The sequence below is a fragment of the Dyella telluris genome, assembly GCF_014297575.1.
Lineage (GTDB): Bacteria > Pseudomonadota > Gammaproteobacteria > Xanthomonadales > Rhodanobacteraceae > Dyella > Dyella telluris.
On the sequence record NZ_CP060412.1, the window covers coordinates 4863716 to 4921386 of the forward strand.

The window sequence follows — 57671 nt, forward strand, 5'->3', positions numbered from 1 at the left end:
GAGTCATCGGACTGGCACTTCACCCCTCCCCCAGCCAGAAAGGGCTAGGCAAGTGGGTTCTCCGCTATGTCAGCCCAGTCACCAAGAAACGCCGTAACGCAGGGCTTGGCAGCTATCCGGCAGTCGGCATCGCCGAGGCAGCGCGACAGGCGCGGTTGATGCGCGAGCAGATCGCCCGCGGAGAAGATCCGCTAGAAATTAAAGCCAACGAAGCGACCAAGCCGCACACGCCTCTCCTGCGCGAGGCGGCGGAAAAACTGCACAAGGAACTGACTCCGGGCTGGAAGAATCCCAAGCATGCTCAGCAATGGATCAATACCCTAGTCGAGTACGCCTTCCCCATCATCGGCTCAATGCCCTTGGACCAAATCCAGCCGGGCCACATTGCTGACGTACTGCGGCCAATCTGGCTGACGAAAGCAGAGACCGCCGGACGGGTGAAGCAGAGGCTACACGCCGTGATGGCCTGGGGGTGGGCACACGGCTTCTGTTTGTCCAACCCAGTGGACGTCGTGGCGCACCTCCTCCCCCTTCAACCAGGCAAGACCATCCGCACGCAGCATCAGCCAGCCATGCCCTGGCGCGCCATCCCCGCGTTTGTTGCCGGCCACCTGGAAATGCCAAGTAGCCTCGATGTCTCTCGTCAGGTGTTGGCATTCCTAATTCTGACCGCTGCCCGATCGGGCGAAGTTCGTCAGATGACGTGGAGCGAAATTGACCTAAAGGCCAGGGTGTGGACGCTACCTGCAGAAAGGATGAAGGCTAAGCAAATCCATCGCGTACCTCTGTCCTGGCAAGCGATTGCGATTCTCAAGCACCAGCAAAGCCAACACGAAAGCCTAGTGTTTCCTTCTGTGCGAGATCGAGCCCCGCTATCGGACATGGCCTTAACGACGTTTCTGCGACGCATAGATGCTGCAAGTGATGTTGCCGAACGTACCGCTACGGCACACGGATTCCGTTCCAGCTTCCGCGATTGGTGTAGTGAAAAAGGACATCCGCGCGACTTGGCAGAGCGCGCGTTGGCTCACGCAGTCCAGAACAAAGTAGAGGCGGCTTACCATCGGACGGACTTGTTGGAGCAACGACGCCCCTTGATGCAGGCTTGGGCTGACCACGTCACTAGTCTGCTCGGAAAGGAAAAGCTAGCCAACACAGATGCCGAACGCCACGCCGAGAAGAGACGGGCTTGGCGATGAGTCAACCCGACCGGACAACTTTAATCCGGGTATTTTCGAAGTACTCATCCTGCGAGCGATGATGCTTGTGAGTCACGTCTTCCGTAATCCCATCGCATGGAATGGGTGCGGGCTTCCAGGCTCTTAGGAACAAAGGAGGCTTGATCCGTGGAGTCAAGCCTCCTCGCCATCCGGCGCCGCGCCGTATCGCCCTCGACCACAGTGCGTCAGATGAACTCGTGGATCGGCCACCTGCCCCCACTCGCATCAAGCTTGCGCGGGCTCTTGCGGCGATACGAGAACGTGCTCTTGAACGCTCCATTGATGTCCGGGAGCGGTTTACGAGGCGCACCACGACGAGGAGCGGATTCGTCCCACTTCGGCATAATCCCTTTCCGCAGATTGCGATCCTTCCCACCGCCCGTCTTGAGCTGATGGTTGCCTTTGGTCATGTAGCGAATTGCGCGACGCAACCCTTCGCGCTTGTCTTGGTCATGGACGTGCACCAAGCCCATGCCATTGTATTCAAGCCTATCCTGCCGGGCATTGTTGTTGTTGTAGCTAGAGCCGTTGCAGTGCTCGATCCAATACTCCCCGAGCTTCTGTGCGTAGGCGATGTCTTTGCAATGCTTATGGCCATCCAGCGCGACTAGCACGTGGTAGTGCATACCCCGCCGAAAGCCGTTCTCCCGCTTGCAGATCCACCCGGCCATATCAGGCACAAGATGCCTCTCTCGGAGGTCTCGAAGGAACTTCTCCAGGCTCTTGTCAGCAGCCTCTACATATTCCAGGCGCTCACCCTCAGAGCCATAGTGCGAATAGGGGTGATAGTACAAATCTATCCTTAGTATCAGGATCTTGGAATGCCTCTTGAACAAAGCATCCATATACCGCATGCAACTCATAAACGCTGCGGCGGCATTGCGCTCACTGTTGTTCGAGAGGTACTTGAATCGCTTTGAACGGCATACACGACGGATAAAACGAACCATCCGATCGAGTGCGGAGCGCGCCTCGCCTAAGCGAAGATCAAGATCATCCCCCATGCGAGCACAGTTAAGAATTCGGACCCACTTGTCACACGCGCGAAGCGCAACCGTGATGTGCGGATTGAAGATCTGCGATCCGCAACGCTCCCTAATGAAAGGATGGTAGCTCTTGCACATGTTCCACACGTCCCTACCAAGTGGGGTCAAGCGATAGCGTTCCCCATAGCGAGTCCGTTCAAGCTTGATCGGTCCGTCGTCTACTTCCGCGATACGCTTTGCGATGCGCTCTAAAGACCCGATGAATCGATGCCAATCGAACTCATCCGTAATGTAGACGCTTCCATCTTCGAGATAGATGCAGCCACGCGAAAAGGCGCTCAGGTGCGCATCATTCGCAATGCGACGTTTCTCATACCCCTTATTCATCAGACCCATAATTGCCCCCAACACCAGCTCCCATCGGCTTAGTGCCGACCTGTAGGAATAGGTATTACCTGTAGGAATAGGTAATAGCATAGGAACCGGAAATCCCAGGACACCAATGCCCCGAGATTTCCGGCCCTTAGCTATTCGATGCCCCATCAATTGCCCAATAAGGCCGCCGGGGTAGGCGCGGTGAGTTACTGTTTTTTTTAGGCTATATCCGCGCTGGAGAGCAGGCTCTTGGCCGCTGTCGGCGGGCTTGCAGGTGTCTGAGATCATCAAGAAAGCAGTGCTTCCGTGACCTCCGATCCTCGGTGTGTTTCGGTCCCCTCTTCACACTGTCGACAAAATGACAGTCGCTGTACACAGTTGCTGTATCCAGCCGCCGGGGTGGGCGCGGTAAGTGCTTGTTGTGTCTTACTTGATCAAGCCTGCTCGCGGCAGGCATCGATGTACTTTTGTAGCTGTTGAAGCTCGAAACCTATAGCCCCTCGACGTTCGCCACCGCCGAGGCGGATTGGCCTTGGCATTCGAGGGTCGTACCAACGACTTTCTTTGTTGATGCGGTTTCTTATTGTGGACTCACTCAGACCAACGAACGCACATGCTTCAGGCATTCGCAGGACTCGGTTGGTTCCGACAGTCACGCTCTACACCTCACTCCTTGCTTGAGGTTCGTGGATTCTGCGGCCAAGGCATGGCAGTTGTCCAGTCCCGGCCTTGAACCGCCAATGACGATATGGACGTCCGTCGGCGTTGGGTCTTATTGGTCTTCTTTGGGCTTAGGAGCCCAACTCACTTGCCAATGAACTAAGTCGACGCGAGGAATACGTCGCTTCGCCGCCCTGTCGATTTGCTGCCGCCTCCTCAATCCTGCCTTTCGAATGAAAGAAATTTCAAACTCACATCACCGTGCAGAGTGACCATTCGGTTGCTCCATCCGTGCTGCCTATCGGCGGATGTCCTTGTTCATCAGGAGCATTGAAGATGTTGCAGCGATTCGTAGTGGGCTATCCCTATCCGTCAATGGCGGAACACCTGTTCGTATTCGTCCTGATCTTTCTGGCCGGCAGCGTGTGGGCGGCCTGTGTTCGTCGCTATGTACAGCACCGCCTGAGGGCCCAGACTCATGCGTGAGTTGTCGATAGAACAGGACTGGCAGGGTGACTCCGTCGATATGACATCGCGCTGCCCCAAGTGCAGGTCCATTTACGTCGAGGCCCGAAACCTAGCCCAGCGGCTTGGCGGTGCCATCGGAGCCATCGCAGGCACCACCAGCGGCGTCGCCGTGGCACTGTCGGGCGCGGAGCTGGGGCTTATCGCGGGTCCTTTCGGCGCCCTGCTGGGGGCGGTAGCAGGCGTGGTCATCGAGGGCATAGTTGGCGGGGCTGCCGGTTGCTTGGCCGGCGCCAAGCTGGGGAGCGCCATCGACCGGAACGTCCTGCATAACCACCTGTGCCGCGCCTGTGGCCACACCTTCACCGACAAGTCGTCCTAGACCATCGACGCTGTAATAGCCGTTTCATTCCACCCTTACGCACGCATAGAGCCCGGCAAAGCCGGGCTCTATGCGTTTTTGCACCTATACAAGGAGTCTGTCATGCATCTGGTTCAATCCATGGCCTACGTCGGGGAACAACCCTGGCATGGCCTCGGCCATCACCTTGCCCCTCACCAACCGCTGGACGTTTGGGCGCGGCAGGCCGGCATGGACTGGCGAATCGAAGCCGCTGACGTGCAGTACGACGTCACCGACTCAACTCCCGAGGCGCTTCACGCGTTTCCGGAACAGAGGGTCCTTTACCGATCGGACACCAAAACTCCCCTGTCGGTAGTCTCTCGCCGTTACAAGGTCGTCCAACCAGCTGAGATCCTGGAGTTCTATCGCGACCTCAGTGAGGTCGGCGGCTACGAACTGGAGACGGCTGGCGTACTCAAGGAGGGCAAAAAGTTCTGGGCGTTGGCCCGCACCGGCCAGAGCGTCACCCTGAAAGGTCGTGACACCGTGAACGGCTACCTGCTATTGGCAACCGCCTGCGATGGCACCCTGGCCACGACGGCACAATTCACGTCAGTACGCGTGGTGTGCAACAACACCTTGGCCATTGCGCTGAGCGACAACGCCGGGACCGTCAAAGTACCGCATCGAAGTGAATTCGATGCACAGGCCGTCAAGCGCCAACTTGGCATCGCGATCACCCCGTGGTTGGCGTTCGAGGACTACATCAAGGAGCTCGCCCGCTGTCGGGTCGCCGATCGAACCGTGGAGGCCTTTCTGCAAAAGGTGTTCGCCCATCCGGCGTCCGGGCAGGCGCCAGGGTCCTCCGCCGTCAACGAACAAGCTGTCCAGAAAGTGTTGTCGCTATATCTAGGCCAGGGCCGAGGGGCTGAGCAGCCTTCGGCGAGGGGAACAGCTTGGGGCTTGCTCAACGGCGTGACCGAATATGTAGACCATCACCGGCGCGCACGCTCCCATGACTATAGAAGGGATGGTGCCTGGTTCGGATCGGGGGCGGCGATTAAGCAACGGGCATGGCTAGAGGCGCTGAAATTGGTGGCGTAAAGGCTGCACCCCAACCAACTATGCATGTTCCGATGCTAGCGTAGGAGTCATCAAAACTTGGAGCACGCGCCTTTATCAGAGGTGCGTGCTCGATTCAAACTCAGTGGCCTTTGACCGCGTGCCGCGCCCGTGTCGCCTGCTCCGACCCGTTCACTTAGGCCCTTTTCGCCGGCCTTTTTCCTGCCCACCCAAAACCCGTTCAATCTCGGTGGCCCACTGCACGAGATCCGCCCCGCAAGCATTGCACCAATCGCGGATTTGAAGCCCATCCAAACGGATTACTCCTCGTTCGGCCGAGGTGACGTAGTTCTGAGAGCGCCCTAGTCGTTCGGCCAACGCGACCTGAGTAAATCCATGGCGTTGGCGCAGCTCTCGAAGCATGCTCAAAAAAACCTGATTTTCCGGCCGGTAGAGGGACTTTGGAGCCCGCTCGGCCAGTTCGTGAGCCCGTCCCATCGGCCCGCTCCAAAACCAGTCGGACCCCTACCCTATAACCCGACCTTCAATACACCGTCTTTGTGTTTTAGGGTACCTTGGAAGCAGCCAATTTTTAGTTGGCACCAATGGGCTGGAACAGGCTTGTCGTGACTGGCTCAGGCCTGGTCTGGCCTGCCCTCCCAATGCTCGACCCCGCGTCGCACACAGCGACATCACGAGAACAGGGCTTTGCCCAAGAGACAAGGAATAGGTACCAGCGATGGAACTACGTCATATCGCGACCCTGACAGTCGCATGCATAGGTCTTGCTGCCTGCGGAAGCAGTTCAATCAACAAGGTGAAAAGCAGCCCGATCAGCAATGGGCAGGCCTTTACCGTGGGCCAAGCACTGGACAACCGAAAGGTGTGTGCGGCCACCTCGTGGGACACACATAAGGACGAGCGAAACCGCGAGATTGTTGAGTATCGCTGCGAGTTGAAGGACGCAACGACTTACTTCAAGACTCAGACGACAGAGTGGTTAGCCAGTAACGAACAGCACGTTAAGGATGTCGCGGACGTCTACGACGGGAAGTTGCAACAGATGAAGGCCGAAGTCGATGAGGCAAAGGCACGGCTGGCTCAGGCCCAGGCGAATAAATCTTCAACAGCTGATGCGCAGACCGACTTCGATAGCCTGATTCGCGGCATTCAAAACCAGATTGACTCCGGGCAGACCCAGCTCGATGAGTACACCAAAACCTACGATCAGTTCAAAAGGGAGGCGGCTGTCGAGCGAGATCAGTCAAATTCGTTCATCAGTGGCTTCGCCGCAGTTGCGAAATCGGAGGAGGTGTACCAATGGACTATAGGCCCGAGCGGCGACCCGGTGCTGATCTACGGCAGTTACGTTCTGGAGGACAGGAGTGGCAATGTGATCAAGGAGGTGCGGTACTTCCGGCCGGACATTCGCATGGACAGCGTCGTTGCCAACAAAGCCAACAACTATGGTGAATACAACGGCGGCGACACCACGGCATTGTTCAAGGGGATGCTGTAACTATTCCTGTACGAGGCCGAGGGGTGGTCGCTAAGCCACCCCGCGTCTCGGTTCGCAGAGGGCGCACAGGACAACCTGTGCGCCCTCGCCTACCCTCGCGATCCGGCGCCACCTCCTGAACCAGAGCATCCAACCTGGTTCATGTGCCGTCGGGCGCATCCTCCAACACATAGTCGTGGATGGCCCGCACGACCTGCTTTTGACGCACCGGCGGCAAGCCGAGCTTGGCGCGCTCCTCAAGCAGTCCATTGACCACTTCGCGCGCTTGATCGCCCGCGGCGCAACCGAAGACGACTGCCGTGACCGCTTCCGCGGGGAAGTCGAGATGGCGATGCGACGACGAGGGAATGGCGACACGCCACTCTTCTTCGTATTCCCAGTGTTTCGATTTGCGAAAGATGGGTGCAATCACGTCGTGCGGATCAACGCTCGGATAGTCCAACTTGGGCAGTGGGCCGCCGTATTCCACCTTTTTGCACAGCCCAAACAGGTTAATGCCGTGAGCCACATCGAACTCGATACAAACGCCCTTGTGGCTCTGGCCGTAGTGTGACCACATCAAGGTATTTTTGTAGGATTCGGCGAAACAGCAGATCCCAACCGCTTGCAGCCGCTGATGGCTGTCGTCGTTCGCGACCTGCTGAATGCCTGCCGCACCCAACCGGGCCATGCCGTCCGCAAGACGTGCCAAATCGGCACGAGTCGCACCTTGGGCAACCGCAGTGCGAACGAGATAGGCATGTACTTCGTCCATAGCACCCAGCGTGCCGAACTGAAAGCGACACTCAAACGGATCGTTGAAGTCACTGGGGGCGCGAAGAAAAACTTGCGAATTGACCAGCATGTCCCGCAAATTGCGCTCGTCATTTGGGCCGTCAAAGCCCCGGTAATGGTAGAGGTGGCTTGGCAGGCGGGAATGCAGCTCAGCCAGCCGTTGCCTACGTTCCTCATGGGACAGCGCCTCGAACTCTCGCAAGTTCTCTCGCATCCTCTCGACATACGTTGCGGCACTACCTGTCATCAATTCACGCTCCATAGGGGCCTCTGGCCGAGCGCGAATTATCCGTTGCGATATCGCCTTGTCCATACCCGCGCGTGCACGTCCGCGGAGTCGGCCAGGTGAGGCCAAGTGCGCCACCAACTGGGTGCGTGGCTGGCCGTCTGGCCCTTTCAGGCCGCAGCGGATGCTCGAGTCGATGCAGCCACGCTTCCTGCTCGAAATACTGCGAGCTGGGCGTTCCCGCCCCCCCCCTGGGGGGCTGATTCAGCCCCTTTCGATGACCCATCCGCCCTTGTTCGGCGGGCAATCGGGCTGTGCTGTTAGCACAACGACCAAAGCCGACCGACCCGTCGCAGTCCCGCCAGGCACGACTCGCCACATGAGAGTGATAGTCGGCAAAATAGCCCCACAGGAACAGGGGGGCCAAGATGGCACTGACAGAGGAATTTCATCGTTTCCAGACTTGGCTTGACGGCAAACAGCCGTCAGACGACGTGCGTAGGGTTAGCTCCATCATTGAGCATAACCTGACCGCTGTTGCCGAGACACGCCATGCCGGCGGTCAACGCTCTCGTCTCTTGGCCCCCCTCTTACGCCAGGACTGGGCCGCTGATCACACTCCAGTACCAACGGCTACAGGCACAACGACGGCTATCAACTGGAACCGCATAACGGAATTGAAGGTGGGCCCATTTCGCGGCTTCCGACGCCCGGAAGTTTTCGATATTGACCATCCGGTCGTTCTCATCCTCGGTGCCAATGGCACGGGCAAAAGCAGTCTCTGCGAAGCTATTGAGCTTGCCCTACTTGGCCGGGTCGAGGAAGAGCGAGAACGTTCAGTCAAGCGCTATCTCGATAACATCCATGAAGGGCGGCATGTGCCGCCGCAATTGCAGGTGAATGCCAACGGCAAGAACGTAACAATCCGGCCGGATGAAGAGCTCTACCGCTTCATCATCATCGAACGCAACCGCATTGAGGGATTTGCCCGCATTGGTGCCCGGGGAACGGCGAAGGCGACACCGTTGGTCGCCGCTCTCTTCGGCCTCAGCGAGTTCGACGAATTTGTCACGCGCTTTGGAAACACGCTGGACTCGCATCTCACACTGACAAGACCCAAAGCCGATCAGCTCGCACTGCTGAAGGCTGGCATTACCGAAGACCAACGCAAGATCGACTCTGTCCAAGCGACGCACCAGGCCTTCAACCAAGAACGCATGGCCATTGCCGAGAGTTTTGAATCGGGCCTGACCTACGAAGCACTGCGAGCACGGATCGGAACGTCGGAGCAACCCGGCAGGCTCAGCGAGATCAAGACAGCGCTGGCGAAGCCACTGCCCTCGCCGACGGGAGTAGCGGTCCAAACCCTGATCAAGTTGAGGCGTGAAGGCAGGGATCTCAAACAACAAGTCGCAGTCGCGCACGAGGGACTGGCGGCACGCAGCCGAGAGATTTCATTTCGAGATCTCTATCAGGCGGTCGTCAACATGGAGGGTACGTCCCCCGACCTTTGCCCAGCCTGCGAGACGCCACTAGATTCAGTTACCACCAATCCGTTTCATCGCGCGACGCAGGGCCTTGCTGCCCTACAGGAGTTGGCAGCGCTGGAAGCGCGCGCTACTGCAGCTCGATCACGGGCAGAGGGTGTTTGGGGAAAATTGATCCAAGCCATTGAGACCACCATCAGCAAGGCTGCCTCTCTGGCGCCTGCCATTGAGTTGCCAGCCTTTGATCCGGCGAAGGACACATATGGTGCAGCGGACTGGCACAAGCTGTTGGCGGCCGCCAGAGCCCTCCAACGCCAGGATCAGGCGCTTGCGCTCGAACAGACACGTCGCCAGGAACTAGAGTCGGAGAGAGACCGTCTTCAAGCCGCCAGGACGGAACTGGCGCAGGTGCATGGCCGCCAGGTTCAGTTTGATGCAGACGTTACAGAGGCCCGCACTCGACTAGCAGTATTTGAGCAGGACAATGCCAAGCTTCAAGAAGAAGTGAACACTGAGGCTACCGAACACCAGATACAAGTGCGGATCGGCGAAGCCTACAAGGGATTTCTTGAGGCATTAAAGGCCTATCGTGAAGGACTGCCGGAACAGCTGATGGCAGATCTCAATGAGGTCACCATTGACATCTACAATCGCTTCAACCACCTGGATGCACCCTCGGATCTCATCCATGCATTACGCCTTCCACTTCGCGGCGGTGATGCCATTGAGGTTGCCTTCAATGGCGACCCGAGTCGTTGGCACAATGCACTTGCTATTCTGAGCGAAGGGCACCTGCGTTGCTTGGGAATGGCCATTCTTCTGGCGAAGAACGTCAAGCTCAAGCTACCCGTCGTCTTGCTCGATGATGCCGTTAATGCCATTGACCACGATCATCGGGAGGGGATCCGCAACACGCTTTTTGGGCATCCCGACCTAATCAAGAAGCAATGGATCATCACCTGCCATAGCAATGAATTCATTAAGGACATTCACAACAACCACGCCAAGGGCGCATCGCTGTATGTCCTTCGCCATCACGCTGGCGATCATCATCCGATTGTGACCGGAGGAAGTACGCGCAACTACCTGCAGCTGGCAACGCAGCAGGTGGATGACGGAAACGCGCGATTCGCGCTCGCGCATTGTCGGCGTGCACTCGAGAATCTCGTGACACGATCTTGGAAGAAGCTAGCAGAACAGATACCGGCTGCCTCGACTCTCGCACTAACACTAAGTCGTCCAGGAGCATCACCTGAACTTAGTAATGTCACCCAAGGTTTGGTCAAAGCCTTGAATCAAGGCATTGCAAGCGGCGGCCTGGTCGAGCCATGGGTGACCAGAAGGGACCGCCTGGAATCCATCCTTAAGGCCAAGCCAAATTCATTGGCCTGGATGTCGCTCAACAAGGGCACGCATGAGGAAGCGGACCGAGAGGACTTCGAGGAACCCACAGTCCGCCGCATCCTTGGCGCTCTAAACGACCTGGACGCCACATTTCCGTAATAGGGTAATTCTGGAATATCGGGTCAGACCAAGGGGTCTGACCCGTTGCACCTCAGACGTGCAACTTCGGAAGCCCGCGCACGATCTTGATCGTCTCTAGGCTCACGGTGATCACGCGAAGAAAGAGGTCCAATGGATAACGTGGGTTCTTCATCGTCTCAATGGCCCAATCATTGGCATCGTCAACGATCCCACTAGCCTTATCTAGTTCCTTGCACTGGCGCTCGGTCACCCAGACCAAAGCAGGCTTGCCGTTGACCACATAGTCGTAGGCTTCCGCCGGGATGCCCCTGACGGTGATGAAGTTGTTGTAAATCAAGGTACTCAAGTCCTTCTCTTTCCCCTTCTTCGGCACCTTCATCTTTACGACCCGATAGTCCTCATCGGACAGGACTCTGCCGCCCGTATCGATCTGAGCGGCATACGGGGACGCACGATCATAATTGATGTGCAAATCGGCGAGATCGCGTCCAGCCCTGGATAGCAGCCAAAAATCACTAGCTTGCTTGACACAAGGAATTCGAGCCAATTCCTTGGAGAGATTATCGGCATAGCGCTCCCGATAATCCGGCACATGGAATAGACCATAGACGTAGTAAAAAATGTCTTCCTTACTGATTTCCTCACCCGGATATGCGCTTTGGAAGTGCGCCAGCCCGTCATCCGTGATTGCATCTCGTCGACCCGCCGGCTTCTTATCCTCTCCTGAGAAGAGGCCTTCCGGGCTCTCTGCCTCGCCGTCCACGCCATCGTAAAGATAGAGCGGAAAGCACTGTCCGCCGTGCAGGTAGTGTAGGTTTGGGACCACATCAACCATCGATACCGTAAATGGCAATGTTTCACCCGGACCGTGAATCACAATCAATCGATTGCTGGCAGACGCATCCGGAAGCAACCGTGGCATCTGCAAGACCATCTCATTGAAGCGGCGATTGAAGTAGAACCACTGTTTGTTGAAGGGTCGATAGATACCCTGGATCACATCGTCAGCTTGGAACTGATAAGTCTTGCCCTTCAACAATTCTTGCTTCAGGCCACGAGACCAACTGATCTTGGTTGCATCAGCGCCGACAAATCCATCCACATTCGCTGCACGCGTTTTCCGATCCGCGTTGCCATAGGCCTCTGAAAAACGGCCAACTTCTTCGTTGTAGAAAGCGATCATGGATCGCATGTTGGCCTCAAGAGTGCCCCTTGAAGCGTTGTAGCACCAGCTATCGCGCGACGTAAACACGCCTAGAGAGTAGTTCTCGAAAAGACGAGGACCATCCCCCTTCTTATCGCCTATGGCGATGAATTGGGCGAAGCGATCGTCTCGCTGCCTGAGCCAATCTCCATGTTGATTTGGAGTGATGTGAACCCATCCCCCCGCCTTATCGATCCCGACGATACTTTTGAAGTCATCAATCTTTTGCAACTTCTCTTCGCGGGAGAGGTAGTCCCCAATATCGTGAAACCGGATCAAGCCATGCTCCTTGGCTGCCGGATTTTTCACCAAAAGCGTTATCGCGATGGGAGCTCGACTTCCACCCGCAAAGATCTTTCCGCCTTCTCTTCGCGAAAGCTCACCCAGCGTGCGTTGATTTCCACGCAAATGAAACACATGGATGCTGGAAAACTCCTCGGCCAAGGTCTTCCTTAATCCGTCGGTTCCATTGGCATCCAGGAAGCCACCGTTCGTGACAAAGCCGATCACTCCACTGTCGCCAAGCCGATCCGTGGCCCAGCGAATCGCGCGGATGTAACTATCGTAGAGATTGCGAGACAGCGTCGCATTTGAGCGCGCCGCATATGTCTCCGCAATTCGCTGATCAAGATGCTTGTATTCAAGATTCTTGTTGTTCTCGTTCGCATCATCCTGCCCCACCGCATAGGGTGGATTACCCAGAATGACTCGAATATCCAGACTTCTCTGACGTTTGCGACGGCTGCTATTGTCCACGAGGATTTGGTCAACCAGATCCTCCTTCTCATACATTTGAAACGTATCAGTTAGGCAGATACCCTCGAAAGGCTCGTATTCACCTCCGACCAAGTCGTGATACGCCTCTTCGATGTTGATCGCCGCGATGTAGTAAGCCAGCAGCACAATCTCGTTGGCGTGGATCTCGCTTTTGTACTTGTAAGGCAGTTGCTCCCGTGAAATCAGCCCGCTCTGCAAGAGACGAGTGATGAAGGTTCCCGTCCCTGTGAACGGATCGAGGATATGGACGTTCTTGTCACCAAGCGACTGACCAAATTCAGCCTGAAGCAGGTGTGCAACGCTGTGAATAATGAAGTCAACAACCTCTACCGGGGTGTAGACGATGCCCAGCTTGTCCCTCAATTTCGGAAAAGCGTTCGCAAAAAACTTGTCATACAGCTCCACGACGATCTTTTGCTTGCCCTCAGCAGTTTTCAGACCCGAAGCTCGTTCGCGAACACTCTCGTAGAACTCCTCAAGCGTGTCGGCCTCCTTGTCCAGCCGATGCTCGTTTAAAGCGTTCAACACACCCTGCATTGCTTGGCTCATTGGGTTGTGCTGGGCAAAGCTATATCCAGCAAACAGCGCATCGAAGACCGGCTTCGTAATGAGGTGTTGCGCCAGCATTTCGATGACTTCCTCATCGGTAATGCTGTCATTCAAGTCGTCGCGCAGCTCCGCAGCGAATGCATCGAACGCTGCACGCTCAGACGTGTTGTTGGGATTTGCGACAATTTCCCGGATGCGACTGATGTGGGTACGGGCAATCTTGTCGATATCCTTGACCCACTTCTCCCAGTAGTGGCGATCACCACACTTCTGAACAATCTTGGCGTAGATTGCCTTCTCAATGATGCCGATCTCGAAGGCCAGCTGGCCCTGGTCGGGCTTCTCGCCATACTTGGGCTCGGGCGACCCAATGCCGAACTGACCTCTTCCTGCCGCTCGGTTCGACTTTCCAACCGAGGCATTAGCCACTTTGCGCTGCACCTTGTCGGTGACAGCGATGACTTCCATCTTCTTCGTGTCATGCCCGACAAGATCGAGCTTATTAATCATCGTGTCGAAACGATCGTCGTGGGAACGAAGCGCCTGCAAGACCTGCCACACCACGGCATATGTCTTGTTGTCATTCAAGGCTTGATCCGGCTCTACGTCAGCTGGAATCACCACGGGGAGAATCACATAGCCCCTCTTCTTTCCGGGCGCATTGCGCATCACGCGCCCAACGGACTGCACCACATCGACCTGCGAGTTGCGTGGGGTCAGAAACAACACTGCATCCAACGCTGGTACGTCCACGCCCTCGGAGAGACAGCGCACGTTGGATAGAACGCGGCAGGTGCCGTCCTCTACCGGGGCCTTCAGCCACTGTAGCTTTTCTTCCTTGATGCTGGCATTCATCCCACCATCCACGTGCTGAGCGTCGCAAGTGAGCCAAGAATCGGAGTCGATGTCCTCTGCCTCCTGGTAAGCGTCCACGACAGCCTTGAACATTCCCGCGATGTTCTTGGAGCTGACCTTGTGCGTCTTTGCACCCTTGGCAATGTCAATCACCTGGCAGAACGCCACAGCCCGCTTCATGGGCTCATGGTCGTCCAACAGGTCATCGGTTAGCCCCTGCTTCGCCAGGGCTTTCCAACAGCCAATGATCTTCGCCGCGTCATCCACCTTGATTTGGTTGTCATCGCCTGCCAGGAGGGCTTGCAGCTTTCTATTGACGTAACTCTCCTCTACAGCCAACACAAGCACCTTGTAGTCCACAAGGAGGCCACGCTTCACCGCATCAGAAAAGGTGATGAGGAAGAGCTGCTTGCCGAACCACTCCTCCTTGTTCATTCCGTAGATTTCCACGCCGTCCCGCTCGGCTTCCGCCTCCGCTTGCGGGCTATAAATCTTCGGAGTAGCCGTCATGTAAAGGCGCTTGGCGCCTCGGATGTAGTCGGCGTCATGGACCTTGACGAAGTGGCTTTCATCCTCGTCGGCGTAGGTGTAGCCCGTGGTACGGTGGGCTTCGTCACAAACGATCAGATCGAATGCTTCCAGATCGTGGTTGTGCTGGGCATCATGGATCACATCAATGGATTGATAAGTGCTGAACACCACGCTCATGTGTTCGTCGTCGTGGCGCACTTTCATGACCTGGGCAAGCCGGCGTGCATCCGTCGTGGCCGGGAAACGCAATTCATGGACGAAGGTTTGCACCTCGTCATCTTCCTTACGGCGCTTCTTTTTACCAACGTCGCTGTCGGAGCACACGGCGAAACTGTGAAGCGGCGTTTCGCTCTCCTGCGTCCACTCAGTGAGGGTCTGCGACAAAAGCGCGAGGCTCGGAACCAGGAAGAGCACTCGCTTACCCTTGCCCGCCTCCTGCTCTGCAATCTTCAAACTGGTGAAAGTCTTACCAGTTCCGCAAGCCATGATCATCTTGCCGCGATCGGCTTTGGACAAGCCATCCAGAACGGCCCGCACAGCACTGTCCTGGTGATCCAACAACTTCTTCTTGGCCCGCAGCTCGACCTTCTGGAGCGCTTTGAATTTGGCCCAGTCAATCTGACTGGATTCCAGTGCAAACAGATCAATCTTGCTTACCGGCGGCCGCTGATCGACAAGGGCCTCTTCGGCATGATCCGACCAGAGATTGGTCGTGCAGACGATGATGCGATGAACGAAGGGCTTCTTACCCGAAGCGGTGAAGAAACTGTCGATATCCGCCTTCTGGAGTTTGTAGTCCTCTGCGTATAGCTTGCACTGGATTGCGTGGAACTCGCTGGTGCCACGCGTGCGAGCCACCAAGTCAATGCCGGTGTCCCGCGCATCCATGCCCTGCTCTCGCGCCCACTCCGCATAGGTCCAGACCTTCTCGTAGTCGTCCTTGTACTTCGCTTCGTTGCGAAAGTAAGCGCAGATCAGCTCTTCAAAGTAGGTGCCCTTTTCGCGCTCGGTGACGGCGGCGTTGCGGTAGGTGTCGAGCAGATCATGCAGGGCGCTCATTGGAACATCTTTCTCCGTCAATAGCTTAGGACGCCCTCATGGCGACCCATCCACTTCATTTTGACATGCCCTGCGTGACCAGGGACCCTGCGCGGCGACTTTTCAAGCCCCGGGGGTGCCTCTAGATTTTTGGGGAGGGCTTGTTATATTTGCGCCATGGGCGCGGTCGGCGCCTGCTGCTCACCTTGGCAAACCCTTGCGGGACGACATCCACTCTGACTTCGTCTGATTCCCTTCCTGTGGCGAATCTGGGCAGTGAGCACCTGGCGTTTGCCCGCAGAAGGAGTCAGTCATGCATTTCATTCCGACCTATCCCTCTAAGGTCAAGAACCTCAAGAAGCAAGCTAAGCGTCTCCAGCGGGAAGGCGCCGGTTCTCACGTGTCTCTGCTTGACCAGGTTGCCCAGAGCGCGGGTTACGATCACTGGAACCATGTGATCAAGTGCCTGGAGGAGACAGAGCGAACCCAAGCTGCTCGAGGCCTTCTCGCTGAAATTGAGGCTGTCATCTTGGCCGAGCAAGCCGGCGAAATCCGGATAGTCCGAACCGGCCCCGAGGCAACCCGGAGTCAGCCGTTTGTTCTCTTCTCCACAGGAACAGGCGACGCGTGGCTGCTCGAGCCGACGCACGATCGCGCGATTTGCCTGGTCTGGCGAGGTGAGCGTCAGCAAGCACACATCAGGGATCTACCGACCAAGCTTGAAATTCTCTGGGACGGCACCTTCGAACTACGCGGCGAATTCTTCATCGTCGAAACCGAGCATCCTGAGATCGGGGCGCGTGCCATCGCGGGCTTCCCCTTGGATCGGCTCCGCCCTTATTTGGAAGCCTCCAGATCGGTCGAACGGAAGTTTGATGAGATCATTGGTCAAGAGGACACAGTACCGCTCACCCCAGATGTCGTTGCACACCTGACCAAGACCGGCTGGGACGCAAAGCAGCTCGCCGCCGCCGCAAGGCAAGGGGCTCGCTACTCACCAGCACGAGATTCCGTCTTATTCCCTCCCGTTGTGGAGGCGTGACCCGCAACCATCTGGTGAACCGCCACTAAGAGGATCCCGGTCTTCGCCGGGATCCTCTCCATCAGGGCAATCTACGCAAGAGCCATTCGACCTGTCGTCTTGCCGATGAAATGACATCGCCGAACAGCATGATTTCTGTATTTGGTTCCACATAAGCGCCGAGAGGCAAATCGCTCCCCCGCTTCCCACCGAGCAGCAACACCCGAATGGACTTGCCAGTGTTAGAGGCAAGCTGGCTTCGGTAAGACGTAACCTGCTGGTAGTCCTCGTGCCGCAAAGCGTGTCCCGGGCGCTTGAACTCGATGAGCAAGTACTCGCCGTGTAGATTTTCGTTCAATAGCAGATCGGGCCGTTTGGATGCATTAGAACCTTTGAACGCCTTACCGAGGTAGTCCTCGATCTGCCTCTTCAATGTTTGGTTCGAACTGAAAAGTGAAAACTGAGAACCAAAAATCCATAGATTGGACGCAATCGCTCGGTGCATCTGGCTTTCGAGCGTATTGGTTTCGTTCGCCAGGCGTTCGAGTTGATCCAGGTAGAGTGACCGCCCTTCCGCTTGCTGGACCAGATACGACATGTCCGCAAGGCCGAACTGGTCCAACGCATCCGCAATGGCGCCGATGTCACCCCGTGTAGCCGCGGCGATATGTTCCATGAGCGCTCTGTAGTCGGAGCGTTCGAGTGCCTCGAGCAAGACAAACACCATTGGCTCGACTTTTGACTCGGGCTCTCCGTAATACCGGTCCAGCACGCGCTTGATAGCCCGCTCTGCAAATTCACGCTTGTACTCAGGAAGTTTTGCCAGCCGTTCCTGAACAGCTTTTTGCATACGAGCCTGAGCGAGCTGTATGTCTCGACCGTATTGTTCCTCAAAGCCTGCTCGCAGCTTCGCCTGAGCGAAGGCCTCAACCGCCTGGGCAAGCTCACTATTCTCGACGATACCGTCCCAACCAGCCGTCACATGCGGCCCAAGACCATCGGCATCGATCTCTCCGAAAACTTTATTGAGCAACTTGCGGGGGAAGTCCTCGCTCCGATCTAAGCCAAAGAAGCTTGGCTTCCCGATTGCCTTACCATCGACACGAAGAGTTATGCCAGGTTGGCGCAGCCCTGTCTTTCCATCGCTGATGGCAAAACGCAAACGGACCTCGCCCACGCTCGGAAGCGTCTCTACCTCCTCGTTGTACGACCCTCTTATGTCATCGATGTCGAGCCGTTTTCCATTGACAAAGATGGTGAAGTCGTCCTGCCGTCCATACTCCTGCAGAAGCACCTGACGCAGTTTGTCTGGATCGGGATAGGCAAGACCCTGGTGCAACTGTGTCAGGACAATCGTTGTGCCATGCCGGTCTTCTGAACAGGCTTCAACCTGATGGCTGATCGGCAACTGCTCGATATCTTGGACCTGCGCCAAATCCTCCATGGTCAGCCGAAGCCGACTGCATCGACCTCTTGCTCGGGTTTCAAGAGCCATGACAGACGCGGCCATGAGCCCGGCGAACTTGCCGATGCCTTTGCGCCCCTTGATCAGCCGCTTCTTGGCCGCTGTTCGCTCGCCTCTTCTAGAACGTCGGTCCCTCGCAATGAAGAGGTAGTGACGGGAGATCTCTTCCTCAGTCATCCCGCTGCCATCGTCCGTAATCGTCAGCGGCTCGTCTGTCATCGGGGCCGGCAAGTCAATGCGAACCACGTCAGCATCCGCATCCCAGGCGTTGTCAACGAGCTCCTTGATGGCCTTTTCGGTTGACGCGTACTCCTGACTCAGCAAAGTCGCTAGACGCGAGTCGACCTGAAAACGAAGCTTGTCCATTGATCCCCGTCCCTGTTCTGGCATGTTGTCTGACGGGAGTTTACGGGAGTCATGCGAGATAACTAGGACGCCAGCCTAAGGCTCTCCCGCCCAATACCTGCGCTCAACGCCGAAGACAATGCGGAGCTGTATTGGAGTTTGCACAACGAGCGTATCGATGCCGAAGCGATGATCCAGACACGCAACGGGGCACAACTAGCATCAAACGCCAATGGCATACCCTGTGGCATACTGAAATACAAGGCAAATAAAAAGCCCTTGATTTACAAGGGCTATTTTTCTATTACTGGCGGAGAGAGTGGGATTCGAACCCACGGTAGGCTTACACCTACGGCAGTTTTCAAGACTGCTGCCTTAAACCACTCGGCCATCTCTCCGGGTTTGGTTTTCCATGACTAGGGCGAGGCCGCAAAAGTCACTGGATTCCTGCTTTCGCAGGAATGACGAGCTGAAAGGTTACGCGTCGTCGCAGGGAGGCCATCCTATCAGGAATGGCTCGTCCTTCCCTGCCCTTTTTTCGATAAGGCAATCATCGCCCACAGCATGATGGCCACCGGGACGGCTGCACCGACCAGCGGAAGCAGCAGTATGGGCTGGCGGATCACCATGGGCACCAGTTGCGTGGCGGCGGCGAAGGCGATGATGCCAAAGCGCAGCGGGCGGCTGGTGCGGGCGAACCAGAAGGCGCCAATGACCAGCACGGTGGCGATGATGCTCAGCACCAGGTCCACGGTGGGGATGGGAAACATGGTCCACAGCCCCAGGCGGGTGAGCAGTTCGGTGGCAAGGATGGTGAGCAGCGTGTAGCTGGCGGTGAGTTCAACTTTGTCCCAGCGCGTGCTGCTCATGCCATGGGCCTCAGGCGATCTGTTCGAGGTTGCGCAGGTAGGGGCGCAGCACGTCGGGCACGGTGATGGAGCCGTCGGCGTTCTGGTAGTTCTCCATCACGGCAACCAGGGTGCGGCCCACGGCCAGGCCGGAGCCATTGAGCGTGTGCACCAGCTCGGGCTTGCCGGTGGCGGGGTTGCGCCAGCGGGCCTGCATGCGACGGGCCTGGAAATCACCGCAGTTGGAGCAGCTGGAGATTTCGCGGTAGGTGTTCTGGCTGGGCAGCCACACTTCCAGGTCGTAGGTCTTGATGGCGGAGAAGCCCATGTCGCCGGTGCACAGCAGCACCTTGCGGTACGGCAGGTTGAGCAGCTGCAGCACCTTTTCGGCGTGGCTCACCATTTCTTCCAGCTGGGCGTGCGACTGCTCGGCCGTGGCGATCTGCACCATCTCGACCTTTTCGAACTGGTGCTGGCGGATCATGCCGCGCGTGTCGCGGCCATAGCTGCCGGCTTCGGCGCGGAAGCACATGCTGTGCGCGGTGAGGCGCATGGGCAGTGCGTCGGCCTCGACGATGCTGTCGGCGACCAGGTTGGTCAGTGCCACTTCCGCGGTGGGAATGAGGTAACGCTTGGCCTCGTTCACCTCGGTGGAGAACAGGTCTTCCTCGAACTTGGGCAGCTGGCCGGTGCCCTTCATGGCGTCCGCGTTGACGATCAGCGGCACGTTGCATTCCAGATAGCCGTGCTCGCCGCTTTGCAGGTTGAGCATGAACTGGGCGAGCGCGCGGTGCAGGTGGGCCAGCTGGCCGCGCAGCACGGTGAAGCGCGCGCCGCTGAGCTTCGCGCCGGCGTCGGCATCGAGCCAGCCGTGGCGGGCGCCGAGGTCCACGTGGTCCTTGATCTCGAAGTCGAACGTACGCGGGGTGCCCCAGCGCAGCTGTTCGGCGTTCTCGGCCTCGTCCTTGCCCAGCGGCACGGACTCATGCGGGATATTGGGGATGCCCAGCGCGATGTCGGCCAGCTTGGCCTGCACATCGGCCAGGGCCTGCTCGTTGGCCTTGAGCTTGTCGCCAATGCCGGCAACTTCGGCCATCAGCGGGGCGACATCCTCACCCTTGGCCTTGGCCTGGCCGATGGCCTTGGAACGGGTGTTGCGCAGGTTCTGCAGCTCCTGCGTTTCCGTGGACAGCTGCTTGCGCTGGCTTTCCAGCGCCTCGATGGAGGCCACGTCGAGTTCGTAGCCACGGGTTTCCTTGAGGCGGGCGGCCGTTTCGGCCAGGCGCGAGCGCAGCAGTGCGGGGTCCAGCATGATCCATCCCGTTGAATGTCTTGGAACCCCGGATTATCGCTGCCGGGGTGGCCGGGGGGCAATGCGGAGCGCGCGGGCGGGACATTGACTCGGTTTTCAGGCTCGTCCTCCCGCCACGGGCCGGGAGGACAAGCCATTGCCCGGAGCCGTGTGCCGACTCCATCAACCCCTGCGCCGCCCGTCCCTGCCCAGCCACCACGCCATCACCGCGCCGGCCAGCAGCCAGCCGATGACCTGCTCCACCAGCGCCGCGAGGGTGAAGTTGGTGGGGAAGCGATACCAGTTCCAGTACGGCACCAGGGTGCTGAGCCAGGCGAACACGCTGGCAGCCAGCGCAATGCCCAGTCGCGTCATGAAGCTGAAAGTGGCCAACCCCATCACGAAGGCCAGCATCAGCGCGGACAAGGTATCGGACGCCCACTGCCGGGGCAGCTGACCACTCATGTCGGAGAGGTCGTCACCCTGCGGCATGTACACCATGAAGGCATAGGGCGAGGCTTTTGCCTTGGCCGAATAGGCGGCCATGACGGTCTTGTCGCCCATCTTCGCCGGGTCCACCGAAGGAAGAATGAACACCCCCGGCTGCTCACCCAGCCCCGGATGCAGGGCGGCCAGCACGGTGTCCTCGGCCACGGGCTGTCGCATGCCGACATTGCCCAGACCCAGTGCCATGTGTGCCACGGCACCCCAGATGAACATCACGATGCCACCCATCAACGCTGCAACGAGTACCCGCATGACCATGCCTCCTCGTGACGGAGTGTCTGGCGAGACTCTAGGCCCGCTTCAAACCGAACGGCAAGCCGGACATAAGAACTAGCGACGACGATGCCCCCACCAGATGGCGGGCTGCTGTATCAGCATGACCGACAGGCCAAAGAGCAGCCCTTTCACCCATCCATACCCCCACCAGAACAACAGCAGGCCAAACAAGCCAAGAATGGCAGCCGCCTGCTGGTCCCGCCAGAACTGCCGATTCAGATCCACTAGCGCCATCGGTCGAGCCCCCTCGCCTCTCTTCATGGCATCCCCTGCTGGTTCAGGCGTTATCGCTTGCGCTCCTTCGCCTCCCGGCGAGCTTCGCGCAGGCTCAGCAGTTTTTCACGCAGCTTCAACTCCAGCCCGCGCTCCACCGGCTCGTAGAACACGGTGCCCTCCAGCGCATCGGGCAGCAGTTGCTGATCCAGCGCCACGCCGCCTTCGCTGTCGTGGTCGTACTGGTAGCCCTGCCCGTAGCCCAGGCCTTTCATCAATTTGGTCGGCGCGTTGCGCAGGTGCATGGGCACGTCCAGCGTGCCGGACTGCTGCACCACGGCGCGGGCCTTGTTATAGGCCATGTAGGCAGCGTTGCTCTTGGGCGCAATGGCCAGCCAGATGGCGAGCTGGGCCAGTCCGAGTTCGCCTTCGGGGCTGCCCAGGCGCTCGTACGTATCCCACGCATCCAGCGCCATGCGCCAGGCCCGCGGCTCGGCCAGACCCACGTCCTCCACGGCCATGCGGGTCATGCGGCGCGCCAGGTAGAGCGGGTCCACGCCGCCATCGAGCATGCGGGTAAGCCAGTACACGGCGGCATCCGGGTCGGACGAGCGCACGGATTTATGCAGCGCGGAGATCTGGTCGTAGAACTGCTCGCCACCTTTATCGAAGCGGCGTGTGCGGTCGGCCAGCACCTGGGTGAGCGTGGTTTCGTCGATGCGGTGGTCTTCGGCCAGCTCGGAGGCGATTTCCAGCAGGGTCAGCGCGCGGCGCACATCGCCATCCGCCGCCTGCGCGATGAGCCTCAGCGACTCGTCGGAGACATCGAGCTGCATGCTGCCGAGGCCGCGCTCGTTGTCTTCCAGCGCGCGCTTCAGCGCCACGGCGATGTCGTCCGTGGTCACCGCCTCCAGCACGTGCACGCGGCAACGCGAGAGCAAGGCGGAGTTGAGTTCGAATGAAGGGTTTTCCGTGGTGGCGCCGACGAAGATGATCACGCCGCGCTCGATATGCGGCAGGAAGGCATCCTGCTGCGCCTTGTTGAAGCGGTGCACCTCGTCCACGAACAGCACGGTGCGGCGACCCTGCGCGAAGTTGCCCTCGGCTTCGGCCAGCGCCTTGCGTACATCAGGCAGGCCCGAAAGCACGGCGGAGATGGCGCGGAAGTCCGCATCCGCGTAGCGCGCCACCAGCAGCGCCAGCGTGGTCTTGCCGCAACCAGGCGGGCCCCACAGGATCATGGAATGCACCCGACCGGCTTCCAGCGCGCGGCGCAAGGCCTTGCCCGGGGCCAGCACGCGTTGCTGGCCCACGATTTCATCCAGGGTGCGCGGCCGCATGCGCTCGGCCAGGGGCTTGAGGTCGTCGGGCTCACCAAACAGGCCCGGCGCGTCGAACATATCGCTGCGTGACATGCCCTTCATGATAGGGCATCGGGGAAGCAGGGTCGCGCCCCTGCCCCATCCGGCCCTGGCTTACTGCTCGTCCCTGCGTCCCTGCCGCAGCAGGCTGAAGGCCATCCACGCCACGCCCAGCGCGCCCACCACCAGTACCACCCACAACAGGGGCCTGGTCCAGTCATAGGGCACCTTGGGCGCCTCCAGCGCGACGGCGCCGGCCTCGTCCTTGCGCGCACCGAGTGCCGCGACCGGTGGCTGCCAGTCCTCGCCATGACTGCCGCGCAGGCGGCCGATGGCCTCGTCGACCGGATACTCGCCACGACGCGCCGAGTAGCTGCCCACCAGCAGGCGGTATGGCGCACTGCCCTCGGGCAGGAACACGTACTGCGGCGGCAACCAGCCCACGCGCAGCGACGGTGCGCCGGACAGCGGCGTGTCGCTGTGCACGCGCAGGTGACTGACGCTGCGCATGTTGATGGTGGCCGTAGCATCGCCCTTCCTGCCGGCCGCGCGCACCAGGTCTAGCGCACTGACTTCAGTCCACGACGCGGCGTCACGCCCTTGCACCAGCACATGCACACGGGCAGCGCTGTTGGTGGCAGGCAAAGCCAGCGCGACAGCCTCCACCGGCAGCGTCGCCGGCAATTCGAAATCGTAGTCGCTCGCTGCCTGCCCGCTGACCCGGGCGTCCAGCCACTGCAGTTGCGAAGCGCGATCGGCGCCGGCATCGGTGTAACTGCCGGTCAGCGTCACCGTGGGGGCATGGCCCGTGCTCCAGTCCACCTCGCCATCGGTCAGGCGCAGCCGGTAATAACGCGCCGGGGCATTGCCGCCCAACTCGACACTGAGCTGCTCCACCTGATCCTGGTCGTTGTGCACGCGGGTCAGGCTGGCGTCGTCGGACAGCAGTTGCCAATCGCGCAGGTTGTTGCTGCCCTCCACCGACACGTGCAGCTGGAAATCCTGCTGGATCGACGCCGGCACCAGCGCGATGCCGTCGATGTTCACTTCGCGCCCCGCATCGATCAGCCAGCTCTTCGGGCGCTGGGCCGTGGCGCCACGACCATCCTGGCTGATCACGATGCCGCCGCTGGCGTTGCGCTCCACCTTCACGCTGTCGCTGTTGGCTGCCGCCACCGGCAAGGCAAGCAGGCGCACTTCCGTTTCGAAATCGTGCTTCAACGGCGGCGCCACCGGCATCAGGGCGAACGGCACCGGCTTGCCCAGCGCATTGACCACGATCATGTCGCCCAGGTCGGCCGACGGATTGGCAGAGGCATACACCTCCGGCGTCAGCACCACCCGATAGGCCTCGGCGGTGGCGTGGGTATCCAGCGCAAAGGCATAAGCGTAGTCAACGTTGCTGTCCGCCCGCGCCGCAGCCACGGGCAACATCAAGGCGAGCGCGATCCAACGAACATCAAGGCGCATGCCCGGTCTCCTCCATAGACGATGAACGGCGCGGCGGAGCCGGCGCCAGGTATCCAATGACACTGCACAGCAAGCCAAAGGCAATGAACGAACCGATGCCGAACAAGTTGCCCAGCTGACGACGGTCAACCAGGATCAGCTTCGCCAGCACCACGCCCATGATGATCGCGCCGGCCAACCAGAACAGGCGATGGCCATGCCGGGAACCCCACACCCAGGCGAACAAGCCAAGGATGCTCCACACCAGCGTCAGCGACATCTGCGCCAGGCTGGAGTCGAACAGCGCACCATTCCAGGGCACGCCACCCAGCTGGTGCACGCCGCGCAAGGTGAAACTGGTGGCCAACGCCAGCACGATGCCACCCAGCACCGGGCCACGCACGCGTGCCAGTATCGACGGCAACGCCGGATCGTTCAGCCACGCGCCGAAAGCCACGGCGATCAGCAACAGGAGCAATTCTGCCGGATTCAGCAGCGGCACATAGGGCAGCGGCGCCGCATTGCCACCGGCGAACAAGGCTGCCAGACCCAGCACACCGAGCACTGCCAGCAAGGAGTATTTCAGCAACGGCAACCAGCGCGACTGATGCTGCGCCATGGGCGGCGCAAGCAGCGACGGACGCCATTGCGCGAGGAAGAACGCCAGCAGCAGCGGCACCATGGCCAGCGCCACGCTCCAGCTATCCGCCAGCCAACGCAGGCGATCCAGCGCCACGCCGATACCGCATGCCGCCAGCAACACCCAGCGCCACAGCCACATCCACTGCGCCACCGCACCTGCCCACACCGACTCGCGCAGGCACAGCAGCGTGCGCCAACCCAGTGCGCCAGTGGCCAGCACCGCCAACAGATTCCAGCCACGCAGCGGCTGTGTGTGGAAGAAGCCGCCCACCATGATCCAGACCAGCATCACCGCATTGAAAGCCACAGGGCTCCAGTCGAGCGCGAAGCCGAGTTCTCCCGACGCACGCAGACGCGCGGCCTCCGCTGCGCCCCACGCCGTCACGCCCAGCCACGCCAGCCAGGCCGCGAACAGGTAGGGATCGGGAATGCAGCGACTGATTTCCACGCCACTGGTCACTACCCACCAGAGCATGCCCCAGCCGTACAGCACCACGGCCAGCACACGGTGCAGCGCGCGGCCGTCACCCAGTCTGGCGAGCAGGCCGCTGCTGGCGAAGCCAGCCACCACCAGCATCAGGCCACCGATGCATTCGCGGTTGAGCACCGGCAAAGCCATGCTGCTGGCGCCATGCATGTCGCGATCGATCAGCAAGGCGCAGGCCGCGAACAGCTGCAATGCGATGCCACTCCACAGGGCGAACCGCCGTTGCTGGCGCAGGCCAAGCCAGATCAGCCCAGCACCTTCCAGCGCAAAAATGCAGCCGGTCACGTCGGCACGCAAGGCCAACGGCACGGTGAGCGTGGCCATGGCCACGGCAAGGATGGCCCAGGTTTCGCGCAACAGGCGCATGGCCGGCTGGCGACGGGAAACGTAGGCCACGGTGACGTAGATGGCCGCGGCAACCAGGGTGGAGATGCCCAACGCCTTGCCGTCCCAGCGCAGCAGCGCACCCTGCAACAGCAGGCTGATCAGCGGATTGCCGAACATCAGGCAGCCGTCGATCACCAGTCGACGATCCACCGGCGCCCGCGTCACGTGCAACCACGGGATGAACAGGTAGAACAGGAAGTTCAGCACCAGGAACGGTTCGGTACTGGCGAACAACGACGAGTCGTAACGCAGCACACCCCATGCCGTACCCACCGCAAAGGTGGCGATGAAACCCAGCAGGTTCAGCACGCGCCACGAACGCTTCCAGGCAATGCCGAGAATGGCGAGGTTGAGCACGGCGTAATAACTGAACAACGCCACATGGCTGCCGTTGCCGGTGGACACCAGAACGGGCGCGGCAAAACCGGCCAACAGGCCCAGCACGGCCAGTGCGAGTGCATCCTGCATCACCGCCAGTACGCCGATGCCCGCCACCAGCACCACCAGCAAGGCGAACGCCGCGCCGGCCGGCAACAGGTTGTACAGGCGGAATGCCGCGAATACGGTGATCACCAGCACGCCGATGGCGCCACCCTGCAGCGACAAGGCAAACACGCGCTGCGATTCGCGCTTGCGCCAGCCGAATGCCAGGCCCGCCATGGCAGCCAACGCCACCAGCGACACGCGCACGGCCGGCGGCGCATGCAGCACGCCCGCATCGGATGCGTACTTGAGCAAGGCCGCCACGCCGGCGAACAGCACCAGCATGCCGATCTTCACCGGCACATTGCCCTCGGTGAACCAATGCCACACGCGCTGCAGGAGACGATCGAAGCCGGATGGTTGACGCGGCATGGGCGGCACCGGCGGGATGGATTCCTCCTCCGGCCACGGCGCGGACTTCGGCGAAGGCGGCGGGCTTTCAGGTGCACGGAATTCCGCCACAACCGTCGGCGGAACCGGCTCTGCGGCAGGCTGCCACGCGGCACGTGCTTCGTCGGCCGCCGTCCGGGGCTGCTCGTCAGTGGCCGCCCGCGCCGGGCGCGTTGCAGGCACCGACTTCCATGCAGCCAGCTGCGTCCGCAGGCTCGCAAGCTCGCGTGACAGCGCCGCCTGTCGCGCCCAGATCAAACCCACCACGGCGCCGCCGACGGCGCCCGTCCAGCCGGACGACAGCAGGCCGCCGAGCACCGCACCGATCACCATCCATAGAACCGCCATGACCATCCTTCTCCACCTGTCCCGGGGCGTCACGGCGCAAGTGTGCCACGGACGGCCCGGCCGGGCCGCCGTGACCACAGTGCCCCGTGATGCAAGGCACGGATTGAGGACGATCCTTAATGGGATTCACCGCCCTGCGTCGGGCGACGCAACTCCGCGCGTCGCTCCATCCAGTCGTAGAGCACCGGCAGCAACACCAGCGTCAGCAAGGTGGAGGTGATCAGGCCGCCCACGACCACCGTGGCCAGCGGGCGCTGGGTTTCCGCGCCCACACCACTGGACAGCAGCATCGGCACCAGCCCCAGAATCGCCACGCTGGCCGTCATCAGCACCGGCCGCAGGCGCAATGCAGTGCCTCGGATCACCGCATCCCGCACGCTCACCCCCTGGCCGCGCTGCTCATTAAGAAAGCTCACCAGCACGATGCCATTGAGCATGGCCACGCCGAATACCGCGATGAATCCGATCGCCGAAGGTACGGACAGGTACTGCCCCGTGACCGCCAGCGCCACGATGCCGCCAATGGTCGCAAACGGCACGTTGGCCAGGATCAGCGCGGCGTACTTCATCGAGTTGAACGCCGTGTAGAGCAGGATGAAGATGAAGAAGATGGTGGCCGGCACAATCAGCGAAAGCCGCTTCAGTGCACGCTGCTGATTCTCGAACGCCCCGCCCCACTCCATGTAATAGCCTGCCGGCAGCTTCACCTGCTGCGCGATGGCCGCGTTCGCCTGCTGCACGAAACCATCGATGTCGCGACCACGCACATCCATCTGGATCACCGCATAGCGCTGCAGCTGTTCGCGACGGATGAAGGAATAGCCTTCGGCCTCGCTCACCTCGGCCACCTGCGACAATTGCACGATGGCGCCACCCCGCGACTGGATCGGGATGCGCTGGATGGCCTGCGTGGAACGCTTGTCGGCATCATCCAGCCGCACGGCGATGTCGAAACGCTTCACGCCATCGATCAGCGTGGTGACCGGGTCGCCGCCGATGCCGTTGCGCACCACGGTGAGCACGTCGTCGGCATTGAGGCCGTAGCGTGCCAGTGCGTCACGATCCACGCGGATGCGTATCTGCGGCTTGCCCAGATTGGCCTCCAGCGCCAGGTCGGCCACGCCAGGCACGCCACTCAGCACGTCTTTGATGCGTGCACTCAGACGATCCAGCTCGCCCAGGTCATCGCCATAGAGCTTGAGCGCCAGCGTGGCACGCACGCCGGAAATCAGCTCCTCGATGCGCATCTGGATCGGCTGGGTATAGCCCACCACGGCCGTGGGCAACGCCTCGGAAAGCTCGCGCTGCATGTCCGTCTCGATACGCTCCAGCGTCTGGCCCTTGCGCCACTTCTCCCGCGGCTTGAGCGGCGTGTAGACCTCCATGTAGTTCACATCGGCGGTCTCGCCCTTCTCTGCGCGGCCGATCATGGCCAGCGTGGTTTCCACTTCGGGGAACGAAGACTTGATGCGCGCCGCGACCTGCCGCGAGACCTCGATGGATTCATCCAGCGACGCCGATGGAATGGAGGTGATGCGCCACATGATGGCGCCCTCTTTCAGGTTCGGCATGAACTCCTTGCCCAGCAACGGAAACAGCGCAAGGCTGCCCAGCAAGGCACCGCACGCCATGCCGAGCACCAGCCCACGCCGACGCAGCGACCACGCAAGCACAACGGCATAACGCCGCTTGAGGAAGGCCACCAGCCGAGTGTCCCTCTCCTCCTTGGGCTTGAGCACCAGCGCGGCAAGGACGGGAATCAGGGTCAGCGCGAGCAACAGGGAACCGGCCATGGCGAAGCTGATGTTGAACGCCATGGGCTTGAACATCTTGCCCTCCAACCCCTGCAGGCTGAACAGCGGCAGGAACACCACGATGATGATGACGATGGCGAACGCGATGGGGGTGGCCACCTCACGCGCCGCCGCCAGCACGGCAGCCGTGCGGTCCACCGGCCCGCCGTGCGCCTTGCGCTCCGCCATGATGCGGAAGGCGTTTTCCACCATCACCACGGCACCGTCCACCATCATGCCGATGCCGATGGCCAGACCGGCCAGCGACATCAGGTTGGCGGACAGCCCCGCTTGCTCCATGCAGATGAATGCGATCAGCATGGCCAGCGGCAAGGCGACCACCACCACGAGCGCACTGCGCAATTCCCCAAGGAACAGGAACAGCACGATAGCGACCAGGATGGAGCCCTCCACCAAGGCCCGTACGGCCGTGCCTACCGCCTGATTCACCAGATCGGTGCGCTCGTAGACGGGCTTCACCACCACACCTGCCGGCAGTGCCTGCCGCACCACCTCGAGCTTGCCCTTCACGGCATCCACCACGCTCTTGGCGTTCTCGCCGATGCGCGCAAGCGCCTGCCCCATCACCACTTCCTTGCCATCGCGCGTGACCGCTCCGGTGCGCGGTGCGCCGGCTTCCGTCACGGTGGCCACGTCGCGCACATAGACCGGCGTACCGTCCTCCGTCTTGAGCACGATCTGCCCGATATCGCGCGTGCCCTGCACCAGCCCCAGCCCGCGCACCAGATACTGCTCGCGACCAACATCGACGAAGTTTCCGCCGACCTGCGCGTTATTGGCCTGCAGTGCCTCGATGACGTCCTTGAAACCAAGCCCGTGTGCGATGAGTTTCATCGGGTCAATGCGCACCTGATACTGCTTTTCCTGGCCGCCCCACGAGGTGACGTCGTCCACGCCGGGCGCCGTGCGGAGCATCAGGCGAATGGTCCAGTCCTGCAGGGTACGCAGCTCGCGGTCATCCGGCGCACTCTTCAGCGCATCGTCCGCACGCTCCACGGTGTACCACAGCACCTGCCCGAGACCCGAGGTGTTGGGCCCCATTTCCGGCTTGCCATAGCCCGCCGGCAAACGCTCGCCAATCTGTTGCAGGCGCTCGTTGACGAGCTGGCGCGCAAAGTAGATGTCCATGTCGTCGCTGAAGTACACCGAGACATAGGAAAGGCCGAACAGGCTGACCGAGCGCACCTCCTCCACCTTCGGCAGGCCGGCCAGCGATGACTCGACCGGCGTGGTCAGCAGCTGCTCCACATCCTCGGCCGCAAGCCCTGACGCCTCGGTGTACACATTGACCTGCACCGGCGTGACATCGGGAAACGCGTCAATGGGAAGCTTGCGCACAGCCTGGTAACCGAGCACGCCGATGACCACGAAGGCGATGATCACCAGCAGCTTGTATCGCAACGAGAGTTCGACAAGACGGGCCAGCATCACTCTTCTCCCAGCTGCGAGCGCAACAGGCGCGCTTTCAGTGCGAACGCGCCCTTGCTCACGTACCGGGCGCCGGGCTTCAGGCCCTGTTGAATCTCGACCCAGCCATCGCGGGTCTCCCCCACCTGCACGGCCACCGGCTCGAACGCGTCCTTGCCACTGGCGACGAACACGCTGGACTGGTTCTGCAGCAACACCACGGCATCCACCGGCACGGCGAGCGCGGATCGCCCGCCGATGGCGATGCGCGCATCCACCAGCTCACCCGGATGCAGCAGGTCACGCTGGTTGTCCACGGCAATCCGCACGGGCACGGTGCGGGTTTTTTCATCGGTCTGGTGGGAGCGCTGCACGACCTTGCCGGGCACACTCTGGCTGTGGATCAGGATGCGTGCGGCCGCACCCTGGGAAACACGCTCGGCATCCGCGGGCGGCATGCGCGCCTCCACCCATACGGCATCTTCTTTCACCAGGGTGAACAAGGTGCGTCCCGCATCCACGCGATCGCCCACCAGGAACTGATCGGTGGTGATGCGGCCGTTGGCAGGTGCCAGCAGCTCATAACTGCCATCCGCCTTCGCCGAACCGGCCCGCAGGACGCCCTGGATCTGTCCATCCGACAGGCCATACGCACGCAGGCGCGCACGCGCCTGGTCGCGCTGCACCTGCACCTCGGTATAGCGACGGCCGGACACCGCCTGCGGGCCCAGTGAAGACACGCGCCGCCACTCCTGCTCGGCGACGATGAGCGCACCCTGCGTTTCCGCCACCTGCACGCTCGACAACATCACCAGTGGTTGACCAACCTTCACGACGTCGCCCAGGCGCGCCTTGCGGGCCAGCACCATGGATTCGATGCGCGGCGACACCAGCGTGGTCGAGTAGGCATCGATGGTCACTTCGCCAGGCGCCTTGATTTCGTCAGCGAGCTCACGCGTTGCGAGGGTCGCGATTTCGATCCCCGCCTCCTTCACGGCGCGGGCATCCAGCGCCAACGGGTTGGCCGCCTGCTCCGCGGAAACGTTCATGGCGGCGAGCGCCAGCGTGCAAGCAGCGAGTCGAAACATACGATTCATGGGGAAACATCCTGTGTGCGTCCATCCAGCCAGTCGGTCAGGCGACCAGCGGCGGCGAGGTAGTCGAACCAGGCCTGCCAGGCCTGGCTTTCAAGGGCGAGCGCGGAAAGCGCGGTATCCAGGCTCTGCTTGAGCTGGACGAGGTAGTCGGAGGTGCTGATTTCGCCAGCGCGCCAGAGCTTCTCGAGCAACGCCGTGCGATCGTCGAACGCAGCGGCGCGACCTTCGCGGAAGGCCAGTCCGGCCGTGCGCAGCGCGTCGTAACGGGCCTGCGCCTCGCGCAACGAGGCGCGCGTCCATTGTTGACGGGAGCGCACGACCGCGGCTGCGGCGCCGGCATCAGCCAGCGCCGCGTCGATCTCCGCACGACCACTGTTGAGCACGGGCAACGGAATCGACACGCTCAGGCCAATCACCTGATCCGTCGCCGTGCCCGTACGCACGCGCCCGCCCGTGAGGCTGATCGTGGGATCAGGCAACCGGGCCTTGCGGGCCACCTCGATGCCGGCCTGCGCGGCCGCTTCGTCGGCGCGCGCCTTGATCAGCTCCGGGCGATCATCGACGGGCAATGGCTCAACGCCCTGGGATGCGGGCGGCAGTGCTGCGGGGAGCGCCGGCGCTACGCTCACCGCGTCACCCGCGACAGCATCCAGTTCGGCGCGGGCGGCGGCCTCGCCAGCCGCCAGCGATGCCTGCTGTATCTGCGCCTCACCCAGCGCCAATGCCGCCAGATCACGCTCGGGGCTGCTGATATCACCCACCGCGAGGCGTTCGGCTGCAAGCGCGTCGAAGCGGCGCATCAGAGCGACACGACGCTCACCCAGTTCACGTTGGCGGGCAGCCAACGATGCGGCCGACCACGCCTTGAGCCAGCGCGATGCCACCTCCCGACGCAACAGCTCATAGGACGCCTCACGGCCGCGCCACTGGGCATCGGCCTGCGCGGTACGGGCGCGACGCTTGCCTGACAGATCCAGCGGCAACGACAAGCCCACGGTGCGCCGATCCACATCGGCATTCTCGGCATCCAGTGACAACGAGGGGTTGTAGACCGGCTGGGCCGCCGCACGCACACGCGCCTGCGCGGCTTCGGATTCGGCACGTGCCGCCTGGATATCGGGGCTGGCGGCCCAGACGGACCGCAGCGCTTCCTGCAGCGACGGAGTCATGGAAGGCGCCGAGGCGTCACCGGCAACCTCGGATGCCGTGGCAACGGCCACGCACATCAAACAAGCAGCCCCCGCAAGGGCTGCACGCAGAACAGACATGGAAAGATCTCCTGAAAACGAACACGAATGCGCCCGTCAGGGCGCACGACATGCGGTCGTTGTCAGGCGATGGGTGGACGCAGGAGCGAGCCCGTCATGCTGGGCACACGGCCCAGGGGAACGGAGGCGGAAACGAAAGGCGCAACGTGCATGCCGATGGCCAGCATGGCGGAAGCAGGCAAGGTGGCGGCATGCGCGCAGGCGCAGTGACAGGCCGTCCCTTCGCCCAGCAGGCAATCGCCGTCTCCCGCTGGCTGCGTCGCCGGTGCATCGAATGCTGCCGTTGCAACGACGTGGCCCTGCGAGACGGACATGTCCCGCTCACCGCCATCGGCAAGGCATAACGAGCCACTGACCAGTTTGATCAGCAGAACCGCCACCACCAATGCCCACAGGCCGCGGTGGCGGCGCAGGCGATGGAACAGCGGCGGAGAGCGAAGAGACATTCGTGAATGCTAGAAGGCGACCGGCCTGTTAGACAATTTCATTTGGCGCCTTACCGCCCCACACAAGCGATGACACGCCGACGTCACCGGAAACACACATGGTTGTGCATGATGGACACCTTTCCCGTGGCTATCATGGCGGGCGTGATCAGGCGGAGTCGGCAAGTGGCGCAAAGGCCGGGGCGTACAACCAAACGGAATGGCTGGGCGCACGTGGCGCCGACGCCCGACCATCGCCCGCAGCGTGGTCTGCTGCCGTGGCTCACCGTTCTGCTGTGCGCACTGATGCTGCCTGCGCTGGCCATGGGGCGCACGGACGATCCATGGGCCCCGTTCGACATGCCCTGGTTTGACCGCGTCAGCGTCAGCGATGGCCTGCCCCATTCGATCACCACGGCCCTGGAGCAGGACAAGCGCGGCCTGATCTGGATCGGCACGCTTTCTGGGCTGGTGCGCTACGACGGTTATCGCATGCAGGTCTTCACCGGCAACAGCGGCCGCAAGACCGATGTACCGGACGCCTATATCCGCTGCCTGCTCACGCTGCCGGACGGAAGCCTGCTGGTGGGCACCAATGCGGGCGGTCTCAGCCGCTTCAATCCGCTCGACAACACCTTCCACAACTACCCCGTGGGCGATGGCGGCACCAGCGACCGCAAGATCTACGCGATGTCGATGGATGGCACGCGCGGCGTCTGGATCGCCTCGGAACACGGCCTGGGCTACCTGGACCTCCGCAGCAACATTATCCGTGCAGTGCCTCTGGGCGCCGGCATGTCACCCCGCAGCTTCGGCATCCTGCAGGACCGCGAGGGCAATGTCTGGGTGGGCAACAGCAACGGGCTGTTCGTCCGCCATGCCGGCAAGACCGCCTTCAAGCGTCCGGAGCACACCCCGGAAAACAGCAATGTCGAGGACGTGCTGAACGACGGCATCTGGGCATTGCTGGAAGATCACGCCGGACGCCTCTGGGTCGGCAGCACGCAATCGGGTGCAGCCTATCGGGACGAATCGGGGCACTGGCACGGGGTCACGGGCTTCAGCGGACGCAAGCAGGATCATTCGCGACGGGCCACCGTGCGCGCCTTCAGTGACATGGCTGGCGATACCGTGTGGATGGCCACGGATGGCGACGGCGTACTCACCTACGACACCGCCACCAGCTCGCTGAGCGCCATTGCGCACGACACGGGGATGCCCTCATCCCTGCCCGGCGACTCGGTGCGCGACCTGCTGCGGGACAGCGCAGGCAATGTCTGGGTAGCCACCGACCTGGGCGTCGCACGCTACAACCCCGGCGCCCGCAAGGCCTTCGCACTGCGCCCCTCGTCCAACGACGGTCGCTCACTGGCGAATACCAATGTCCGGGGCATCTTCGTCGATCATCGCCAACGCATCTGGCTGGGCATGAGTGCGGGACGCGTCGACATGATCGACCTGTCTGCCGGCGCCATCCGCCACCTGGAACTTGGCGGCTCGCAGACGCGCCGCGATGTGCAGGCCTTTGCCGAAACGCCGGATGGCACGATCTGGGTGGGCACGCAGGGCGTGGCCAAGGTCGACCCGGAAACGCTCGCCATCCACGACTCCGCCATTCCGGAGCTGGATGACAAGCCCGTGCTGCACCTGCTGGCCGACAGCGGTTACCTGCTGATCGCCACTTATGACGGCGTGTACCGCTACGACACGCGCACCCACGCCCTCAGTCACTTCAACCACGACGCCGGCGACCAGAGCAGCCTCCCCAGCGACAACGTGCGGCGCATTGCGCGCGTCGGCGACGACCTCTGGTACGTCACCGGGCTCGGCATCGGCATCGCCACCAGCCCCACGCAGAACAAGGGCTTCGTGAACCTGTCCAACCGCCCCGGCGACAACACCAGCCTGCCGAACAACCTGGCCAGCTCCATCGCGATGGATCCGCAGGGCAACCTGCTGGTGGGCACCTATGGCGGCCTGGCCATCCTGCAGCCACACAGCAAGGGCGAGCCTTATCGCTTCACCACCATCGGCATCGCCAATGGATTGCCGAGCGAGAACATCAACGCGGTGCAGCCAGACGACATGAGCAATCCATGGGTGAGTCTGCCCAACGGACTGTCCATGATCGACGCCAACACGCATGTCGCGCACAACCTGGGCGTGCGCGACGGCCTGCGCATCTCCAGCTACATCTATGCGGCAGCGGCGCGTGCGCCCGGCGGCGAGCTGCTGTTCGGTGGTCTCGGCGGCCTCACCGTGGTGCGCCCCTCCTGGCAGCCGCCGCACGAACCTGACACGCCCCTCGCCATCACCTACGCGGCACTCAATGGCACGCCACTGGCGTACGGCAAACTGCCGCGCGCCGGCGAATCACTGAAGATCAGCGCGCGTAACCGCAACCTGCGCGTGGACTTCGCCCTGCTGGACTACGAGGCCCCTGCCGAAACCAGTTACAGCTATCGCCTGGAAGGCCTGGACGAAGAGTGGATCGACATTCCGCGCGGCGGCATGCCCACGGCGATCTACACCAACCTGCCCCATGGCGACTACAAGCTGAGGCTGCGCGCGCAGACCCGCGGCATGCAGCCACGGGTGATCGAATCAACCGTCGATGTGAGCGCCGCACCGCGCTGGTATGAAACCATCCAGGCGCTGATCGCCGCCGGCATGCTTGCGCTGGTCGCCATCGTCGGCGTGATCCAGCTGCGCACGCTGTATCTTCGCCGGCAGGCCCGCCAGCTGCAGCAGCAGATCGACGTGCGCACGCGCGACCTGCTGGTCGCCAACCGGCGACTTGACGAACTGGCCAATACCGACGCACTCACCGGTGCATGCAACCGCCGACGCGTGCTTGAACTGGCCGAGGAAGTGCGCGCACGAAGCGCGGATGGCCAGGCCTGCATCGCCCTGCTCGATCTGGACCGGTTCAAACGCATCAACGACAACTACGGCCATCTCGCCGGCGACGCGGTGATACGCCATGCCTGTCGGATCATGCAGGAGCAGAGCCGCGACGACGACGCCACCGGACGCTATGGCGGCGAGGAGCTGCTCACCTGTCTGCCCGACAGCACGCTTGAGCAAGGCATGGCCGCGGCCGAGCGCATCCGGCAGGCACTGGAAGCACAGCCACTTTCGTATGACGGCCACACCATCCCTGTCACCGTGAGCATCGGCGTGGCCGCTTACCGTGCGGGCGAAACCCTGTCGCAATGGCTGACCCGCGCCGATGGTGCGCTGTACGAAGCCAAGCACGGCGGCCGCAACCGCAGCGTCGCCGCGCACTGATGGCGGAAACCCTCAGCGGAAGTGGCGCAACCGATAGATGGTGTAGCTCACGCCCACCACGCCGGTCAGCGTCGCCGGCACCAGTAGCACGCGCGCCTGCATGACACTGAAACCCATTGCACCGGCTGCCGCCCCGGCGATGAAGCAGGTGGCCACCAGCAGGCAGACGTGGATGCGCAACATGTCGACCGGCAGGCCACGCAAACGCTGGCCGAGGTAGATGCCCAGATCGGTGAAGATGCCCGACAGGTGGGTGGTACGCAGCGTGGCGCCGCTGTACGTGCTGACCATGGCGTTTTGCAGCCCGCAGGCCATGGAGGCCAGGTAAAGGCCAAGGTCGCTCTGCCACTCGATCAGCGGTGCGGCGGCAAACAGCAGCGCCGACTCCAGCATCAACACCACGCCATAGCGACGACCCAGCTGCAGCGTGCGCTGCTGCACGATGAACCCGCTGAGCATCGCGCCAAACAGGAAGGCGCCGATGACGAAGCCCCAGTGCAGGATCTCCGCCGCATCAAGCCGGGCCAGCGCAATGCCCAGCTCGGTACTGGTGCCCGTGAGATGCGTGATCGGCTGGTGCCGGAAACACAGGTAACCCACCGTATTGATGCTGCCGGCGACCAACGCAAGCAGCCCGCCACCCGCCCACGCCCAGCGCGGCAGTTGGCGCAGCACGGCCGGTCAGTTCTTGATCGGCTGGGTCTGGATCACCGGCGCATCACCGATGACATCCGTGCCCGGAGGTGGCACGAAGTTGAACGTCTCCGGCGGAATCGCCACGTTGCGCTGCCAGCCCGAGAAGCGGATGTCGGTGACAGCGCCCAGTTGGTCACGGAATACCATGCGCGCCAGCCCGCTGGCGTCGAAGCCCAGGTCGGCATAGTCGAACTGCGGATCCTTGGCCTTGGAGGTCAGGCGCAGCCAGCTCAGGCCGTCATGCTCGCCCTGCTCGATCGCGTTGAAATCCTTGTCCATCTGCTTCACGTCGGTCAGCACGGTGAGCGGGCTGTGCGACTCCTCGGAGCTCTGCACGCGCACGGTGACCTGCTCCAGGTCCGGGTCGTACAGCCAGACGCGGCTGCCGTCGGCCACGATGGTCTGCTTTGACGGCGCCAGCGTTTCCCAGCGGAACTGGCGCGGCGCCTCAAGCGCCAGCGTGCCGTTGCTGGGCTTGCCGGCATTGCCGTTGGCGTCTTTCAGGGTCTGCGAAAACTTGCCGGTGAGCGAGTGCATGCCCGCCGTGAAGGCATCCAGCTTGGCCCGCGCCGGACCGGCGGCCATGGCGAGGCTGCTCACGGAGAGCGCGAGGGTGGCAGTGGCGAGAAGGAGCAAGCGTTTCATGGGTGCCATGGGATCGAGGCGAAAATTGAATTATCAGGGGGGCACGTTAACGGCGCTACGCCAGTTCTCTTATCGTCATTCCTGCGATAACAGGAATCCAGTGCCTTACACCCCGTGGACCGGGAAGTCGCTGGATCCCTGCCCGGCCAACCCTTCGGCTGTTGAAAGGCACCTCGCAGGGACGACGAGCAAAGCTATGCGGCCTTCAGTTCTTCGGCGGCGGCGGCGCCAGCACCTCGCGGTTGCCATTGTGCTGCGGCGCGCTGACCACGCCATCCTGTTCCATCTGCTCGATCAGGCGCGCGGCGCGGTTGTAACCGATGCGCAGGTGGCGCTGCACGCCGGAAATCGAGGCGCGACGCGATTCGGTGACGATGCGTACCGCCTTGTCGTACAGCTGGGCATCGGCGTCGCCACCCTCCTCGCCATCTTGCGGCAGGCCGGAGTCGTTGATGAACTTGCCGTCGCCGGTGGCCTGCACTTCCTCCAGCACGCCCTCGATGTACTGGGGCGCGCCCTGGGCCTTCAGCCAGTTCACCACGCCATGCACTTCATGGTCGTCCACGAAAGCACCGTGCACACGCTCCGGCGTAGCCGTACCCGGCGGCAGGTAGAGCATGTCGCCATGGCCCAGCAGGGCTTCAGCACCCGATTGATCAAGAATGGTGCGCGAGTCGATCTTGCTCGACACCTGGAAGGCGATGCGGGTGGGGATATTGGCCTTGATGAGACCCGTGATCACGTCCACCGACGGTCGCTGCGTGGCCAGCACCAGATGCACGCCGGCGGCACGCGCCTTCTGCGCCAGGCGGGCAATCAGTTCTTCGACCTTCTTGCCGACGATCATCATCATGTCGGCGAACTCGTCGATGATGATCACGATGTACGGCAGCGGCTCCAGCGGCTCGGCCGCCAGGTTCGGCATGTCCGGATTGGGACGGAACAGCGGATCCAGCAGCGGCTGGCCGGCGTTCTCGGCATCCTTCACCTTCTTGTTGAAGCCGGCGAGGTTGCGCACGCCCACCGCGGCCATCAGCTTGTAGCGGCGCTCCATCTCGGCCACGCACCAACGCAACGCGTTGGCCGCTTCCTTCATGTCGGTCACGACCGGCGCGAGCAGGTGCGGGATGCCTTCGTAGACCGAAAGCTCCAGCATCTTCGGGTCGATCATGATCATGCGCACGTCCTTGGCGCTGGCCTTGTACAGCAGGCTCAGCACCATGGCGTTCACGGCGACAGACTTGCCCGAACCCGTGGTGCCCGCCACCAGCAGGTGCGGCATCTTGGCGAGATCGGCCACCACCGGGCGACCGGCAATGTCCTTGCCCAGCGCCAGCGCCAGCGGCGACTTCATGGCGTCGTACTTGTCCGAACGCAGGATCTCGGAAAGATAGACGATCTGCTTCTTGGTATTGGGGATTTCCAGGCCGATCACGTTCTTGCCCGGAATCACGTCCACCACACGCACGCTGACCACCGACAGGCCGCGCGCGATGTCCTTGTCCAGGCTGGACACCTGCGAGCCGCGCACGCCAGCGGCGGGCTCCAGCTCGAAGCGCGTGATCACCGGGCCGGGGTACACGCCCACGACCTTGGCCTCGATGCGGAAATCCTTGAGCTTCAGCTCGACCTGGCGCGAGAGCACCTCGAGCGTCTCTTCCGAATAACCCGGGCCCTGCTCCGGCGCTTCGTCCAGCAGCGACAGCGGCGGCAGCTCGCCCGGTGCGGAGGCACCAGTGAACAGCGGGATCTGCGTTTCCAGCTTGGCGCGCTCGCTTTTCACCACCGGCGCGGGCGCCGCTTCGATGCGCACGGGCTCGCGCTTGGCCTGCTTCACGGCCTCGGTCTTCTTGACCACCTCGCGCTCGGCGCGCGCCTGGCGGGCAGCCAGCACCTCGGGCGCCTCGCGCAGCTTGCCGCCGAACCAGCCGGCCATCTTCAGCACGCCCTGGCCGGTGAGGTCCGCCACGCGGAACCAGGACAAACCGGTCGCCAGCGTGACGGCGATCAGGAACAAGGCCAACAGGAGCAAGGGAGCACCCGAGTCGCCCAGTGCATGCGACAGGCCACGGCCGACCCACATGCCGATGATGCCGCCCACGCCCTGGGGCAGGATCGGCTCATCGCTGAACTTGAGATACAGCAGGGCCGGCGCGGTGATGAAGAAGAACACCGAGCCGATCAGGCGCAGCGACGGCTCCCACGGCTGCACCGTGCGTTCGCCGCGATGGCGCAGCACCTGCACGCCCAGGAACAGCAACAGCAGCGGGAAACAATAGGAGACGAGGCCGAAGATGTAGCGCAGCACGTTGGCGATGTTCGCGCCCACTTCGCCGCCGAAATTGCGCGCGTGATCGACCGTACCGGCATGACCCCAGCTGGGGTCCTGGTCGTTGTAGCTGAACAGGCAGACCAGCAGGTAAAGCGCCAGCGGCAGCAGCAGCAACGCGCCAGCCTCGCGCAGACGGCGCTTCAGCTCTTCACTGAGGCCTTCGCGCTCTTTCTTGTCCTTCTTGACGTTCGCGGTACGCGGCACGTGGTCCTTATCCTGTTTTCAAGCATGAGTCGGGCCGCCAGGCGGCGGCCGGACAGTACTACATCCGCCGAAGCGGCAGGCAAGACCATAGATCATGCCCTTGAGCGCCGGATGAACCAGCTCCCCGCCATCAACGCTGAAGCCCCTGCACAACGCTCCGGACCGGCATGACCTGCCCCGGCAGCCGGACGTTGCGTATGCAGCAGGATAGCGGCAGAAACCGTCACCGACGAGGCCTGCGATGCGGTATCCGGCATATTCGTGACGCGGGAATGGATTGCCTCGGGTTGCTGCGGGCGGACCACATCCTGCGTCGTCTCACGAGCGCAGGGTGCCAGCACACATGTCCCGTGACAGCGATACCTCCCCGGCGACAATCGCCCGCCAGGCCGGAGCGATGCCGACAGCCTTGAATCGCCCGGGCGTCTTCCCCATGCTTCCGGGTTCCAACGCCCCGCCCCGCTCACCCGGTGCCAAGGCAGGAAACCCTGGCGGGCCATGGAGCGAATAACCATCCAGGTCGCCTGAAAACCCAAAGGATGATGACCGCGATGGGCAGGCCGCTTTACGCTACCGCAGCACCACCCGGCCCCATCACCCGGACATAGTTGCAGCAAAGTCAAAGAGATACAGACAGGCACGCTGAAATCCAGTGGGCCGACCCCATATAGGGCCGATCATCGGCCGGCCGCGCCAGAACACGGCCGCGCCGCCCGGGAAGGCCCTCCGCCACCCACGAACACCACCGCCTCAGGCGGATAGAAGGAAAGCATGAACGCATCCACCAAGCACAGCCGCCTGCTGATCCTTGGCAGCGGCCCCGCCGGTTACACCGCCGCCGTCTACGCTGCCCGCGCCAATCTGAAGCCGACCATGATCACCGGCCTGCAGCAGGGCGGCCAGCTGATGACCACCACCGAGGTGGACAACTGGCCGGGCGACGACAAGGGCGTGCAGGGTCCGGAGCTGATGCAGCGCATGGCGCAGCACGCCGAGCGTTTCGAAACCCACATGGTGTTCGACCACATCCACAGCGTGGACCTGAAGCAGCGCCCCTTCCGCCTGAAGGGCGACTCGGGTGAGTACACCTGTGATGCGCTGATCATCACCACCGGCGCCACCGCCAAGTACCTCGGCATTGCCAGCGAAGAGCACTTCAAGGGCCGCGGCGTATCCGCCTGCGCCACCTGCGATGGCTTCTTCTTCCGTGAACAGGAAGTGGCCGTCATCGGCGGCGGCAACACCGCCGTGGAAGAGGCACTGTATCTTTCCAACATCTGCAGCAAGGTCTACCTGGTGCATCGCCGCGACAAGCTGCGCGCCGAGAAGATCATGCAGGACAAGCTGTTCGAGAAGGCCGCCGCCGGCAAGATCGAGCTGGTGTGGAACCATTCGGTGGACGAAGTGCTGGGCGACAACTCCGGCGTGACGGGCGTGCGCGTGAAGGACGTGAATACCGGCGCGCTGCGCGAGATTCCGGTGACCGGCTTCTTCGTCGCCATTGGCCACACGCCGAACACCGGCATCTTCGACGGCCAGCTGGACATGCACGATGGCTACATCAAGATCCGCAGCGGCCTGAACGGCATGGCAACCATGACCTCGGTGAACGGCGTCTTCGCCGCCGGCGACGTCGCGGATCACGTGTACCGCCAGGCAGTGACCTCGGCCGGTTTCGGTTGCATGGCCGCACTGGATGCGGAGCGTTGGCTGGATCAGCAGGGTCCGGCGAGCTGAAGTTATTGGCATGACGGCGCGCGGACAGGCCCGACCTGTCCGTGCGCCATCCTGTTTTTGATCGCCATTCCGGCGCAGGCCGGAGGTGCTTTTCAACAGCCGAAGGGCTGGTCATCCCGTTTCGATGCGATGCGGTTTCCGCTCGCCAATCGATGGTGAACTTTTCGCGACAACCCGACTCACCGTCACTGGATTCCGGCCTGCACCGGAATGACGACATTGCCGTGTTACCGCAAGCATCAGGACTGACGTGATCGAAGCCCGCTTCCACGACAGCATCGAACGCATCCCCGCTGCGGCATGGGATGCGCTTCGACCCGACGACAACCCCTTCGTTTCACACGCCTTCCTTGCGCTGCTCGAGCGCACCGGCTGCATCCGCCAGGACTGGGGATGGCAGGCGCATCACCTGGGCCTTTACGAAGACGACACACTGATTGCCGCCGCGCCGCTGTACCTGAAAGGCAACTCGCACGGCGAATTCGTGTTCGACTGGAGCTGGGCCAGCGCCTGGGAGCGTGCGGGTGGCGACTACTACCCCAAGCTGCTCAATGCCGTGCCCTACTCGCCCGTGCCCGGACCGCGTCTGCTGGCCGGTCGCGATGCGCACACCGCGGGGCGGCAACACGCGCTGGCTACAGCGATGCGTACGTTCGCCGAGCGCATGAATCTCTCGTCGGTGCATGCCAACTTCCTGCGCGACGACGAACTGGCCGCGTTCGACGGCCCTTGGCTCAGTCGGTCCGATGTCCAGTTCCACTGGCACAACCGGGGCTACGCCGACTTTGCCGACTTTCTCGGCGCACTCAACCACAAGAAACGGAAAAACATCCGGCAGGAACGCGCGCACGTGGCGCAAGCCGGGCTGTCCATCAGCATGGAGGCCGGCAACGCACTGGACACCCATGACTGGCGCCAGATCCATGCACTCTACGAAGCCACGTTCGACGCCAAGGGCAACCATGCCGCCCTGACGCGCGACATGTTCCTTGGCCTTGGTGACGCGCTGGGCGACCGCGTGCAGCTAGCGCTCGCCCGCCACGACAACCGCATCATCGCCATGGCGCTGTTCCTGCAGAGCAGCGACACCTTGTACGGTCGCTACTGGGGTGCTGAAGCGGACGTGCCCGGCCTGCATTTCGAGCTGTGCTACTACCAGGGCATCGAACACGCCATCCGGCGGGGCCTGCAACGCTTCGAACCCGGTGCGCAGGGCGAGCACAAACTCGCGCGCGGCTTTCTGCCGGTGAGAACCCATTCCCGCCACCACCTGGTCAACCAGAGCTTCCGCGATGCCGTGCATCAGGCACTGCTGAGCGAAGCTGCCGCCATGGACGAATACGCGCAGGACCTTTTGCAGCACAGCCCGTATGCGCACACCACCAGCACCTGAACCTCAGCCGATGGAAATGCCGGCCACCTTGCCATCGTCATCCAGCTCCACACCAAACGGCAGGCTGTTGCCGGGTCCGAACTCGATGCGGTAATCGCTCCAGGTCTTGCCTTTGTCCTTGTCCTGACGCTGGCCCTTGAAGATGAAGGACGACGGTTCGCCGAACGGCGCAAGCTGTCGTGCCATGCGCCCGGAAAGATCACCACTCATCTTCGTCTTCAGCTTGCCGCCGAACATGGAAAGGTCCTCGCCCTTGCCTTGCAGCCGGGCGAAGGCCGTGCGCGCCGCCGCCGTGGTTGCCGCGTTCTCTCCCGGTGCAGGCTTTCGGGCAGCGGCGGCGAGATCCGGATACAGGGTTTCGAACGCGGCCGTGACCAGCATCTGGCCCGGCTCCGGGTTATCGCCATTATTGGTCAAGGCGATGATCTGGATGCCCTGCTTCGGGAAATACTGGTTGGACGTGGTGAAGCCGAACGATCCGCCGGTGTGGCCGATGCGCGGTTGCTCGTCCAGCGTGTCGACGAACAGGCCGAGACCGTAATCCGTGCTGCCCGGCGCCGGCGTCGCCATCAGGGCGTAGTCGGCGGCACTGATGATTTTTCCGCCGCGCAGCGCCACGTTCCAGCGCTCCAGGTCATCCACGGTGGATATCAGGTTGCCTGCCGCCCAGCCCACCGTGGCGTGGATGGTCGGTGCCGGCTCGAGCTTGCCGTTGGCATGGCGATAACCCCGGGCCATCCCCGGCGCGCGCGCCTCGTCCGCCACGGTGGTCGTATGGGTCATGCCGGCCGCCGTCAGCAGGTGCGTTTTCACGTAGTGCTCGTACGATTCATGCGACGTCACCTCGATCACCCGCCCCAGCATCGCGTAGCCACTGTTCGAATAGGACCAGCGACTGCCGGGCGAAAAGTCCAGCGGCCTGTCCTTGATGCGCGCCATGATCTGATCGAACGTGGCGGGCTTGACCGCCCACTGCTCGACATCGGCGCCGTCCAGGTATTCCGGCATGCCGCTGGTATGTGACAGCAACTGTTTCAGCGTCACCTCCTTCGCATGTGGCGCATCCGGCAGGTAGGTCGCCAGCGTGGCATTGATGTCGAGCTTCCCGGCTTCCTGCAATTGAAGAATGGCCGCCGCCGTGAACTGCTTGGTGATGGAGCCGATCTCGTAATGCGTCGACACGGTGGCGGGCGCCTTGCCGTCGCGATCGCCTACCCCGTAAGCATGGACATAGACCGGGACGCCATCGCGGTAGATGGCAAGCGAGGCACCCGGAGTCTCCGTGCGCTGCAGGATCAGCCGGGCGTCGCCATCGACCTGCCTGGCCAGCGCCGGATCCAGCGACTGGGGCGACGCCATGGCTGCAGGGGCCAGCAACACCATCCACCACAAGAAGCGACGACGCATGCGAAAACCCCGGGTACGTGAAGGTGGGGCATGCTAACCACATCGTCATGCCGGTAGCATGTACCGGACCTCCCAAACCCCGCAGCACGAACCGCCCAGCCCATGATTCGCCTGCCCCTGCTCGACGCGACCAGGCCGGAACACTTCCCTGATCCGCGCAAGGCGCTAAACGATCCGAATGGCCTGCTGGCCTTCGGCGGCGACCTGTCGCCACGGCGACTGCTTGCCGCCTATGCGCAGGGCATCTTTCCGTGGTTCAACGAAGACGAGCCCCTGCTGTGGTGGTCGCCCGATCCACGCTGCGTGTTCCACACCCAGGCACTGGTTCCCAATCGAAGCCTGCGCCGCCGCCTGATGCAGGTGGAATGGCGGATCACGGTGGATCACGCGTTCCCCCAGGTGGTGGAGGCCTGCGCTGCACCACGGCCGGGCCAGAGCGGCACGTGGATCGTCCCGGCCATGATCTCCGCCTACGAACAACTGCACGCGATGGGTCACGCGCACAGCGTTGAAGTGTGGGAGCAGGATCGCCTCATCGGCGGCATCTACGGCATTGCGGTGGGCAGGCTGTTCTGCGGTGAATCCATGTTCAGCCGCGAAAGCAGTGGCTCCCGCGTGGCCCTGATGGCGCTGGCGACACTGCTGCGCCGCTGGGATTTCCCGTGGATCGACGCCCAGGTCACCAATGCGCACCTGCTGCAGCTGGGTGCGGTGGAGTATCCGCGCACGGAGTTCCTGCGCACCATCGCGCACCTGTCCCAGTTGCCGGGACAACCCGGCAACTGGGCGCGGTTCACGCCACTGGCACAAATGGATGATCAGGCCGCCTTCGATCGACGCGCCTGAGCCTGGCGGTACGAGTCGAGGATATTGCCGCGCTCCGGCTTCTCGCCGCTGGCCAGCAACTGCAGCCACTCATCCGTATCCAGCACCGCGGCAAAACGCGACTGCTGCACCACGCTGAACACGCGATGGATTTCCTCGGCGCTGGCATGGCCCGCGCGATTGGCATAGGACACCGCGCCCGCGGCATCGGGAATGAATTCCACCTCCAGTCCGCGATCGAACGCATGCTTGATGGTGGTGTCATCGCAGTTGTGGCTCATGTAGCCGATGACGGTGACGGTATCGACCTTGTGCTGCGCGAGCCATTCGCCAAGCCCGGTATCGCTGAATGCACTGGGCAGCGGCTTGTGGAACAACGCATCGCGATGACGACGCTCGACCTCGGCATGCAATTGCCAGCCATCGCTGCCGACGGCGAAGGCCGGGCCATCGGCTGGTGAATCCTGCTGGATCACCGCCACCGGGATGCCCGCCGCCGTGGCGGCATCCATGATGCGCGCGATGTTCGCCAGCGAATGCGATGACGGCGGATATTCGATCTGCAGGTTCCCGGTGAAGTATTCGTTCTGTACGTCGACCACGATAAGGGCGCGGCGGGATTGATCGGCCATGGCACAGCTCCTTTGGTTGGATGGGTGCATGGTGCGCGCGGAAGCACTGGCCAACGAGTGGCCCGAAGGACAATAATCGATGGTATCGGGCCAACGGGCATGCCAGCCATGAAAACCATCCGCGTCGCCGTCGTCGCCTTCGAAGGCATCCTGCCCTTCCATCTCTCCGTGCCGTGCGCGGTCTTCCAGTCGCCCTCGCCTGACGGGCCCTCGCCGTTTCGCCTGCGCGTGTGCTCCGCCGAAGGTCCCGAGGTGCAAAGCGCGGCTGGCTTCACCATCGGCACGTCCTACGGCCTGGACGAGCTGGGCCGCTCGGACATCATCGTGGTGCCGTCATGGCGCGATCCCGAAGAGGCGCCTCCAGCGGCACTTCTGCAGCAGCTGCGGAAGGCAGCTGCGCGCGGCAAGCGCATCGTGGGCCTGTGCCTGGGCAGCTACGTGCTCGCCCACGCCGGCCTGCTGGACGGATTGCGCGCTACCACCCACTGGGCGTGGGCGGAGGCATTCTCCAGGCAATTCCCCAACATCGAGATGGATGCCGACGTGCTCTACGTCGACGAGGGCCAGATCGTGACCTCGGCAGGCGTCGCGGCTGGCATCGACTGCTGCCTGCATGTCGTTCGCCAGATGCTGGGCACGGACATGGCCAACCGCATCGCGCGGCGCATGGTGGTGCCGCCGGTGCGCGGCGGCGGGCAAGCGCAGTTCATCGAGCGGCCGCTGCCCGAAGCGCCCGCCGACCAGCGCATGGCCCGACTGCTGGAACACGTGCAGCGTCATTTGCAGCAGGAGCACAGCCTGGACACCATCGCCGAACGGGCCGCCATGAGTCGACGAAGCTTTACCCGCCACTTCCGACAACTCACCGGCAGCAGCTTCGGTGACTGGCTGCTCGCACAACGCCTGGCCGAAGCGCAGCGCCTGCTGGAAACCACCCAGTTGCCGCTGGAGCGTATCGCCACCGACATCGGCCTGGGTTCGCCGGTTACCTTGCGGCAGCACTTCCAGCGGGCGTATCGCACCTCGCCCGCCAACTATCGGCGCAGCTTCTGCGCTCTACGTGGGTAGTGGCGCGGATACCGCGATAAAGCCCCAGGCGGTCAGCAGGTCGTGCACGCCATTGATGGCGAACTGCACGCCGATGCACACCAGCAGGAACCCCATCAGGCGGGCCAGCGCATCGATGCCGGTTTCGCCCAGGAAACGCATGATCCGCGTGGCGCCGCGCAGGCACAGCCAGAACACCAGCGCAAACAACAGCACGGTGGTCAGCGCGACGGCATGCACCATCGGCGTAAGCCGGCCACCGGGAATGGTGGACGCCGCGCTGATGATGAAGGCGATGGTGCCCGGGCCTGTCGTGCAGGGCATGGTCAGCGGAATGAACGAGATGTCCGGCAGTTTCGCGCCCGATTCATCGCCCGCCATTTCCGCCTGCACCTTGTCCTCGGCGGCGCGGGCCGGGGGAAACAACATGCCGAAGCCGATGTAACTGACGATCAGGCCACCGGCGAGACGCAGGCCGGAGATGGAAATGCCAAAGCCGCTGATCACCGCATTACCTGCGTAAAAGCAGACCAGCAGCACGATGGTGACGAACAGGGTCGCCCGAGTGATCTGGCGATTGCGCTCCGCATCCGGATAGCGTGCCGTCAACGCCAGCAGCACGGTCGCGCTGGTCAGTGGATTGGCGATGGGCAGCAGGCCCAGCAACCCGAACATGACGTAATCGAGGAAGGCGTGCATGGGCGTCCTCAGCCGGCGGCGTCGACCAAGGGTACTCCGTTCCGCCGCCGACTCGACAGGGTGCCCCCGGACTGAGCGGAACAGCCGCGTCAGTCCGCCGACGACTCCCCGAGCCCGATCGACTTGAGTTCGTCGTAGTGCTCCAGGAACATCGCCACGATGCCGGGATCGAGCTGGCCGCCCGCCGCGTTGCGCAGATACTCCAGCACCTCGGTTTCGGGCCACGCAGGTTTGTAGACGCGGGGAAAGCTCAGCGCATCCCACACGTCGACCACGCTGAAGATACGGGCCGCCAGCGGAATCTCTTCGCCCCGCAGGCCACGCGGATACCCGGTGCCATCCCAGCGCTCATGGTGCGCATAAGGGATATCGACGGCCGGCCGCAGGAAGGCTGTGCGCATGAGCAGATCCCGGCCAAGTACGGGATGCGTGCGCATCAGGGTCGTTTCGTCGGGCGTCAGCGGGCCGGGCTTGATCAGCACCGCATCGGGCAGGGCCAGCTTGCCGATGTCGTGCAGCAACGCCCCAAAGCGCACGTGGCGGAGCGCATCGCCATCCAGCCCCACGTACCGGGCCAGTGCCACGGTCATGCGCATGACACGCTCGGAGTGGTCGCGCGTCTCTTTGTGGCGAACGTCCATCGCCGACACCAGCGCGCGCAGCGACTGTTCGTTGCCGGTCAGCAACAGGTGATTAAGGCGATCCATGCGATGGACCACGCGGCCGATCAGCCAGTACAACAGCGCACCGGTCACCAACACGTAGAAACTACCCTTGACGGTGTGCAGCAGGCTCAGCGTGTGCGTGTCCAGATGGAACGAGAACAGCAGGCGATCGGAAAAGAACACCCACAGCAACGCCACCAGCACGTAGATGGCGACAATGCGAAGTTGGGGTTTGACCGTCACCATGCCTCCAGGCCGCTTCACCACCGATGACCCGGCGCACGCCCGGCTCGTCGGAGCATACCTGCGCCTTGTCACCGCTGTTGCCAAGGGGTTGGCAACAATCAACCGTCCTCGGGCTCGATCAACACGTCAACCCAGCGGTCGTGGCCAACCGCGGCGGCAACGCCGGACGACTCTTCCAGCTGCAGCCAGAACGCCCCTGAGCGCTCCACCACGGCGCCGCGGAAATCCTTGCCGTTGAGGCTGCCGCGCACCCGATGGCCGTGCCCGCATTTCCACAACGGCCGCGCCGGCGTGGACCACTGGCTGACCGGATCGAACGGCAATGGCACCAGCCACGGCCGCTGCTCGTTATGTACGATGGCCCGAAATGCTACGGCGCGATGCCTGTTCATCCCCGTCCCCCTGTCTTGCCCCCGCCATGAAGATAACGGAGGCCGGGCGTCCCGTGTGAGGGTGGATGGGTTCGATGAGCTCTTCCAGGCTCAGGCCGGCTGTCGCGAAGCTGGCCACCCAGCCGGCAAGGGTGCGGAAATACCAGGGCGCCGCCTGGCCGAAGCCTTCGCCGCAACCCACCCAGGAACCTTCGCGCCAGCCATCGGCATAGGCGCCCACCTCCGCCACCAGCGGGTGCAGGGTCTGCACGACCAGCACGCCACCGGGCGCCAGCAAGGGCGGCACGGCAGCCAGCAACGCGTCGACTGAGCTGCCGCCAAGCAGGGAAAAATTGCACACGACCACGTCCGCCCGGGCTTCGAGCACCCCGGCCGCCAGATCGTCATAGGTCAGCACGCGGAATTCGCCGCCGCCTTTGGCGCGTGCCGCCTCCACCAGCGCCGGGATGGCATCCACCCCGAGCACCGGTACGCCTTCGGCAGCCAGCGCACGGGCGAGCCAGCCCTCGCCGCAGCCCACGTCGATCACGGAGCGCGGTGAACGTGCCAGCACGGCATCGATCACCGCCTGGTCGGTCACCAGCTTCCGGCTTTCGATGCGCCCTTCGCGCACGGCACGCTCCCATGCCGCCGCGTTGTCGTGCCAGGCGTCGAGAATCCGGGTCTCGCCCACGCTGGCCGACATCAGGAATCAGCCGGCGCGACTGGCGTAACGTGACGCCACGTAGTTGTCGAGGATGCCGATGAACTCGCTGGCAATGTTGTCGCCACGCAGCGTCATCGCCTTCTGTCCGTCGATGAACACCGGCGCGGACGGTGCCTCGCCATTGCCCGGCAGCGAGATGCCGATGTTGGCGTGCTTGGATTCGCCCGGCCCGTTCACCACGCAGCCCATCACGGCCAGCGTGAGGTTTTCCACGCCGTCGTACTTCACGCGCCACAGCGGCATTTGTTCTCGCACATGGTCCTGCACGGTACGCGCAAGCACCTGGAAGAACTCGCTGGTGGTGCGGCCGCAACCCGGACAGGCCGTGACCAGCGGGGTGAACGCGCGCAGGCCCATGGTCTGCAGCAGCTCCTGCGCCACGATGACTTCACCGGTGCGCGAGGCGCCGGGCTCGGGCGTGAGCGAGATGCGGATGGTGTCGCCAATGCCCTCCTGCAGCAGCACCGCGAGCGCCGCCGACGAGGCGGCGATGCCCTTGGAGCCCATGCCGGCCTCGGTCAGGCCCAGATGCAGGGCATAGTCGCAACGCGCGGCGATGTCGCGGTATACCGCGATCAGCTCCTGCACGCCGGACACCTTGCACGAAAGGATGATGCGGTCACGCGGCAGCCCGATGTCTTCGGCACGTTTGGCCGAATCGAGCGCCGACCGGATCAACGCCTCGCGCGCCACGTGGGAGGCATCCCACGGCTCGGCACGCTGGTGGTTCTCGTCCATCAGCATGGCGACCATGCTCTGGTCCAGCGAGCCCCAGTTGGCGCCGATGCGCACGGGCTTTTCGTAACGCAGCGCCATCTCGATGATGGACGCGAACTGCGTGTCCTTCTTCTTGCCGAAACCGACATTGCCCGGGTTGATGCGGTACTTCGCCAGCGCCTCGGCACAGGCCGGCTCGGCCTCCAGCAGCTGATGGCCGTTGTAGTGGAAGTCGCCGATGATCGGCACGTCCACACCCATCATGGCCAGCTTGTCGCGGATGCGCGGCACGGCCGCGGCAGCCGCCGGCGTGTTCACCGTGATGCGCACCAGCTCGGAGCCCGCACGGGCCAGCTCGGCAATCTGCTTGGCGGTGCTGGCCGGATCCTCGGTGTCGGTGTTGGTCATCGACTGCACCACGATGGGGGCACCACCACCCACCGTGATCTTGCCGATCTTGACGCCGACGTTGGGGCGGCGCGGAGCGGGCTGGGCGGGACGTGGGGACGGTGTCGTGACGCTCATGATTGGGATCGCGATGTGGGACGGCAACAGGCAAAGAATACCCGAACGACCGGGCGCTCCCCTAGCAAGCGTCGCAGCGGGGTACGCGATGCGGCAAAACCGCACATAAGAACACTCTTATGTCCCGAAGAAGGATCATGGAATACCGTCCCCCACGCACATAAAACAGGAAAGCCCCCATGCTTCAGAGATCCAGCCAGGATGGCGCCCAGCGCATGGCGCCCTCGCCTTCCTGCGCAGGCTGCGGCCATGCCGCCGTCTGTCAGGCCAGCGGCTACGACCGCCCCGAGCTATCGGGCTTGCGCCATATCACTGAGCGCATCGGCCCCATGCGCACGGGCGAATACCTGTACCGCCCCATGTCGCCGTTCCGGGCGCTCTATGCGGTGCAGACCGGCATGGCCAAGACGGTAGCCGTCGACGTCGCCGGGCGCGAACAGGTACTTGCCTTCCACCTGCCCGGCGAAATAATCGGCCTGGACGCGATGGAACGCGAAGTGCACGACAACGCCGTGGTGGCGCTGGGCAAAACCCAGTTCTGCCGCTTCCCATTCCAGGCAGTGCGGCACGTCGCCACCCAGCAGCCGGAGGTGCCGTGGCATCTGGTGCAGTCGGCCAGCCAGCGCATTTCGCGCCTGCAGCTGAGCAGCGGCAACCACATGGCGGAAGAGCGCTTCGCCGCATTCCTCGTGGACATGCGCGACCGCCGCGCGGTGCTTGGCCTGCCGTCGGACTACCTGCTGCTACCCATGTCCCGCGCGGATATCGGCAACCACCTGCGGTTGACCACCGAGACCATCAGCCGCCTGCTCGGCCGCTTCCGTGAGCGCGGCTGGGTGCGTGCGGATCGCCTGGGCCTGCACATCCTGGATCTGCCCGCCCTGCGCGAACAGGGCCTGTCACTGCTGATGCACTGACTCCGTACTGCCGGGAGCCGCCTGTCGCAGGGCGGCCCTGAGCAGGCGCTGCTGAATGCGGTCAACCATGCTCGCCGGGCGAGCCAGCCCCATTCGTTCCAGCGCCTCATCTTCGCCGCTCACGGGGGCGCCCGGAGCCAGCGCGGCACGCGCGATTTCCGCCTTGCCCCGCCAGGTGACGCTGCGTGTCTTCAGCCAGTTCAACGCAGGCAGCAGGCGCTGCTCCACCTCGGTGAAATCGCTGCCGAACGGAAACGGCGGCAACTGCCCCTTGGAACGCCAGGGCGCCAGCGCCTCCTGCAGCTGCTCCGGACGATTGTTCCGCCAGCGCTCGGGCACCTGGAAGTCCGCTGCCAGCTTGCCATGCGCCTTCGCCTCGGCGCACAGGGCGTCGATGAAGCGGGCATCGGCAATGGACAGCATGGCCTCGACGCACTCGCTGTCGGTCTTGCCACGCAGGTCCGCCACACCGTACTCCGTGACGAACAGGTCACGCAGGTGCCGCGGAATGGTGGTGTGCCCGTAGTTCCAGCGGATATTGGTTTCGACGCCGCCGCGCCCCTGTCGCGTAGAGCGCAGCATCAACACGGAGCGCCCCTCGCTCAGTTCCTGAGCCATCGCCACGAAGTTGTACTGGCCACCCACGCCACTGACCACGCTGCCGTCTTCCAACCCGTCGGAAACCGCCGAGCCCAGCAGTGTCGCCATCATGCAGGTATTGAAGAAGCGTGCGCCGCGACGCTGCAGCGACGCCAGCATCTGGTGGTCGCCGTAGAGCTGGTTGACGTTGGAAACGCGACACATGTCCAGCGCATCCGGGTCGCTCGCTTCCAGCTCACCCAGCCACCGGTAGAGCTCACGCGAGCCGAGGAAAAACGCGCCACGCAGGTAATGCCCGCCCGGTGCGTCGGGCGGCATGCGCCCGGCCGCGGCGGCGCGCTCCTGCCACATGCTGTCCCACGCGCGGCGCTTGAGGATGCCCGCGCGCTGCAGGTGCATGAAGCCATCCATCACCATTTCACTGGCGCCGTAGAGGCCGGTACGCAGGGGCGCAAGCCCACCCATGCGCGCCGCGAGTGCATGGGTGCTGCCGCGCGGATCGAGTGCGACCAGGGCACGACGCCACTGGGTGTTGTCTTCCTGCCGCCAGCGCAGGCCATACACCAACGCATCGGACAGGGCGCCGATGCCGATCTGCAGGCAGCCGCCATCGCGCACCAGCGCGCTGGCATGCATGCCCAGCGCGTACTCCACGCTGTCGATCGCTTGCCTCGGCACCGCAAACAGTGGCGGCGCCCTGTCGGTGCACAGCTCGATGTCGAAGTAATCCTGCTGCACCTCCGCGTGCCCGCTGATGTACGGCAGATCAGGGTGCACCACTGCCACGCACAAGGGCCTCGGCTTGCCGGACTGCACCACGCGATCGATGAAGTCGAGCGTCAGGTCGGGATTGCAGGAAAGGCTGTAACGCACGCCTTCGGCTGTTTCACGACGCGCCACCAGCTGCACCAGCAGGTTGATGTCCTGCACGGCAAGGTCGCGCGCCACATGGGTGTAGTTCTGGCTGATGTAGTTGCGCTGCGCACTGCCCGAACGCAGCAGGGCACCCGACTGCATGTAGAACTCGTGCACCGCCACGTTGGAAGGCAGTCGATTGAGGGCCTGGTCGATGGCGTATTCCGGATCCACCGCATCGGCGCCGAAGTGACGCTCCGCGAAGGGCGCCACGAAACGCTCCTCCAGCCCCGGTGCAGGACGAGGGCGCGTCAACGACAAGGCGGTGTAGAGCGACAGCGAGCGTGAGGTATCGGCCTTGGTCAGGCGATACAGCGCGTTGAGCAGATCATGCGGCTTGCCCAACCCCAGCGGGGCCGCCACGCGCAACTCGGGCCCGATCCGCTCGGCGATCTGCTGCGCACATGTTTCGGTATCGGTATGACATTGCTCAGGCGACATGGAGCGCTACGGCCGGGTCGATGTTGCGTATTGGTGACATGAAGGAAGTGAATACGGGTTGAAGACGCCCCGGAAGCATGCCCTACACTGCAGGCATGAGCCGACCCGCCGCCCCGTTCCATGCCCGCCTGCTCGCCGAACAAGCTCTGAGCCGCGCTGCCGGTGCCCCGCTGCTTGCCGGCAATCGCGCTGACCTGCTGATCGATGCCGCCGCCCACTACGAGGCATGGCTGGCCGCGATCCGTGGCGCAAAGCATCGTGTACTGCTGGAGAACTACATCATTCGCGACGACGATGTCGGACGCGAATTTCGGCAGGCGCTGATCGAGTGTGTCCAGCGTGGCGTATTCGTGGCGGTGATCTACGACTGGCTCGGCTGCAAGGGTCAGTCACGCGATCGCTTCTGGGCACCGTTGCGCGCCGCCGGCGGCCAGGTGCGCGCATTCAACCCGCCCCAGCTCGGCCACCCGTTCGGCTGGATCAGCCGCGACCATCGCAAGCTGCTGGTGGTGGATGGCGTGTACGGCTCCCTCTCCGGGGTTTGCATCAGCGAGAAGTGGCTGGGCGACAGCGCGAAGAACGTGGCGCCCTGGCGTGACACCGGCGTGGCACTGCACGGCCCGGCGGTCAGCGAACTGGAACTGGCCTTTACCGAGAGCTGGGCAAGCATCGGCACGCCGTTTCCCACGTTCTCCGTCGAGCCCCTGCAGAGCGAACCCGGCAACGTGGCGCTGCGCGTCATTGCCACGCAGCCGTCCACGGCGGGCATGTATCGCCTGGACCAGCTGATCGCCGCCATGGCCCGCAAGACACTGTGGCTCACCGATGCCTACTTCGTCGGCGTGGCGCCGTATGTGCAGGCACTGGTGGCCGCGGCGCGCGACGGCGTGGACGTGCGCCTGCTGGTGCCGGGCAGCAGCGACATCCCGATGGTGGCGGGCATGTCGCGCTCCGGCTATCGCCCTTTGCTGAAGGCGGGCATCCGCGTGTTCGAATGGAACGGCTCCATGCTGCACGCCAAGACCGCCGTGGCCGACGGCCTCTGGGCGCGCGTAGGATCGTCCAACCTCAACATCGCCAGCTGGCTGAACAATCGCGAGATCGACGTGGCCGTGGAAGACGCCGGCTTCGCACGACAACTTGCCGAGCAGTACGAGCGTGACCTGCAAGGCGCCACCGAGATCGTGCTGACGCCAGGCCGGTGGCGCCGGCAAGCCGATCACGTGGAGAGCAGCGCCGGACGGACGCCGCGCAGCCACCCCATGGGCGGCAGTTCCGGGCGTGCCGCGGCCGGCGCACTGCGCATCGCCAACAGCGTAAGCGCAGCGCTGACCGATCGGCGCGTGCTGGGCGACACCGACACCGGCCCGCTGGTCGCCGGCACGCTGGCATTGACCGTATTGGCCATCGTCGCCATCTTCTGGCCTGCCGCCATCGGCTGGCCACTGGGCGTGCTCGCCCTGTGGTTCGCACTGAACTTCGGCATCCGCGCCTGGCGGTTGCGGAGGCGCTTCAAGCAACGCATGGCTGAACCGGACGAACCGACCTGAAGCGCCCGCCATCAATAAATACAAGGGGATAGCGACCATGCCTTAGGCGCCTGCTGCGCTTGATCGGCCAAGCGGATGTAATCACAGCATTCGCCAGACGGATCTCATGCTAGGCTCGCTCCTTCATGCGCTCGCCAGACGACCACAGCACCGACCAGGCCGGCCCACCGCCGCGCCAGATCCTCACGCCCAGCTCGCTCAACCGGCTGGTGCGGGACCTGCTGGAAGACGCGCTGCCGCTGATCTGGATCGAGGGCGAGCTTTCCAATGTCGCCCGCCCGGCCTCGGGGCACATCTACTTCACCCTGAAGGACGCCAACGCCCAGGTGCGTTGTGCCATGTTCCGCCCCAAGAGCACCTGGCTGAAGTTCCGCCCGGCCGACGGCATGCACGTGCTGGTGCGCGCCCGCGTCGGCCTGTACGAGCCACGCGGTGAATTCCAGCTGGTGGCCGAACAGATGGAGCCGGCCGGCGAAGGCGCGCTCCAGCGCGAATTCGAACAACTCAAGGCGCGACTGGATGCCGAGGGTTTGTTCGACCCTTCGCGCAAGCGCCCCCTGCCCCGTTATGCGCGGCGCATCGGCGTGATCACCTCCGCCACCGGCGCAGCCGTCCGCGACGTGCTCAGTGTGATGTCGCGACGCTGGCCGCTCGCCGACGTGGAGGTGTTGCCGGTGCCGGTGCAGGGGCGCGAAGCGCCGCCCGCCATCGTGCAGATGCTGCGCAAGGCATCGGCCAGCAAGCGCTACGACGTGCTGCTGCTGACGCGCGGCGGCGGCTCACTGGAAGACCTGTGGGCCTTCAATGACGAACAGGTGGCGCGCGCCATTCATGCCAGCGCCGTGCCGGTGGTATCGGCGGTGGGTCATGAAATCGACTTCAGCATTGCCGATTTCGTTGCCGACCTGCGCGCGCCCACGCCTTCGGCGGCCGCGGAACTGCTGGTGCCCGATGCCGGTGCCCTGCACCGCCACCTGCAGCAGTTGCAGCAGCGACTGGTGACACTGGAACAACGGCGATTGCAGGCGCGCATCCAACGCGTGGATCATCTGTTTGCACGCCTGCAGGCCCAGCGCCCCCAGGCACGACTGGCGCGCGACCGCGAGCGGCTCACTCACCTGCAGCGCCGGCTGCTCGGCGTGCAGCGCGAACAGGCACAGCAGCGACGCAACCAGCTCGAACGCGCGCATGCCCGGCTGCTTTCGCAGCACCCGAAGCTGCGCCTGACCCTGTTGCAGCGCCGCTCGGCCGAACTGATGCAGCGATTGCGCCACGGCATCGAGCGCAAACTCGAACGCGACCAGCTCAACCTGCGCCAGGCAGGCCGCGCGCTGCATGCCATCAGCCCACTGGCTACACTGGAGCGCGGCTACTCCATCCTGTTCGATCAGGACGGCAAGGTCTTGCGGTCAGCGAGCGACGTGAACGAAGGCGCCGCGGTGCGGGCCCGACTCGCGGATGGTGAGTTGCCGCTGGTGGTGGCGAAGAGAGCCCCCAAGGGCTAGTCGCGCACGGGGTGCGCTCCCACCGGGCAAGCGTGACTACCAACGCCGGCTGCCTCACATGTCCTCAACGATTCTTGTCGCATTCTTCACGCTTCGACCCGAGGAGCGTGGCATGAAGGCAGCGCAACTGTTCGTGAAAGCCCTGGAAGCCGAAGGCGTCCGCAGCATCTTCGGCGTACCGGGTGAGGAAAACCTGGACTTTGTCGAAGCGCTGCGCGAATCCTCCATCAAGCTTGTCCTTACCCGGCACGAACAGGCCGCCGGCTTCATGGCCGCCACCTGGGGGCGACTCACCGGCGAAACCGGCGTCGCGCTTTCCACCCTGGGCCCCGGCGCGACCAACCTGGTGACTGCCGCAGCCTACGCACAGCTCGGCGCCATGCCCATGCTGATGATCACCGGGCAGAAACCCATCCGCGAGCACAAGCAGGGCCTGTTCCAGCTGGTCGACGTGGTCGACATGATGCAGCCGTTGACCAAGTACACGCGCCAGATCGTCTCCGC

The 57671-nt window shown here is 63.0% G+C and carries 42 protein-coding genes and 1 tRNA gene (2 of these 43 running past the window's edge); 15 read left to right on the top strand and 28 right to left on the bottom strand.

The window, feature by feature from the left end; translation table 11 throughout:
- Positions 1-1199: the 3' portion of a tyrosine-type recombinase/integrase gene (locus H8F01_RS21155; RefSeq protein WP_187056972.1), read on the top strand. It extends 67 nt beyond the left edge of the window; the window shows 1199 of its 1266 coding nt (coding positions 68-1266); its start codon lies off the left edge, out of view; the stop codon is at positions 1197-1199.
- 206 nt (positions 1200-1405) lie between these two features.
- On the opposite strand, the gene H8F01_RS21160 is transcribed toward H8F01_RS21155, so the two are convergent.
- Positions 1406-2869, bottom strand: a complete 1464-nt coding sequence (locus H8F01_RS21160) for a YagK/YfjJ domain-containing protein (protein WP_187056973.1) — start codon at positions 2867-2869, stop codon at positions 1406-1408.
- 850 nt (positions 2870-3719) lie between these two features.
- Between H8F01_RS21160 and H8F01_RS21170 the strand changes: the two genes are divergently transcribed.
- Both H8F01_RS21170 and H8F01_RS21175 read left to right on the top strand, forming a co-directional pair.
- Entirely contained in the window at positions 3720-4088 is a 369-nt protein-coding gene (locus H8F01_RS21170) for a hypothetical protein (RefSeq protein WP_187056975.1), read from the top strand.
- Positions 4089-4190: 102 nt separating this feature from the next.
- Complete coding sequence (locus H8F01_RS21175) at positions 4191-5153, top strand: DUF932 domain-containing protein (RefSeq protein WP_187056976.1); 963 nt, start codon at positions 4191-4193, stop codon at positions 5151-5153.
- Positions 5154-5303: 150 nt separating this feature from the next.
- Here H8F01_RS21175 and H8F01_RS21180 read toward each other — a convergent pair whose 3' ends face one another.
- Positions 5304-5609: a helix-turn-helix domain-containing protein gene (locus tag H8F01_RS21180; protein WP_187056977.1), complete on the bottom strand. Its 306-nt coding sequence runs from the start codon at positions 5607-5609 to the stop codon at positions 5304-5306.
- A gap of 241 nt (positions 5610-5850) precedes the next feature.
- Here H8F01_RS21180 and H8F01_RS21185 point away from each other — a divergent pair, with 241 nt between their 5' ends.
- Entirely contained in the window at positions 5851-6630 is a 780-nt protein-coding gene (locus H8F01_RS21185; RefSeq protein WP_187056978.1) for a hypothetical protein, read from the top strand.
- 139 nt (positions 6631-6769) lie between these two features.
- Here H8F01_RS21185 and H8F01_RS21190 read toward each other — a convergent pair whose 3' ends face one another.
- Entirely contained in the window at positions 6770-7666 is an 897-nt protein-coding gene (locus tag H8F01_RS21190; RefSeq protein WP_187056979.1) for a DUF2971 domain-containing protein, read from the bottom strand.
- A 392-nt stretch (positions 7667-8058) separates the two neighbouring features.
- On the opposite strand from H8F01_RS21190, the gene H8F01_RS21195 reads away from it, so the two are divergent.
- On the top strand, positions 8059-10620 hold the full coding sequence (locus H8F01_RS21195; protein WP_187056980.1) for an ATP-binding protein: 2562 nt from the start codon (positions 8059-8061) through the stop codon (positions 10618-10620).
- A gap of 52 nt (positions 10621-10672) precedes the next feature.
- Here H8F01_RS21195 and H8F01_RS21200 read toward each other — a convergent pair whose 3' ends face one another.
- Positions 10673-15577: a DEAD/DEAH box helicase gene (locus H8F01_RS21200; RefSeq protein WP_187056981.1), complete on the bottom strand. Its 4905-nt coding sequence runs from the start codon at positions 15575-15577 to the stop codon at positions 10673-10675.
- A 292-nt stretch (positions 15578-15869) separates the two neighbouring features.
- Between H8F01_RS21200 and H8F01_RS21205 the strand changes: the two genes are divergently transcribed.
- Positions 15870-16598 (top strand): hypothetical protein, encoded by a 729-nt coding sequence (locus H8F01_RS21205; protein ID WP_187056982.1) that lies wholly within the window; start codon positions 15870-15872, stop codon positions 16596-16598.
- 61 nt (positions 16599-16659) lie between these two features.
- Here the strand turns inward: H8F01_RS21205 and H8F01_RS21210 are convergent, their stop codons facing one another.
- The 13 genes from H8F01_RS21210 to H8F01_RS21270 form a co-directional block, all read right to left on the bottom strand.
- Positions 16660-18408 carry an ATP-binding protein gene (locus H8F01_RS21210; protein WP_187056983.1) on the bottom strand — a complete coding sequence of 583 codons (1749 nt, stop codon included), beginning with the start codon at positions 18406-18408 and terminating at the stop codon, positions 16660-16662.
- Between the two features lie 287 nt (positions 18409-18695).
- Positions 18696-18785: transfer RNA gene (locus tag H8F01_RS21215), tRNA-Ser, on the bottom strand.
- A gap of 108 nt (positions 18786-18893) precedes the next feature.
- On the bottom strand, positions 18894-19256 hold the full coding sequence (locus H8F01_RS21220) for an LrgA (RefSeq protein ID WP_187056984.1): 363 nt from the start codon (positions 19254-19256) through the stop codon (positions 18894-18896).
- Between the two features lie 10 nt (positions 19257-19266).
- The gene (serS, locus tag H8F01_RS21225) at positions 19267-20547 is read right to left on the bottom strand and encodes a serine--tRNA ligase (protein WP_187056985.1); all 1281 of its coding nucleotides are present in this window, start codon (positions 20545-20547) and stop codon (positions 19267-19269) included.
- A gap of 162 nt (positions 20548-20709) precedes the next feature.
- Complete coding sequence (locus H8F01_RS21230; protein ID WP_187056986.1) at positions 20710-21285, bottom strand: hypothetical protein; 576 nt, start codon at positions 21283-21285, stop codon at positions 20710-20712.
- Positions 21286-21363: 78 nt separating this feature from the next.
- A complete protein-coding gene (locus tag H8F01_RS21235; RefSeq protein ID WP_187056987.1) occupies positions 21364-21534 on the bottom strand; it encodes a hypothetical protein in 171 nt (56 codons plus the stop codon).
- A 59-nt stretch (positions 21535-21593) separates the two neighbouring features.
- Positions 21594-22937 (bottom strand): replication-associated recombination protein A, encoded by a 1344-nt coding sequence (locus H8F01_RS21240; RefSeq protein WP_238481087.1) that lies wholly within the window; start codon positions 22935-22937, stop codon positions 21594-21596.
- A gap of 60 nt (positions 22938-22997) precedes the next feature.
- On the bottom strand, positions 22998-24353 hold the full coding sequence (locus tag H8F01_RS21245; RefSeq protein ID WP_187056988.1) for a DUF3999 family protein: 1356 nt from the start codon (positions 24351-24353) through the stop codon (positions 22998-23000).
- Positions 24343-27069: a DUF2339 domain-containing protein gene (locus H8F01_RS21250; RefSeq protein ID WP_238481088.1), complete on the bottom strand. Its 2727-nt coding sequence runs from the start codon at positions 27067-27069 to the stop codon at positions 24343-24345. The genes H8F01_RS21245 and H8F01_RS21250 overlap by 11 nt, the downstream gene beginning before the upstream one ends.
- Before the next feature lie 116 nt (positions 27070-27185).
- Positions 27186-30311, bottom strand: a complete 3126-nt coding sequence (locus H8F01_RS21255) for an efflux RND transporter permease subunit (protein WP_187056990.1) — start codon at positions 30309-30311, stop codon at positions 27186-27188.
- Positions 30311-31387: an efflux RND transporter periplasmic adaptor subunit gene (locus H8F01_RS21260; protein WP_187056991.1), complete on the bottom strand. Its 1077-nt coding sequence runs from the start codon at positions 31385-31387 to the stop codon at positions 30311-30313. The genes H8F01_RS21255 and H8F01_RS21260 overlap by 1 nt, the downstream gene beginning before the upstream one ends.
- Complete coding sequence (locus H8F01_RS21265; protein ID WP_238481089.1) at positions 31384-32556, bottom strand: TolC family protein; 1173 nt, start codon at positions 32554-32556, stop codon at positions 31384-31386. The genes H8F01_RS21260 and H8F01_RS21265 overlap by 4 nt, the downstream gene beginning before the upstream one ends.
- A 161-nt stretch (positions 32557-32717) precedes the next feature.
- Complete coding sequence (locus tag H8F01_RS21270) at positions 32718-33101, bottom strand: hypothetical protein (RefSeq protein ID WP_187056993.1); 384 nt, start codon at positions 33099-33101, stop codon at positions 32718-32720.
- 213 nt (positions 33102-33314) lie between these two features.
- Between H8F01_RS21270 and H8F01_RS21275 the strand changes: the two genes are divergently transcribed.
- On the top strand, positions 33315-36371 hold the full coding sequence (locus tag H8F01_RS21275; protein ID WP_238481090.1) for a ligand-binding sensor domain-containing diguanylate cyclase: 3057 nt from the start codon (positions 33315-33317) through the stop codon (positions 36369-36371).
- A gap of 12 nt (positions 36372-36383) precedes the next feature.
- On the opposite strand, the gene H8F01_RS21280 is transcribed toward H8F01_RS21275, so the two are convergent.
- The 3 genes from H8F01_RS21280 to H8F01_RS21290 form a co-directional block, all read right to left on the bottom strand.
- Positions 36384-37046 (bottom strand): YoaK family protein, encoded by a 663-nt coding sequence (locus tag H8F01_RS21280; RefSeq protein ID WP_187056994.1) that lies wholly within the window; start codon positions 37044-37046, stop codon positions 36384-36386.
- 6 nt (positions 37047-37052) lie between these two features.
- Positions 37053-37712 (bottom strand): outer membrane lipoprotein periplasmic chaperone LolA, encoded by a 660-nt coding sequence (gene lolA / locus H8F01_RS21285; protein WP_187056995.1) that lies wholly within the window; start codon positions 37710-37712, stop codon positions 37053-37055.
- A gap of 205 nt (positions 37713-37917) precedes the next feature.
- Entirely contained in the window at positions 37918-40248 is a 2331-nt protein-coding gene (locus H8F01_RS21290; RefSeq protein ID WP_187056996.1) for a DNA translocase FtsK, read from the bottom strand.
- A 771-nt stretch (positions 40249-41019) separates the two neighbouring features.
- On the opposite strand from H8F01_RS21290, the gene trxB reads away from it, so the two are divergent.
- Both trxB and H8F01_RS21300 read left to right on the top strand, forming a co-directional pair.
- Complete coding sequence (gene trxB / locus H8F01_RS21295; RefSeq protein ID WP_187056997.1) at positions 41020-41985, top strand: thioredoxin-disulfide reductase; 966 nt, start codon at positions 41020-41022, stop codon at positions 41983-41985.
- Positions 41986-42235: 250 nt separating this feature from the next.
- Positions 42236-43378 (top strand): GNAT family N-acetyltransferase, encoded by a 1143-nt coding sequence (locus H8F01_RS21300; RefSeq protein ID WP_187056998.1) that lies wholly within the window; start codon positions 42236-42238, stop codon positions 43376-43378.
- A 3-nt stretch (positions 43379-43381) separates the two neighbouring features.
- Here the strand turns inward: H8F01_RS21300 and H8F01_RS21305 are convergent, their stop codons facing one another.
- Complete coding sequence (locus tag H8F01_RS21305) at positions 43382-44785, bottom strand: serine hydrolase domain-containing protein (protein ID WP_187056999.1); 1404 nt, start codon at positions 44783-44785, stop codon at positions 43382-43384.
- 102 nt (positions 44786-44887) lie between these two features.
- Here H8F01_RS21305 and aat point away from each other — a divergent pair, with 102 nt between their 5' ends.
- Positions 44888-45631 carry a leucyl/phenylalanyl-tRNA--protein transferase gene (gene aat / locus H8F01_RS21310; protein WP_187057000.1) on the top strand — a complete coding sequence of 248 codons (744 nt, stop codon included), beginning with the start codon at positions 44888-44890 and terminating at the stop codon, positions 45629-45631.
- On the opposite strand, the gene H8F01_RS21315 is transcribed toward aat, so the two are convergent.
- Entirely contained in the window at positions 45604-46242 is a 639-nt protein-coding gene (locus tag H8F01_RS21315; RefSeq protein WP_187057001.1) for a cysteine hydrolase family protein, read from the bottom strand. The two genes, aat and H8F01_RS21315, sit on opposite strands and share 28 nt — an antisense overlap.
- Positions 46243-46350: 108 nt before the next feature.
- Here H8F01_RS21315 and H8F01_RS21320 point away from each other — a divergent pair, with 108 nt between their 5' ends.
- Positions 46351-47310, top strand: coding sequence for a GlxA family transcriptional regulator (locus H8F01_RS21320; RefSeq protein WP_187057002.1), 960 nt, complete (start codon positions 46351-46353; stop codon positions 47308-47310).
- Here the strand turns inward: H8F01_RS21320 and H8F01_RS21325 are convergent.
- From H8F01_RS21325 to ispG, 5 genes are all read right to left on the bottom strand, one after another.
- A complete protein-coding gene (locus H8F01_RS21325; RefSeq protein ID WP_187057003.1) occupies positions 47299-47988 on the bottom strand; it encodes a MarC family NAAT transporter in 690 nt (229 codons plus the stop codon). The two genes, H8F01_RS21320 and H8F01_RS21325, sit on opposite strands and share 12 nt — an antisense overlap.
- An 89-nt stretch (positions 47989-48077) precedes the next feature.
- Positions 48078-48917, bottom strand: a complete 840-nt coding sequence (locus H8F01_RS21330; protein WP_338017291.1) for an HD-GYP domain-containing protein — start codon at positions 48915-48917, stop codon at positions 48078-48080.
- 80 nt (positions 48918-48997) lie between these two features.
- Positions 48998-49291, bottom strand: coding sequence for a DUF1905 domain-containing protein (locus H8F01_RS21335; protein ID WP_187059427.1), 294 nt, complete (start codon positions 49289-49291; stop codon positions 48998-49000).
- Entirely contained in the window at positions 49248-49976 is a 729-nt protein-coding gene (locus tag H8F01_RS21340; protein ID WP_187057004.1) for a class I SAM-dependent methyltransferase, read from the bottom strand. The genes H8F01_RS21335 and H8F01_RS21340 overlap by 44 nt, the downstream gene beginning before the upstream one ends.
- 6 nt (positions 49977-49982) lie before the next feature.
- Positions 49983-51239, bottom strand: coding sequence for a flavodoxin-dependent (E)-4-hydroxy-3-methylbut-2-enyl-diphosphate synthase (gene ispG / locus H8F01_RS21345; RefSeq protein ID WP_187057005.1), 1257 nt, complete (start codon positions 51237-51239; stop codon positions 49983-49985).
- A 179-nt stretch (positions 51240-51418) separates the two neighbouring features.
- On the opposite strand from ispG, the gene H8F01_RS21350 reads away from it, so the two are divergent.
- Positions 51419-52156 carry a Crp/Fnr family transcriptional regulator gene (locus H8F01_RS21350; RefSeq protein WP_187057006.1) on the top strand — a complete coding sequence of 246 codons (738 nt, stop codon included), beginning with the start codon at positions 51419-51421 and terminating at the stop codon, positions 52154-52156.
- Here H8F01_RS21350 and H8F01_RS21355 read toward each other — a convergent pair.
- Entirely contained in the window at positions 52139-54112 is a 1974-nt protein-coding gene (locus tag H8F01_RS21355; protein ID WP_187057007.1) for an acetyl-CoA hydrolase/transferase C-terminal domain-containing protein, read from the bottom strand. The genes H8F01_RS21350 and H8F01_RS21355 overlap by 18 nt on opposite strands.
- 95 nt (positions 54113-54207) lie before the next feature.
- Here H8F01_RS21355 and H8F01_RS21360 point away from each other — a divergent pair, with 95 nt between their 5' ends.
- The 3 genes from H8F01_RS21360 to H8F01_RS21370 form a co-directional block, all read left to right on the top strand.
- Entirely contained in the window at positions 54208-55662 is a 1455-nt protein-coding gene (locus H8F01_RS21360) for a phospholipase D-like domain-containing protein (protein ID WP_187057008.1), read from the top strand.
- Positions 55663-55787: 125 nt separating this feature from the next.
- Positions 55788-57167: an exodeoxyribonuclease VII large subunit gene (xseA, locus tag H8F01_RS21365; protein ID WP_187057009.1), complete on the top strand. Its 1380-nt coding sequence runs from the start codon at positions 55788-55790 to the stop codon at positions 57165-57167.
- A 112-nt stretch (positions 57168-57279) separates the two neighbouring features.
- On the top strand, positions 57280-57671 hold the 5' end (the start) of the coding sequence (locus H8F01_RS21370; protein WP_187057010.1) for an acetolactate synthase large subunit. Its footprint extends 1252 nt past the window's final position; 392 of the gene's 1644 nt are visible here — the first part of the coding sequence; the start codon lies at positions 57280-57282; its stop codon lies beyond the right edge, outside the window.

Excerpts from the sequence above, each read along its gene's own strand:
- H8F01_RS21320 (WP_187057002.1), top strand. The coding sequence starts at position 46,351 with ATGAAAACCATCCGCGTCGCCGTCGTCGCCTTCGAAGGCATCCTGCCC.
- H8F01_RS21170 (WP_187056975.1), top strand. The coding sequence starts at position 3,720 with ATGCGTGAGTTGTCGATAGAACAGGACTGGCAGGGTGACTCCGTCGAT.
- H8F01_RS21220 (WP_187056984.1), bottom strand. The coding sequence starts at position 19,256 with ATGAGCAGCACGCGCTGGGACAAAGTTGAACTCACCGCCAGCTACACG.
- H8F01_RS21355 (WP_187057007.1), bottom strand. The coding sequence starts at position 54,112 with ATGTCGCCTGAGCAATGTCATACCGATACCGAAACATGTGCGCAGCAG.
- trxB (WP_187056997.1), top strand. The coding sequence starts at position 41,020 with ATGAACGCATCCACCAAGCACAGCCGCCTGCTGATCCTTGGCAGCGGC.
- lolA (WP_187056995.1), bottom strand. The coding sequence starts at position 37,712 with ATGAAACGCTTGCTCCTTCTCGCCACTGCCACCCTCGCGCTCTCCGTG.
- ispG (WP_187057005.1), bottom strand. The coding sequence starts at position 51,239 with ATGAGCGTCACGACACCGTCCCCACGTCCCGCCCAGCCCGCTCCGCGC.
- H8F01_RS21340 (WP_187057004.1), bottom strand. The coding sequence starts at position 49,976 with ATGTCGGCCAGCGTGGGCGAGACCCGGATTCTCGACGCCTGGCACGAC.
- xseA (WP_187057009.1), top strand. The coding sequence starts at position 55,788 with ATGCGCTCGCCAGACGACCACAGCACCGACCAGGCCGGCCCACCGCCG.
- H8F01_RS21185 (WP_187056978.1), top strand. The coding sequence starts at position 5,851 with ATGGAACTACGTCATATCGCGACCCTGACAGTCGCATGCATAGGTCTT.
- H8F01_RS21245 (WP_187056988.1), bottom strand. The coding sequence starts at position 24,353 with ATGCGCCTTGATGTTCGTTGGATCGCGCTCGCCTTGATGTTGCCCGTG.
- H8F01_RS21175 (WP_187056976.1), top strand. The coding sequence starts at position 4,191 with ATGCATCTGGTTCAATCCATGGCCTACGTCGGGGAACAACCCTGGCAT.
- H8F01_RS21270 (WP_187056993.1), bottom strand. The coding sequence starts at position 33,101 with ATGTCTCTTCGCTCTCCGCCGCTGTTCCATCGCCTGCGCCGCCACCGC.
- serS (WP_187056985.1), bottom strand. The coding sequence starts at position 20,547 with ATGCTGGACCCCGCACTGCTGCGCTCGCGCCTGGCCGAAACGGCCGCC.
- H8F01_RS21190 (WP_187056979.1), bottom strand. The coding sequence starts at position 7,666 with ATGGAGCGTGAATTGATGACAGGTAGTGCCGCAACGTATGTCGAGAGG.
- H8F01_RS21260 (WP_187056991.1), bottom strand. The coding sequence starts at position 31,387 with ATGAATCGTATGTTTCGACTCGCTGCTTGCACGCTGGCGCTCGCCGCC.
- H8F01_RS21350 (WP_187057006.1), top strand. The coding sequence starts at position 51,419 with ATGCTTCAGAGATCCAGCCAGGATGGCGCCCAGCGCATGGCGCCCTCG.
- H8F01_RS21325 (WP_187057003.1), bottom strand. The coding sequence starts at position 47,988 with ATGCACGCCTTCCTCGATTACGTCATGTTCGGGTTGCTGGGCCTGCTG.
- H8F01_RS21205 (WP_187056982.1), top strand. The coding sequence starts at position 15,870 with ATGCATTTCATTCCGACCTATCCCTCTAAGGTCAAGAACCTCAAGAAG.
- aat (WP_187057000.1), top strand. The coding sequence starts at position 44,888 with ATGATTCGCCTGCCCCTGCTCGACGCGACCAGGCCGGAACACTTCCCT.
- H8F01_RS21305 (WP_187056999.1), bottom strand. The coding sequence starts at position 44,785 with ATGCGTCGTCGCTTCTTGTGGTGGATGGTGTTGCTGGCCCCTGCAGCC.
- H8F01_RS21210 (WP_187056983.1), bottom strand. The coding sequence starts at position 18,408 with ATGGACAAGCTTCGTTTTCAGGTCGACTCGCGTCTAGCGACTTTGCTG.
- H8F01_RS21315 (WP_187057001.1), bottom strand. The coding sequence starts at position 46,242 with ATGGCCGATCAATCCCGCCGCGCCCTTATCGTGGTCGACGTACAGAAC.
- H8F01_RS21230 (WP_187056986.1), bottom strand. The coding sequence starts at position 21,285 with ATGCGGGTACTCGTTGCAGCGTTGATGGGTGGCATCGTGATGTTCATC.
- H8F01_RS21255 (WP_187056990.1), bottom strand. The coding sequence starts at position 30,311 with ATGCTGGCCCGTCTTGTCGAACTCTCGTTGCGATACAAGCTGCTGGTG.
- H8F01_RS21265 (WP_238481089.1), bottom strand. The coding sequence starts at position 32,556 with ATGACTCCGTCGCTGCAGGAAGCGCTGCGGTCCGTCTGGGCCGCCAGC.
- H8F01_RS21180 (WP_187056977.1), bottom strand. The coding sequence starts at position 5,609 with ATGGGACGGGCTCACGAACTGGCCGAGCGGGCTCCAAAGTCCCTCTAC.
- H8F01_RS21250 (WP_238481088.1), bottom strand. The coding sequence starts at position 27,069 with ATGGCGGTTCTATGGATGGTGATCGGTGCGGTGCTCGGCGGCCTGCTG.
- H8F01_RS21160 (WP_187056973.1), bottom strand. The coding sequence starts at position 2,869 with ATGATCTCAGACACCTGCAAGCCCGCCGACAGCGGCCAAGAGCCTGCT.
- H8F01_RS21195 (WP_187056980.1), top strand. The coding sequence starts at position 8,059 with ATGGCACTGACAGAGGAATTTCATCGTTTCCAGACTTGGCTTGACGGC.
- H8F01_RS21200 (WP_187056981.1), bottom strand. The coding sequence starts at position 15,577 with ATGAGCGCCCTGCATGATCTGCTCGACACCTACCGCAACGCCGCCGTC.
- H8F01_RS21335 (WP_187059427.1), bottom strand. The coding sequence starts at position 49,291 with ATGAACAGGCATCGCGCCGTAGCATTTCGGGCCATCGTACATAACGAG.
- H8F01_RS21360 (WP_187057008.1), top strand. The coding sequence starts at position 54,208 with ATGAGCCGACCCGCCGCCCCGTTCCATGCCCGCCTGCTCGCCGAACAA.
- H8F01_RS21240 (WP_238481087.1), bottom strand. The coding sequence starts at position 22,937 with ATGTCACGCAGCGATATGTTCGACGCGCCGGGCCTGTTTGGTGAGCCC.